59 protein-coding genes (2 of these 59 only partly in view) are annotated in these 55,277 nt (G+C 64.0%); 31 read left to right on the top strand and 28 right to left on the bottom strand.

Translation table 11 applies throughout. The annotated features are described in order from the left end of the window. Window positions 1-969, bottom strand: partial view of an ATP-dependent helicase HrpB gene (hrpB, locus tag SA496_RS01700; RefSeq protein WP_330114952.1) — the beginning only. Its footprint begins 1,557 nt before the window's first position; 969 of the gene's 2,526 nt are visible here — the first part of the coding sequence; the start codon lies at window positions 967-969; its stop codon lies beyond the left edge, outside the window. A 126-nt stretch (window positions 970-1,095) separates the two neighbouring features. Between hrpB and SA496_RS01695 the strand changes: the two genes are divergently transcribed. From SA496_RS01695 to SA496_RS01670, 6 genes are all read left to right on the top strand, one after another. After that, the gene (locus SA496_RS01695) at window positions 1,096-1,515 is read left to right on the top strand and encodes a polyribonucleotide nucleotidyltransferase (protein ID WP_120653092.1); all 420 of its coding nucleotides are present in this window, start codon (window positions 1,096-1,098) and stop codon (window positions 1,513-1,515) included. Window position 1,516: 1 nt separating this feature from the next. After that, window positions 1,517-2,020 (top strand): DinB family protein, encoded by a 504-nt coding sequence (locus tag SA496_RS01690; protein WP_120653093.1) that lies wholly within the window; start codon window positions 1,517-1,519, stop codon window positions 2,018-2,020. Then, window positions 2,017-2,904 (top strand): cation diffusion facilitator family transporter, encoded by an 888-nt coding sequence (locus SA496_RS01685; protein WP_120653094.1) that lies wholly within the window; start codon window positions 2,017-2,019, stop codon window positions 2,902-2,904. The genes SA496_RS01690 and SA496_RS01685 overlap by 4 nt, the downstream gene beginning before the upstream one ends. Window positions 2,905-2,963: 59 nt before the next feature. Continuing rightward, window positions 2,964-3,383 carry an MAPEG family protein gene (locus tag SA496_RS01680; RefSeq protein ID WP_120653095.1) on the top strand — a complete coding sequence of 140 codons (420 nt, stop codon included), beginning with the start codon at window positions 2,964-2,966 and terminating at the stop codon, window positions 3,381-3,383. A gap of 333 nt (window positions 3,384-3,716) precedes the next feature. Then, complete coding sequence (locus SA496_RS01675; protein ID WP_016490763.1) at window positions 3,717-4,196, top strand: Lrp/AsnC family transcriptional regulator; 480 nt, start codon at window positions 3,717-3,719, stop codon at window positions 4,194-4,196. A gap of 175 nt (window positions 4,197-4,371) precedes the next feature. After that, window positions 4,372-4,575 carry a DUF2788 domain-containing protein gene (locus tag SA496_RS01670; RefSeq protein ID WP_077525185.1) on the top strand — a complete coding sequence of 68 codons (204 nt, stop codon included), beginning with the start codon at window positions 4,372-4,374 and terminating at the stop codon, window positions 4,573-4,575. A 28-nt stretch (window positions 4,576-4,603) separates the two neighbouring features. Here the strand turns inward: SA496_RS01670 and SA496_RS01665 are convergent, their stop codons facing one another. Then, a complete protein-coding gene (locus SA496_RS01665; RefSeq protein ID WP_162945841.1) occupies window positions 4,604-5,170 on the bottom strand; it encodes a pseudouridine synthase in 567 nt (188 codons plus the stop codon). Between the two features lie 138 nt (window positions 5,171-5,308). Here SA496_RS01665 and SA496_RS01660 point away from each other — a divergent pair, with 138 nt between their 5' ends. Continuing rightward, on the top strand, window positions 5,309-6,358 hold the full coding sequence (locus SA496_RS01660; RefSeq protein WP_330114951.1) for an MBL fold metallo-hydrolase: 1,050 nt from the start codon (window positions 5,309-5,311) through the stop codon (window positions 6,356-6,358). Between the two features lie 39 nt (window positions 6,359-6,397). On the opposite strand, the gene amn is transcribed toward SA496_RS01660, so the two are convergent. The 4 genes from amn to SA496_RS01640 form a co-directional block, all read right to left on the bottom strand. Continuing rightward, complete coding sequence (gene amn, locus SA496_RS01655) at window positions 6,398-7,879, bottom strand: AMP nucleosidase (protein ID WP_120653098.1); 1,482 nt, start codon at window positions 7,877-7,879, stop codon at window positions 6,398-6,400. Window positions 7,880-7,998: 119 nt separating this feature from the next. Then, a complete protein-coding gene (locus SA496_RS01650) occupies window positions 7,999-9,648 on the bottom strand; it encodes an acyl-CoA dehydrogenase family protein (protein WP_120653099.1) in 1,650 nt (549 codons plus the stop codon). Further along, window positions 9,645-10,298, bottom strand: a complete 654-nt coding sequence (locus SA496_RS01645; RefSeq protein WP_120653100.1) for a TetR/AcrR family transcriptional regulator — start codon at window positions 10,296-10,298, stop codon at window positions 9,645-9,647. The genes SA496_RS01650 and SA496_RS01645 overlap by 4 nt, the downstream gene beginning before the upstream one ends. A gap of 104 nt (window positions 10,299-10,402) precedes the next feature. Beyond that, complete coding sequence (locus tag SA496_RS01640; RefSeq protein ID WP_330114950.1) at window positions 10,403-12,799, bottom strand: hybrid sensor histidine kinase/response regulator; 2,397 nt, start codon at window positions 12,797-12,799, stop codon at window positions 10,403-10,405. Window positions 12,800-13,051: 252 nt separating this feature from the next. Between SA496_RS01640 and SA496_RS01635 the strand changes: the two genes are divergently transcribed. From SA496_RS01635 to SA496_RS01615, 5 genes are all read left to right on the top strand, one after another. Then, the gene (locus SA496_RS01635; RefSeq protein ID WP_120653102.1) at window positions 13,052-13,849 is read left to right on the top strand and encodes a hydroxymethylpyrimidine/phosphomethylpyrimidine kinase; all 798 of its coding nucleotides are present in this window, start codon (window positions 13,052-13,054) and stop codon (window positions 13,847-13,849) included. Further along, complete coding sequence (gene thiE / locus SA496_RS01630) at window positions 13,846-14,475, top strand: thiamine phosphate synthase (protein ID WP_120653103.1); 630 nt, start codon at window positions 13,846-13,848, stop codon at window positions 14,473-14,475. The genes SA496_RS01635 and thiE overlap by 4 nt, the downstream gene beginning before the upstream one ends. 30 nt (window positions 14,476-14,505) lie before the next feature. Further along, entirely contained in the window at window positions 14,506-15,795 is a 1,290-nt protein-coding gene (gene hemL / locus SA496_RS01625; RefSeq protein WP_120653104.1) for a glutamate-1-semialdehyde 2,1-aminomutase, read from the top strand. Then, window positions 15,795-16,442, top strand: coding sequence for a hypothetical protein (locus tag SA496_RS01620; RefSeq protein WP_120653105.1), 648 nt, complete (start codon window positions 15,795-15,797; stop codon window positions 16,440-16,442). The genes hemL and SA496_RS01620 overlap by 1 nt, the downstream gene beginning before the upstream one ends. A gap of 93 nt (window positions 16,443-16,535) precedes the next feature. After that, complete coding sequence (locus SA496_RS01615) at window positions 16,536-17,084, top strand: tetratricopeptide repeat protein (RefSeq protein WP_120653106.1); 549 nt, start codon at window positions 16,536-16,538, stop codon at window positions 17,082-17,084. Window positions 17,085-17,119: 35 nt separating this feature from the next. Here SA496_RS01615 and SA496_RS01610 read toward each other — a convergent pair whose 3' ends face one another. Continuing rightward, complete coding sequence (locus tag SA496_RS01610) at window positions 17,120-17,443, bottom strand: DUF1820 family protein (protein WP_120653107.1); 324 nt, start codon at window positions 17,441-17,443, stop codon at window positions 17,120-17,122. 136 nt (window positions 17,444-17,579) lie between these two features. Between SA496_RS01610 and miaB the strand changes: the two genes are divergently transcribed. From miaB to lnt, 5 genes are all read left to right on the top strand, one after another. After that, window positions 17,580-18,920, top strand: coding sequence for a tRNA (N6-isopentenyl adenosine(37)-C2)-methylthiotransferase MiaB (gene miaB / locus SA496_RS01605; protein ID WP_153921507.1), 1,341 nt, complete (start codon window positions 17,580-17,582; stop codon window positions 18,918-18,920). A 91-nt stretch (window positions 18,921-19,011) separates the two neighbouring features. Next, on the top strand, window positions 19,012-20,031 hold the full coding sequence (locus SA496_RS01600) for a PhoH family protein (protein WP_120653108.1): 1,020 nt from the start codon (window positions 19,012-19,014) through the stop codon (window positions 20,029-20,031). Further along, window positions 20,024-20,488 carry an rRNA maturation RNase YbeY gene (ybeY, locus tag SA496_RS01595; RefSeq protein ID WP_120653109.1) on the top strand — a complete coding sequence of 155 codons (465 nt, stop codon included), beginning with the start codon at window positions 20,024-20,026 and terminating at the stop codon, window positions 20,486-20,488. Before SA496_RS01600 ends, ybeY begins: the two co-directional genes overlap by 8 nt. Window positions 20,489-20,509: 21 nt before the next feature. Beyond that, window positions 20,510-21,349, top strand: a complete 840-nt coding sequence (locus tag SA496_RS01590; RefSeq protein ID WP_120653110.1) for an HlyC/CorC family transporter — start codon at window positions 20,510-20,512, stop codon at window positions 21,347-21,349. A gap of 114 nt (window positions 21,350-21,463) precedes the next feature. Continuing rightward, window positions 21,464-22,984, top strand: a complete 1,521-nt coding sequence (gene lnt / locus SA496_RS01585) for an apolipoprotein N-acyltransferase (protein ID WP_330114949.1) — start codon at window positions 21,464-21,466, stop codon at window positions 22,982-22,984. Between the two features lie 73 nt (window positions 22,985-23,057). Here the strand turns inward: lnt and SA496_RS01580 are convergent, their stop codons facing one another. Both SA496_RS01580 and SA496_RS01575 read right to left on the bottom strand, forming a co-directional pair. Further along, window positions 23,058-23,819 carry a YdcF family protein gene (locus SA496_RS01580; protein WP_330114948.1) on the bottom strand — a complete coding sequence of 254 codons (762 nt, stop codon included), beginning with the start codon at window positions 23,817-23,819 and terminating at the stop codon, window positions 23,058-23,060. A gap of 24 nt (window positions 23,820-23,843) precedes the next feature. After that, a complete protein-coding gene (locus SA496_RS01575) occupies window positions 23,844-24,281 on the bottom strand; it encodes a hypothetical protein (protein ID WP_120653113.1) in 438 nt (145 codons plus the stop codon). A gap of 255 nt (window positions 24,282-24,536) precedes the next feature. Here SA496_RS01575 and leuS point away from each other — a divergent pair, with 255 nt between their 5' ends. The 6 genes from leuS (at window position 24,537) to lipA (ending at window position 31,692) form a co-directional block, all read left to right on the top strand. Next, on the top strand, window positions 24,537-27,158 hold the full coding sequence (gene leuS / locus SA496_RS01570) for a leucine--tRNA ligase (protein WP_330114947.1): 2,622 nt from the start codon (window positions 24,537-24,539) through the stop codon (window positions 27,156-27,158). A gap of 60 nt (window positions 27,159-27,218) precedes the next feature. Continuing rightward, entirely contained in the window at window positions 27,219-27,827 is a 609-nt protein-coding gene (locus tag SA496_RS01565; RefSeq protein WP_120653115.1) for an LPS-assembly lipoprotein LptE, read from the top strand. A 39-nt stretch (window positions 27,828-27,866) separates the two neighbouring features. After that, window positions 27,867-28,904, top strand: coding sequence for a DNA polymerase III subunit delta (gene holA / locus SA496_RS01560; protein WP_330114946.1), 1,038 nt, complete (start codon window positions 27,867-27,869; stop codon window positions 28,902-28,904). Between the two features lie 71 nt (window positions 28,905-28,975). After that, on the top strand, window positions 28,976-29,134 hold the full coding sequence (gene arfA, locus SA496_RS01555; RefSeq protein ID WP_120653117.1) for an alternative ribosome rescue factor ArfA: 159 nt from the start codon (window positions 28,976-28,978) through the stop codon (window positions 29,132-29,134). A gap of 55 nt (window positions 29,135-29,189) precedes the next feature. Continuing rightward, the gene (locus SA496_RS01550) at window positions 29,190-30,497 is read left to right on the top strand and encodes a lytic murein transglycosylase (RefSeq protein ID WP_120653118.1); all 1,308 of its coding nucleotides are present in this window, start codon (window positions 29,190-29,192) and stop codon (window positions 30,495-30,497) included. Window positions 30,498-30,639: 142 nt separating this feature from the next. After that, window positions 30,640-31,692 (top strand): lipoyl synthase, encoded by a 1,053-nt coding sequence (gene lipA / locus SA496_RS01545; RefSeq protein WP_153921478.1) that lies wholly within the window; start codon window positions 30,640-30,642, stop codon window positions 31,690-31,692. Between the two features lie 103 nt (window positions 31,693-31,795). Here lipA and lipB read toward each other — a convergent pair whose 3' ends face one another. From lipB to SA496_RS01490, 11 genes are all read right to left on the bottom strand, one after another. Further along, entirely contained in the window at window positions 31,796-32,422 is a 627-nt protein-coding gene (gene lipB, locus SA496_RS01540; protein WP_120653120.1) for a lipoyl(octanoyl) transferase LipB, read from the bottom strand. Beyond that, on the bottom strand, window positions 32,422-32,703 hold the full coding sequence (locus SA496_RS01535) for a DUF493 domain-containing protein (protein ID WP_120653121.1): 282 nt from the start codon (window positions 32,701-32,703) through the stop codon (window positions 32,422-32,424). The genes lipB and SA496_RS01535 overlap by 1 nt, the downstream gene beginning before the upstream one ends. A 74-nt stretch (window positions 32,704-32,777) precedes the next feature. After that, a complete protein-coding gene (locus SA496_RS01530) occupies window positions 32,778-33,941 on the bottom strand; it encodes a D-alanyl-D-alanine carboxypeptidase family protein (RefSeq protein WP_120653122.1) in 1,164 nt (387 codons plus the stop codon). Between the two features lie 60 nt (window positions 33,942-34,001). Next, window positions 34,002-35,012, bottom strand: a complete 1,011-nt coding sequence (locus SA496_RS01525) for a septal ring lytic transglycosylase RlpA family protein (RefSeq protein WP_120653123.1) — start codon at window positions 35,010-35,012, stop codon at window positions 34,002-34,004. A gap of 3 nt (window positions 35,013-35,015) precedes the next feature. Continuing rightward, window positions 35,016-36,005: a lytic murein transglycosylase B gene (gene mltB / locus SA496_RS01520; protein WP_442965086.1), complete on the bottom strand. Its 990-nt coding sequence runs from the start codon at window positions 36,003-36,005 to the stop codon at window positions 35,016-35,018. 35 nt (window positions 36,006-36,040) lie between these two features. Beyond that, window positions 36,041-37,186 (bottom strand): rod shape-determining protein RodA, encoded by a 1,146-nt coding sequence (gene rodA, locus SA496_RS01515; RefSeq protein ID WP_120653125.1) that lies wholly within the window; start codon window positions 37,184-37,186, stop codon window positions 36,041-36,043. Continuing rightward, window positions 37,183-39,081 (bottom strand): penicillin-binding protein 2, encoded by a 1,899-nt coding sequence (mrdA, locus tag SA496_RS01510; RefSeq protein ID WP_120653126.1) that lies wholly within the window; start codon window positions 39,079-39,081, stop codon window positions 37,183-37,185. The genes rodA and mrdA overlap by 4 nt, the downstream gene beginning before the upstream one ends. 9 nt (window positions 39,082-39,090) lie before the next feature. Then, window positions 39,091-39,558: a 23S rRNA (pseudouridine(1915)-N(3))-methyltransferase RlmH gene (gene rlmH, locus SA496_RS01505; protein WP_044872302.1), complete on the bottom strand. Its 468-nt coding sequence runs from the start codon at window positions 39,556-39,558 to the stop codon at window positions 39,091-39,093. A gap of 12 nt (window positions 39,559-39,570) precedes the next feature. Next, window positions 39,571-39,924 (bottom strand): ribosome silencing factor, encoded by a 354-nt coding sequence (rsfS, locus tag SA496_RS01500; protein WP_120653127.1) that lies wholly within the window; start codon window positions 39,922-39,924, stop codon window positions 39,571-39,573. 22 nt (window positions 39,925-39,946) lie between these two features. Next, window positions 39,947-40,591, bottom strand: coding sequence for a nicotinate-nucleotide adenylyltransferase (gene nadD / locus SA496_RS01495; RefSeq protein WP_120653128.1), 645 nt, complete (start codon window positions 40,589-40,591; stop codon window positions 39,947-39,949). Then, on the bottom strand, window positions 40,591-41,856 hold the full coding sequence (locus SA496_RS01490) for a glutamate-5-semialdehyde dehydrogenase (protein WP_330114944.1): 1,266 nt from the start codon (window positions 41,854-41,856) through the stop codon (window positions 40,591-40,593). The genes nadD and SA496_RS01490 overlap by 1 nt, the downstream gene beginning before the upstream one ends. Before the next feature lie 270 nt (window positions 41,857-42,126). Here SA496_RS01490 and SA496_RS01485 point away from each other — a divergent pair, with 270 nt between their 5' ends. Further along, window positions 42,127-43,356 (top strand): alpha/beta fold hydrolase, encoded by a 1,230-nt coding sequence (locus SA496_RS01485; protein WP_330114943.1) that lies wholly within the window; start codon window positions 42,127-42,129, stop codon window positions 43,354-43,356. 73 nt (window positions 43,357-43,429) lie between these two features. On the opposite strand, the gene SA496_RS01480 is transcribed toward SA496_RS01485, so the two are convergent. Next, window positions 43,430-44,275, bottom strand: a complete 846-nt coding sequence (locus SA496_RS01480) for a class I SAM-dependent methyltransferase (protein ID WP_120653131.1) — start codon at window positions 44,273-44,275, stop codon at window positions 43,430-43,432. Between the two features lie 115 nt (window positions 44,276-44,390). Between SA496_RS01480 and SA496_RS01475 the strand changes: the two genes are divergently transcribed. Both SA496_RS01475 and SA496_RS01470 read left to right on the top strand, forming a co-directional pair. Beyond that, window positions 44,391-45,101 (top strand): DNA-3-methyladenine glycosylase, encoded by a 711-nt coding sequence (locus SA496_RS01475; RefSeq protein ID WP_120653132.1) that lies wholly within the window; start codon window positions 44,391-44,393, stop codon window positions 45,099-45,101. After that, window positions 45,098-46,414: a bifunctional DedA family/phosphatase PAP2 family protein gene (locus SA496_RS01470; RefSeq protein ID WP_153921484.1), complete on the top strand. Its 1,317-nt coding sequence runs from the start codon at window positions 45,098-45,100 to the stop codon at window positions 46,412-46,414. The genes SA496_RS01475 and SA496_RS01470 overlap by 4 nt, the downstream gene beginning before the upstream one ends. 32 nt (window positions 46,415-46,446) lie before the next feature. Here SA496_RS01470 and SA496_RS01465 read toward each other — a convergent pair whose 3' ends face one another. From SA496_RS01465 to SA496_RS01455, 3 genes are read right to left on the bottom strand one after another with little or no spacing between them, the layout of a single operon-like run. After that, window positions 46,447-47,037 carry an LON peptidase substrate-binding domain-containing protein gene (locus tag SA496_RS01465; RefSeq protein ID WP_120653134.1) on the bottom strand — a complete coding sequence of 197 codons (591 nt, stop codon included), beginning with the start codon at window positions 47,035-47,037 and terminating at the stop codon, window positions 46,447-46,449. Between the two features lie 9 nt (window positions 47,038-47,046). Further along, window positions 47,047-47,763, bottom strand: a complete 717-nt coding sequence (locus SA496_RS01460) for an LrgB family protein (RefSeq protein WP_120653135.1) — start codon at window positions 47,761-47,763, stop codon at window positions 47,047-47,049. After that, complete coding sequence (locus SA496_RS01455; protein ID WP_330114942.1) at window positions 47,760-48,122, bottom strand: CidA/LrgA family protein; 363 nt, start codon at window positions 48,120-48,122, stop codon at window positions 47,760-47,762. The genes SA496_RS01460 and SA496_RS01455 overlap by 4 nt, the downstream gene beginning before the upstream one ends. A gap of 207 nt (window positions 48,123-48,329) precedes the next feature. Between SA496_RS01455 and SA496_RS01450 the strand changes: the two genes are divergently transcribed. The 5 genes from SA496_RS01450 (at window position 48,330) to SA496_RS01430 (ending at window position 52,497) form a co-directional block, all read left to right on the top strand. Then, window positions 48,330-48,785 carry a MaoC family dehydratase gene (locus SA496_RS01450; protein WP_120653137.1) on the top strand — a complete coding sequence of 152 codons (456 nt, stop codon included), beginning with the start codon at window positions 48,330-48,332 and terminating at the stop codon, window positions 48,783-48,785. An 84-nt stretch (window positions 48,786-48,869) separates the two neighbouring features. Then, a complete protein-coding gene (locus SA496_RS01445) occupies window positions 48,870-50,597 on the top strand; it encodes a C13 family peptidase (protein WP_153921486.1) in 1,728 nt (575 codons plus the stop codon). A gap of 28 nt (window positions 50,598-50,625) precedes the next feature. Next, entirely contained in the window at window positions 50,626-51,267 is a 642-nt protein-coding gene (locus tag SA496_RS01440; protein WP_120653139.1) for an oxidoreductase, read from the top strand. Window positions 51,268-51,365: 98 nt separating this feature from the next. Continuing rightward, a complete protein-coding gene (locus tag SA496_RS01435) occupies window positions 51,366-51,977 on the top strand; it encodes a class I SAM-dependent methyltransferase (RefSeq protein ID WP_120653140.1) in 612 nt (203 codons plus the stop codon). Window positions 51,978-52,029: 52 nt separating this feature from the next. Continuing rightward, on the top strand, window positions 52,030-52,497 hold the full coding sequence (locus tag SA496_RS01430) for a YbaK/EbsC family protein (RefSeq protein WP_120653141.1): 468 nt from the start codon (window positions 52,030-52,032) through the stop codon (window positions 52,495-52,497). 123 nt (window positions 52,498-52,620) lie between these two features. On the opposite strand, the gene SA496_RS01425 is transcribed toward SA496_RS01430, so the two are convergent. From SA496_RS01425 to SA496_RS01410, 4 genes are all read right to left on the bottom strand, one after another. Next, window positions 52,621-52,911 (bottom strand): YceK/YidQ family lipoprotein, encoded by a 291-nt coding sequence (locus SA496_RS01425; RefSeq protein ID WP_120653142.1) that lies wholly within the window; start codon window positions 52,909-52,911, stop codon window positions 52,621-52,623. Beyond that, window positions 52,904-53,533 carry a flavin prenyltransferase UbiX gene (ubiX, locus tag SA496_RS01420; RefSeq protein ID WP_120653143.1) on the bottom strand — a complete coding sequence of 210 codons (630 nt, stop codon included), beginning with the start codon at window positions 53,531-53,533 and terminating at the stop codon, window positions 52,904-52,906. The genes SA496_RS01425 and ubiX overlap by 8 nt, the downstream gene beginning before the upstream one ends. 4 nt (window positions 53,534-53,537) lie before the next feature. Beyond that, window positions 53,538-54,890: a UDP-N-acetylmuramate:L-alanyl-gamma-D-glutamyl-meso-diaminopimelate ligase gene (gene mpl / locus SA496_RS01415; protein ID WP_120653144.1), complete on the bottom strand. Its 1,353-nt coding sequence runs from the start codon at window positions 54,888-54,890 to the stop codon at window positions 53,538-53,540. 200 nt (window positions 54,891-55,090) lie between these two features. Beyond that, a protein-coding gene (locus SA496_RS01410; RefSeq protein WP_153921492.1) for a LysR substrate-binding domain-containing protein crosses the window boundary here: on the bottom strand, window positions 55,091-55,277 show its 3' end. 686 nt of this gene lie beyond the right edge of the window; only the last 187 of its 873 coding nucleotides appear in the window; its start codon lies beyond the right edge, outside the window; it ends in the stop codon at window positions 55,091-55,093.

Raw genomic sequence — 55,277 nt, 5'->3', positions numbered from 1 at the left:
TGCCGAGGCCCGAGAGATGCGCTGGGTATCCAGCCGGGTCATGCCGCTGGCGGGGTCGAAGCGCGGCACCCGCTCCAACCCGGCGTCCACTACGACGCGTACGCCGTCGATGGTCAGGCTGGTTTCGGCGATGTTGGTGGCCAGCACTATCTTGCGCTTGCCAGCCGGAGCCGGCTCGATGGCCGCACGCTGGGCGGCCAGATCCAAATCGCCATGTAGCGGACAGAGCAGGATGTCGGGGCGGCCGTCGAGGCGCTCTCCCAACTGCTCGGCAACACGACGTATCTCCGCCTGGCCGGGGAGGAACACCAACAGGCTGCCGGGTTCGTCGGCAAGTGCCTGGAGCACGGTCTGCACCACCTTGGGTTCAAGCGCATCGCCTGGCTGACTGGCGCGCCCCCAGCGCTGCTCCACCGGGAACATGCGACCTTCGCTGCGCACCACCGGCGCCTCGTCGAGCAGACGCGACAAACGCTCGCCTTCCAGCGTGGCGGACATCAGCAGCACCTTCAGCGCCGGCTCGTCGCGCAGCAAGGCGCGGCCGTTCAGGCAGAGGGCCAGAGCCAGATCGGCATCGAGGCTTCGCTCGTGGAACTCGTCGAAAATCACCAGCCCCACGCCCTCGAGCGCCGGGTCTTCCTGGAGGCGGCGAGCCAGGATGCCCTCGGTCACCACTTCGATGCGTGTGCGCGGGCCGACCTTCGATTCCAGGCGGATGCGGTAGCCAACGGTTTCCCCTACCGACTCCCCCAGTTCGCTGGCCAGGCGCTCGGCGGCCGCCCGGGCGGCCAGGCGGCGCGGTTCCAGCATCAGGATGCTCTGTCCGGCGAGCCACGGTTCGTCCAGCAGCGCCAACGGCACGCGGGTGGTCTTGCCAGCGCCGGGCGGCGCCTCCAGCACAGCTTCGTGGCGAGATTGCAGGGCGGCCCGCAGGTCGGGCAGGACGGCATCGATGGGTAGGGGATTCATGGGTACTCCAGGCAGGCGCAAAGTATACCGGCGAACTGCCAGTTCCTTGCCGGGGTCTTAGATGAACCAGGCGGTTTTGAAACGAACGCCTTGGTATAGTTGCGATCTTTCGACCAGGAGATGCATATGCGCATTGCTTCCCGTTGGATCGGCGGCGCCGTCGCCGCTGCTCTGTTCACCCAGCTCACCGCCTGCGGCACGCTCTTCTATCCGGATCGTCGTGGCCAGATCGAAGGCAAGATCGACCCCGTGGTCGCCGCGCTGGATGCTATCGGCATTCTTTTCTATGTGATCCCCGGCCTGATCGCCTTCGCCGTCGATTTCGCCACCGGCGCGATCTACCTGCCCGATGGCCAGACCGCACAAGTCGCCCCTGAAACCCTGCGCGAGGCCATCGGCGCCGATGGCAAGGTCGACCCGGTGCGCCTGAAGTCGATCATCGCCCGTGAAACCGGCCATGACCTGCCGCTGGACAACCCGCAACTGCTGCAGCGCAGCGGCAACCTGCAGCAGTTGGCTGCATACGGTCTGCACCCGGCGGCCTGAAATGGGCGAGCTGGCGCGGCATTTCCAACATCTGCTGGCTTACCACGCCTGGGCGTACCAACGTCTGCTGGATAGCCTGCGGCAAGTGGATGACGCGGCGTACCGCGCCCCGTGCGGGCTGTTCTTTGGCAGCCTGCACGGCACCCTGAATCATCTGGCTGCAGTGGACCGCATCTGGCTGGCAAGGGTTCGCCAGGAACCCCAGCCCTATGATCGACTGGATGTGGAAGTGGCCAGCGGCCGTGACGAACTCGCCACCTGCCTGGCGGCAGGCGTCCAGGCCTGGCAGGCACAACTGGTCGGCCTGGATGACGCGACCCTGTTGCGCCCGCTGGATTACCGCAACATGCGCGGCGATCCACAGCAGCGTTCGCTGAGCGATATCGTCACCCACCTGGTCAACCATGGCACCCATCACCGGGGCCAGGCCTCCGCCGCAATCTCGGCAATGGGCCTGGAGACGCCAGCCATGGACTTCATCTACTTCAAGCCGGAGTCGGCATGACCTCATCCCGCCAGCACGCGCAGTTGCTGCGCCTGGCCACTCGCGCCTCACTCGTTGTCGCCATCACCCTGGTCATTGCCAAAGCCATTGCCTGGGCCATGAGTGGCTCGGTCAGCTTGCTGGCCGGCCTCACCGACTCTCTGATGGACAGCGCAGCGTCATTGCTCAACCTGCTGGCGGTGCATTACGCACTGAAGCCGGCAGACGACGATCACCGCTACGGGCATGGCAAGGCCGAGGCCCTGGCAGGCCTGGCCCAGGCGCTGTTCATCAGCGTCAGCGCCGTACTGGTGGCCGCCCAGGCGTATGAACGGCTGAACGACCCGGAACCGCTCGGCGCGCAGGCGCTCGGCATAGGCGTGATGATCCTGTCGCTGGCGCTTACCGCCGGCTTGCTGATGCTCCAGCGCCGGGTGATCCGCGCCACCGGTTCCTCTGCGATCCGTGCCGACTCGCTGCACTATCGCTCCGACCTGCTGCTCAACGGCAGCATCCTCCTCGCACTCATCCTGGCGAGCTTCGGCTGGCAGCGGGCCGACGGGCTGTTCGGCATGGGTATTGCCGGATACATCCTCTGGAGCGCGATCGGCATCGCCCGGGAATCGATCTCGGTATTGATGGACGAGGAGCTGACGCCCGCCATCAGCGCCGACATGCACCGGCTTGCCTGCTCCGTCCCGGGTGTACTCGGCGCTCATGACCTGCGCACGCGAATCTCCGGCAACCATTGGTACGTGCAATTGCACCTGGAACTACCGGGCGAACTGACGCTATCCCGCGCCCATGTACTCTGCGAGGAGGCGGCGCAGGCCATCACCGACCAGTACCCGCGCGCCGAAGTGCTGGTGCACGCCGACCCCAGTGAAGTGGTTAAACACGACTAGAGTAATTACTCTAAAACTTCTAGACTCGCTCGCTCCATAACAAGAACGAGGAGTCCGCAATGCCCCTGTCCCTTTCCGCCACCACCCTGCTCGGCCTGGTCGCCTGGAGTCTGCTGCTGGTTTTCCTGATGGTGAACCAGCGTGGCCTGCTGGTGCTGACCGGGCGGATGAGGGTCAACGCCTTCGCCGCTGATGGCAGCAACACCCCCGGCGCCTTCGGGCAGCGCCTGGTGCGCGCCCATGCCAACACCCTGGAAAACCTGCCGATGCAGGCCGCGCTGTTGCTCTATGCCATCACCACCGAGCAGACCGCCGTCACCGATCCACTCGCCGGTTTGTTGCTGGGCGCCCGCTTGTTCCAGAGCCTCGTGCACCTCATCAGCACCAGCGCGCTGTTCGTCTGGCTGAGATTTGCCGGGTTCTTCGTGCAGCTGGCAATCATGGCCTGGTGGCTGCTAAAGCTGGCCGGGGTGATCTGACGCCTCAGGAAGCTAATAAAAAAGGGGGCCCCGTACAGCGGGCCCCCTTCGGGAAATTCGTCCTGTGCTGGCGATTTTGTCGCCGCTTTCATCGCCTGCCTGATTGGGCAGTGCGGACCCGGGGGCCTGCTCGATCCGGTTGGGTCGGCGGCGCCGACACACCTGATTGGGCGGGTCGGGTGGACTTGCTGTCCGGGCCGTGAAACTGAGAGAAATATTACGGCGACGAACGCGACGAATGATTGCGAATATTGCTCACAAAAGTACTGCTTGCGCAATTAATCACCAAAGCAGCAATATTCACAGCAATCAGAACAAAGAGATGGCTCTGCAATGGAAAAACTCGATCGATACGACCTCAAGATCCTCGCCGAATTGCAGCGCGACGCGCGCATCTCGAATCAAGAGCTGGCCGAACGGATCGGACTGTCACCTTCCCCCTGCTCTCGGCGGGTAAAGCAGCTGGAGGACGACGGCTACATCGTCCGCCAGGTCGCGCTGCTTGACCGCAAGAAGCTCGGCCTCAGCCTCACCGCCTATGTGTTGATCGGCATGGATCGCCACACACCGGAACGCTTCGAGCATTTCCAGGAAGTCATCCGTCAGTGTCCCGAGGTGCTGGAGTGCAGCCTGGTGACCGGAATGGAGGCGGACTACCAGCTGAAAGTGGTGGTACCAGACATGGACCATTACCAGCAATTCCTGCTGGGCCAGTTGACCCGGATCGAAGGCGTGACCAGCGTGCGTTCGAGCTTCGTGCTCAATCAGGTGTTGAGCAGCACCGAGCTGCCCCTGGGTCATCTGCGCGGCTGAACGGACCTCGCGCGACGGACGGCTTGGCGTATAATCGCCGCGCTTTGCTGCACCCCTCGCGTGGCCCCGCCTCACAAGAGCCTTCCGGCTCACGGAATCACAAGTGCACCGCCCCGCTTTCCGCCCGGCCCTCGGCCCTGCGGGTGCAGCCTGTATTCAGCCCAAGAGGTGTGAGATGAGTCCGGAGAAGTTCGAAGAATTGATGATGACAGCGATGATCGCCGTTCTGGTGGCCTTCATGGCCTTCATCGTCTGGGACCTGGCCAAGAAGTCCAAGGCGGGTCGCTTCGGCACCATGATCCTGTTTCTTGCCCTCGGCCTTGGCGTGCTGGGCTTTGTCATCAAGACGCTGGTGATCGGCAGTATCGAAGGTCTTTGAGCAGCCCGAAAACCCAGGCGGTGCCGACTTAGAGCATCGCCGGCACGTCCCGGTATTCTCCTGGCTCCAGCCCATCGAGGCTCCAGGGACCAATGCGTACCCGCACCAGCCGCAACGTAGGCAAGCCAACTGCAGCGGTCATGCGCCGCACCTGACGGTTACGTCCTTCACGAATCACCAGTTCCAGCCAGGTGGTAGGTACGCTCTTGCGAAAACGCACCGGCGGATTGCGCTCCCACAGCGCAGGCTCTTCGATCTGCCGGGCCTCGGCGGGCAGGGTCGGACCGTCATTCAGCTCCACGCCTTCACGCAGCCGTTTCAGTTGCTCGTCACTGGGCTCCCCCTCCACCTGCACCCAATAGGTCTTGGCGAGTTTGTGCTTCGGATCGGCGATTCGCGCCTGCAGCTGGCCATCGTTGGTCAGCAGCAGGAGGCCTTCGCTGTCGCGGTCGAGGCGACCGGCGGGGTAGATGCCGGGGATCGGGATGTAGTCCTTGAGGGTCGCGCGGCCGTCGCCGTCGCTGAACTGAGTCAGCACGTCGAAGGGCTTGTTGAACAGCACCAGGCGCGGCTCCACCGGGGGCGACTTGGCCACACGACGGGGCGCAGCAGGGCGACGGGAAGCAGGGCGAGAGGGACGAGTTGGGCGCGACATGCCTGGAAACGGGTTGGCGGTCTGGGAATGGGAGAGGCATGCTAGGTTGACTGCCTCCCCGCCGCAAGAGAGAACGCCATGCCGCGCGCCCTGCGCCCCACCTGGCTGATCAACCTGATGACCCTCGCAGGCTATCACCGCTCGCCCTATCGCGGTCCGGCGACGACCAACTTTGACGGCCGTCGATTCCGCAACCTCGAACCCAAGCCGCACAAGGACCTGCGGTCCTTCCTGCGCTGGCAGTTCAGTCGCGAGAAGCAGGCGGACTGGCTCGACCAGCCCGGCCCGGCCGTGCCGCCCGAGGTTCCCGCGCGCGTGCAAGGCAACGAACTCCGGGTCACCTACATCAATCACGCCACCCTGCTGCTGCAACATCGCGGACTGAACATCCTCACGGACCCGGTCTGGTCGCAGCGGGTCAGCCCGTTCAGCTTCGTCGGCCCCAAACGCCATCACCCGCCGGGCCTGCAACTGGACCAGTTGCCGCCCATCGACCTGATCCTGGTCAGCCACAACCATTACGACCACCTTGACCTGGAAAGCCTGCGCGGACTGGTAGAGCGCTTTCCGCAGGCCACCGTCGTCAGCGGCCTGGGCAATGGGATGCTGATCCGGGAGGCCGGCTTCAAACAGGTGGTCGAACTGGACTGGTGGCAGGAGATGCCGCTGGTCGGCGACCTGAAGCTCCACTCGGTGCCGGTCCAGCATTGGTCGGCGCGGACCCGTAGCGATACCAACGAAACGCTGTGGATGGGCTTCGTCATCGAGTCGCCCGACGGTCCGTTCCTGTTCCCCGGTGATACCGGTCTGGGGCCAGAATTCCGCCTCATTCGCGAACGCTTCGGGCCGATGCGCTTCGCCGCGCTGCCCATCGGAGCCTACGCACCGCGCTGGTTCATGCGCGACAACCACATGAACCCGGACGATGCGGTCCAGGCGCACCAGCAACTGGAATCCCGCAACAGCCTGGCCATCCACTTCGGCACCTTCAACCTGACCGATGAAGGCCAGTTCGCCCCACCCCGCGACCTCGGCAAGGCCCTGGCCGATTGGAAGGTGGAAGCAGAGGTGTTCCGCGTGCCGACGCCGGGGTATCAGTGGCTGATTCCCCCCATGAGCCATGAATGAAAAAGGGCCACGAGATGCGGCCCTTTTGCTTGTCGATCTTTAGCGGAACGGCGGCTCGTCGAAGCTGCGCAGCTTGCGCGAGTGCAGTGAGTTGAGCTGGGTACGCAGCAGGTCGAGTGCGGCAATGCCGATGCGCAGGTGCTGGCTGACGGCGCGCTGGTAGAAGGCGCTGGCCGAACCGGGCAGCTTGATCTCGCTATGCAGCGGTTTGTCGGAAACGCACAGCAAGGTTCCGTAAGGCACCCGCAGGCGGTAGCCCTGGGCCGCAACCGTGCCGCTTTCCATGTCCACGGCAACCGCCCGTGACAGGTTGATCAGCGGCCGTTCCTGGGCCCAACGCAGCTCCCAGTTGCGGTCGTCGTAGGTGAGTACGGTGCCGGTACGCAGGCGGCGCTTGAGGTCTTCGCCGCGCTCGCCAGTGACCTGCGCCGCCGCCTCCTGCAACGCCTGCTGCACTTCGGCCAGCGCCGGCAACGGGATGTTGGGCGGCAGCACGCGGTCGAGAATGCCGTCGCGACGCATGTAGGCATGGGCCAGCACATAGTCACCGATGGTCTGCGACTGCCGCAGCCCGCCACAGTGGCCGATCATTAGCCAGCAGTGCGGACGCAGTACGGCCAGGTGGTCGGTGATGTTCTTAGCGTTGGACGGACCGACGCCGATATTCACCAGGGTTACGCCATGGCCGTCGTTGGCGATGAGGTGGTAGGCCGGCATCTGGTAACGGTGCCAGACCACGCCGTCGACGATGGCCTGCATCTCGCCTTCGTCCATGTCGCGCTCCACCACCACATTGCCCGGCAGGACCATGCGCACGAAGCGTGGATCCTCTCGCAGCTGGTCGATGCCATGACGGATGAACTGGTCGACGTAGCGGTGATAGTTGGTCAGCAGGATCCACGGCTGAACGTGCCGCCAATCGCTGCCGGTGTAATGCACCAGGCGGCGAAGGGAGAAGTCCACCCGCGCTGCGTCGAACAGGGCCAGCGGCAGCGGATCGGTGTTCTCCCAATCGTAGAGTCCGTCGGCCACGCCATCGGTAGCGGCAGAAAGGTCCGTACTGGGGAAGACCCGCGCCAGTTCGGCGGCGGTCACACCGGACCCTGCCAGCTCATCACCATGCTCCACTACATAGGGATACGGGATGTTCTGCTGGCTGGTACCCACTTCCACCTGCACGGTGAAGTCGTGCATCAGCGGTCGCAGTTGTTCAAGGAGATAGGTGCGGAAGGCGTCCGGGTGGGTGACGGTGACACTGTAGTTGCCCGGTACCTGGATCTTGGCGAAGGCGCGGGTCGTGGAAGGGACTTCGCCCTGGCAGCGGTACGTGATGCGCAGCAACGGATAGCGGAACGACGCACGCTGCGCGGCATTCGGCTCGACGCGTTCCTTGATGTAGTGTTTCAACGCCTGACTAAGGGCACCAGTGGCCTGCCTGTGCAGCTCGGAGAGGCGGTCAACGGCTTCCTCGGCGGTTTCGGCAATCACAAAATCGTTCGGTTCGAGGCTCACGGTCGGCATCCTGTCTATTCGCTCTGGACCTATCTTGCCTGCTTGGACAGATAAAGGCATAGAACGATTCGGCAGGATGCCGCGCCGCAGCCGCCACCCGCTGCAAGAGCGGATGGCCAAGCCGCAGATCACGCCAGGTGAGGCGTCGATCGAGCTACCAGGGCCTCGACGTCGGCACCGCGAGGCAACGTGCCATAGACACGCCCATGCTCGCCCAGACGACTACCGATGAAGGCATCGGCAACCGTGGCATTGCCGGCTTCCAGGAGCAGCTTGGCCTGCAAGGCCACGGCCACGTCTTCGGTCAGCTGGCGGGCCCGATACTGGATGTCAGCGGTGTCGGCAAAGCCCTTCTTCAGCTTGCCGATGAAGGACGCCAGGCGCGCATCGCCATGACCATTCCCCAGTTCGGCGAAGAGTGCATCGAGCACGCCCGGCTCCTTGGACAGGGCACGCAGCACGTCCAGGCACTGCACGTTGCCGGAGCCTTCCCAGGTCGAGTTCACCGGCGCTTCGCGGTACAAACGCGGCAGGATGGTGTCCTCCACGTAGCCTGCACCACCCAGGCACTCGGCGGCCTCGTTGATCATCGCGGGCGCCCGTTTGCAGATCCAGTACTTGCCCACGGCGGTCACCAGTCGGGCGAACTTGTCTTCCTGCTCGTCGTGGACCTTGTCCAGGGCGCGCCCCATGCGCATGGTCAGGGCCAGCGCGGCTTCGCTTTCCAGGGCCAGGTCGGCCAACACGTTCTGCATAAGTGGCTGCTCGGCCAGCACGCGGCCACCGACCTTGCGGTAGGCGCAGTGGTGCGCGGCCTGGGTCAGTGCCTGACGCATCAGGGCGCTGGAACCGATCATGCAGTCGAAGCGGGTCAGGGACACCATCTCGATGATGGTCGGCACGCCACGCCCCTCCTCGCCCACCATCCAGGCCAGGGCACCACGGTACTCCACCTCGCTGGAGGCGTTGGACCAGTTACCCAGCTTGTTCTTCAGCCGCTGGATGTAGAACTCGTTGCGGCTGCCGTCCGGCCGGTGGCGCGGCAGCAGGAAGCAGGACAGGCCCTTGTCGGTGTAGGCCAGGGTAAGGAAGGCATCACACATGGGTGCCGAGCAGAACCACTTGTGGCCCACGAGTTCGTATGCCTGGCCAGGCCCGGGGATGCCCACGGGATGGGCGCGGGTCGTGTTGGCACGAACGTCGGTGCCCCCCTGTTTCTCGGTCATGGCCATGCCGATGGTGACGCCGGCCTTCTGCTCCATGGGCAAGTTGCGCGGGTCGTACTCACGGGAAAGGATCTTCGGCAGCCACTGCTCGGCGATTTCCGGCTGCAGTCGCAGCGCGGGCACACTGGCGAAGGTCATGGTCAACGGGCAGCCGGTGCCGGCTTCGGCCTGGCTGTGAAGGTAACTCAAGCCGGCACGGGCAACCTGGGCGCCGGCGCGCGGGTCGGTCCAGGGCATCGAGGGGATGCCATGCTCGATGGAGGCGCGCATCAGCTCGTGGTAGGCCGGGTGGAACTCCACCAGGTCCACACGGTGCCCGTAGCGATCATGGCTCTTGAACACCGGTTTGTTCTCGTTGGCAAGGAATCCCGCGCTCATCAGCGGACCTCCGGCCAGGGCGCCATAGGCATCGAGGCGCTCTTCGGCCCAGCCACCCTGGTAGCGGCGGACCCACTCCTGCAGCGGCAGGTCGACGCGATAGAGGTTGGCGCCATCCAGCGGCGGTACCTGGTTGAAGACTTCGTGGGTTTCGGCGAATTCGTGCAGGCTCATCGCAGGTTCTCCTGGACAGGTTGGCTGGCGCCCAGGGCGCGCAGGCAGAAGGTAACGAGGTTGGCGCAGACGGTCTCGAGATCGTCCGAATCATGACCGGCGTCGCGCATCGCGCGCCCCGGGGGCGACAGCGGACCAACCAGTGATTCGGCGATGGCGCCAACCAGGCAGGCTGCAGTGAGAGGAATCGAGGGCACCTGGAATTCACCACGCGCCAGGCCTTCCTCCAACAATTGGCAGAACAGATCGGCATAGGCCTCGCGATAGAGCAGGCGCTGTTCGTCCACTTCGGGGTCCACCGGTTCAGCGATCAGCGCGAAAGCCAGTCGCCGGCTATGCCAGGCTCGCGCAGCGAACTGGCGCAGTCCGTGCGCCAACCGATCCGCGGCCGAGCCTTCGCCACGCAGCACCACGGCGAGGCTGTCCACTTCCACCTGGCTCGCCTGGGCGAAGACCTCTGCGGCCAGCTCGCCCTTGTTGGAGAAGTGCCGGTAAAGGCTGCCGGTGGCAATGCCCACGTCCTCGGCCAGCGCCTGCATGGTCAATGCCGCAAAACCGCCCTCCACCACCCGCGCATGGGCGCAGGCCAGGATGCGGCCGCGTAGCGCCTGGTCACGGTCGATTCGGGATGTGGTGGTGCGATAGGCCATGATCTGAATCCTGATTCACTTCTTTCAGTGAATCAGGATTCAGACCTTGCAGGAAGTGGGAGAAATGCCGCGATTGGTGACATAAATGCCGTGCTCTTGCCGAGTCAACCGAGCGACTTTGCAGTCTCGACCGGCTTGCATAGCAGCCAGTCGTGGAGCAGAGAGCGCAGTTCCTCGAACTTGACCGGTTTGGCCATGTAGTCGCTCATCCCGGCGGCCAGGCAGCGCTCGCGGTCGCCACTGTGACTGTGCGCGGTAATCGCCAGCACTGGCAGGTCGGTGCACCCCGGCATGGCGCGCAGGGCCCGGCAGGTGGCGAAGCCATCCATCACCGGCATCTGGCAGTCCAACAGCACGGCATCGACGGATTCACGGCGAATCTGTTCCAGCGCTTCGGCGCCGTTGTCCGCGGTGAGCACACGATAGCCAAGCTTGAGCAGCATGCCGCGGGTCACCAACTGGTTGATGGCGTTGTCCTCCACCACCAGTACGGTGCACTGCTCCGGCCTGCGCAGCGGCTGGCCGCCAGGGCGTCGCGCAGGCAGGACCTGGCTCTGAGCCGGCAATGAAAGGTTCAGTTCCAGGCTGAAGGTGCTGCCGCGTCCGGGTTGAGACTGATGAGAAAGCTTGCCGCCGAGGAGCGTCACCAGTTGCTGGCTCAGGGCGAGGCCGATTCCGAGTCCGCCGTACTCACGGGTCATGGAGCCATCGAGTTGGTAGAAACGCCGGTAGATCAGGCCATCCGGCGGGGTGGAAAAACCGATGCCGGTATCCATGACGTCGATGTGCAATGCCAGATCGCCGTCGGCCGACTCATGACCGCTGACTCGCAAACCAACGCTACCGCGGCTGGTGAACTTGATGGCGTTGTCCAACAGATAGCCCAGGGCCTGGCCAAGCTTGCCGGCGTCGCCTTCGAGGGTATCCGGGAGCCGGTGATCGAGATCCAGCTCGAAGACCAGCCCTTTTTCCACCGCGCGCAGGCCGTACTGCACCCGCAGGCTGTCCATCAGCCCGCGCAGGCTGAACGGTTCGCGTCGCGGGTAGAGCTTGCCGGCCTGCAGTTCGGTCATGGCGAGGATGTCGTTGACCAGGCGCATCATGTCCCGCGCCGAGCCGGATGCCGTGCGTTGATACTGCTCGAGTTCTTCGTGCAACGGCAGCGTCTGCATCAGCTCCAGGGAGCCGATGACGCCATTCATCGGCGTGCGCAGCTCATGGGTGACCGTGGCGAGGAACTCATCCTTCAATCGGTTGCTGTTGGCCAGTTCCTGGTTCAGCGCCTCCAGCTTGCGGCCGGCGTCCTGGAGGATGCGCGTGCGTTCTTCTTTCATGGCATTGATACGGTCGGCCAGGGCGAGGGACAGCAGCCCCACTTCCAGCGCCGAACCAATTTGGCTGGCGTACATGGTGAAGAAGGCGTTGGGCAGATAACCCAGCACCATGAGGGTGTTGATGGCGCCGCCGAGGAGGAACGCACTCCAGGCGATGATGAAATAGCGCGCTACGCGCATACCGCGCAGCCAGGCCAGCACGCCGGCAGAGAAAATCACCACGGTGAAGATCAGCGCCAGGGAAGTGGCCAGACGCAGGGCCAGGCCGTAGCTGGCGGTCAGCGCCAGGACCATCGCAAGTCCGCCCAGGGCCATCAGCGCGAGCAGCGCCCGGTCGACCCAGGGACTGTGGTCAGCCGTGTGCAGGAAGCTGCGCGCGAACTGGCAGCCGAACAGCGCCGCCGAACCAATCAGGAAGGGGGTCGCCGCATTGGCCCACCAGGGATTGTCCGGCCAGAAGTACTGGATGCCCGCACCATTGACGGATATCTGGTAGAGCCCGAACGAGCCTATATAAAGGATGTAATAGAGGTAGCTGGTGTCGCGAACGCTGAGATAGATGAACAGGTTGTAGAAGAGCATCACCAGCAGCACGCCGTAGATGATGCCGAGCACATAGATACGTTCCGGCTGCTCTTCGACGAAGGCCTGGGGCGACCAGAGCGTCAACGGTGCCTGGATAGAGCCTTCGCTCTGCAGGCGCATGTAAATGCGTCTGGGTTGGTCAGGTTTCAGGGGAATGCTGAAGACGTAGTTGTTCTGCCTGATCTGCCGGCTATCGAACGGCAGCGCGTCACCGGTGCGCTGGGCGAGACGGTAGCCGCCCTGGTCGTCCGGAAGGTAGAGGTCCAGGTGGTCCAGCGGCGGATAGGCCAGCTCCAGCAACCAGTTCTGTTGGTCACGCCCCGCATGCGGTCGGTAGTCCAGGTCGATACGCAACCAGAAGACCGAGTGTGAATACCCGGCATTGAGCACAGGCTTCTCATGGCGGCGGAAGCTGCTGTCCAGAGCGGGGGACGTGATGTCGTCAATCTTGGCATCGCCACGAACGTCTTCGAACACGTCCATGTGCTGGCCCAGCGGGAGACTGCGCAACTGCTCGTCGAATTGCACGGCATTGGCCAGGCCGGCGAACAGGCAAAGGCAGAGGAAAAAGAGGATACGCATGCAGCCCCGCAATGGCCTACTGACCGCGTCCGGGAGCCCCACCTCCTTATCCGACGCGCCACCCTGGGCCAGGTTGTTCGAAAAGTGCACTCTAGCACAGCGCAAGGCGGCTGAAAGCTGCACATTGCCATCACAGCCAGACAGCTCTATCTCGGCACTTTCAGCTGCACCAACAAAGCCATACGCGCACTCCCTGAGGCATAGCGCCGCCGGTGCGGCCCGGCGAAGTGTTTAGTGGTAAGCTCGCCGACCATGAAAACGACCAACTCTCGCCCCGTAGTCCTCTGCCTTTCCGGCCACGACCCAAGTGGTGGCGCCGGCCTTCAGGCGGATATCGAAGCCCTGATCGCACAGGGCTGTCACGCCGCCCCGGCGGTGACAGCCCTGACCGTGCAGGATACCGTCAACGTTTCCGACTTCCGCGTCCTCGACCGCGAATGGGTGCTGGCCCAGGCCAATGCCGTGATCGCCGACCTGCCGGTGGCTGCCGTCAAGCTGGGCATGCTCGGCTCGGTGCAGATGGTCGAGACGGTCCTGGAGATCATGCAGTCCCTGCCGGGCATACCGCTGGTCTGCGACCCGGTACTGCGTGCCGGCGGTGGCGGCGCCCTGGGCAAGGACGAAGTGGGTTACGCGATCCGCGAGCGCCTGCTCCCGATAGCAGCCATCGCCACTCCGAACCTGCCGGAAGCGCGCATCCTCGCCGAGCTGCCCGAAGGCACCCCGGACGAGTGCGCCGAGAAACTCCTGCCTTTCTGCCGCAACCTGCTGATCACAGGCGGCCACGGCGACGAGACCGAAGTGCACAACCGCCTCTACACCCAGGACGGCCGGTGCCTTACCTATACCTGCCAGCGCTTGCCCGGCAGCTACCACGGTTCGGGCTGCACCTTGGCGAGCGCCCTGTCCGGTCGCCTTGCCCTGGGCGAGGAACTGTCCAGCGCGGTACGCAGCGCCCTCGACTACACCTGGCGCACCTTGCGCGACGCAGAACAACCCGGCCACGGCCAGTACGTGCCACGCCGCCTGCCGCTGGACTTCTGCCAATGAAACTGCGCGGCCTCTATGCCATCACCGACAGCCAGCTGCTGGCCGGCGGCAAGTTGCTGCCCTACGTCGAAGCGGCCCTGAAGGGCGGCGCCAAGCTGCTTCAATACCGCGACAAGTCCAGCGACGAGACTCGACGCCTGCGCGAAGCCGAAGCCCTTGGCGAGTTGTGCACCCGCTACGGCGCCCAACTGATCATCAACGATGACGCCGAACTGGCCGCACGCCTGGGTGTCGGCCTGCACCTTGGCCAGGGCGACGGCTCCCTGGCCGCAGCCCGCGCGCTGCTGGGTCGTCAGGCCATCATCGGCGGCACGTGCCACGCCAGTCTCGACCTGGCAGCAACCGCAGTGAGAGAAGGCGCCAGCTATATCGCCTTCGGCCGCTTCTACAATTCCCAGACCAAGCCGGGCGCACCCGCCGCCACCCTGGACCTGCTGGACCAGGCGCGGCAGCGCTTCCAGGCTCCGATCGTCGCCATTGGCGGCGTGACCCTGGAAAATGCCCCCGAGCTGATCACCCGCGGCGCCAGCATGGTTGCGGTGATCCACGCGCTGTTCGGTGCCGATTCCGCCACCGAGGTGGAACGCCGAGCACGTGCCTTCAGCGCCCTGTTCGACGCCGCCTGACCCCGAATTCGCTTGAAAGAGAGACCTGCCATGTCCCGTTCCGAAACCCTGTTCGCCAACGCCCAGAAACACATCCCCGGCGGCGTCAACTCGCCGGTCCGCGCCTTCAAGAGCGTCGGCGGTACGCCGCTGTTCTTCAAGCACGCGGAAGGCGCCTACGTGACGGACGAGGATGACAAGCGCTACGTGGACTACGTCGGTTCCTGGGGCCCGATGATCCTTGGCCACAGCCACCCGGACGTGCTGGGTGCGGTACGCAAGCAACTGGAGCACGGCCTGTCCTACGGCGCGCCGACTGCGCTGGAAGTGGAAATGGCCGACCTCGTCTGCTCCCTCGTGCCGTCCATGGAGATGGTGCGCATGGTCAGCTCCGGCACTGAAGCCACAATGAGCGCCATTCGCCTGGCCCGTGGCTTCACCGGCCGCGACAGCATCATCAAGTTCGAAGGCTGCTACCACGGCCACTCCGACTCCCTGTTGGTGAAAGCCGGTTCCGGCGCCCTGACCCTGGGCGTACCGAGTTCCCCCGGCGTGCCCGCGGCATTCGCCCAGCACACCCTGACCCTGCCGTTCAACGACATCGACGCCGTTGAGAAGACCCTCGCCGACGTGGGCAACGAAGTCGCCTGCATCATCGTCGAGCCGGTTGCCGGCAACATGAACTGCGTACCGCCGGCGCCGGGCTTCCTCGAAGGCCTGCGCAGCCTGTGCGACAAGCACAGCGTGGTGCTGATCTTCGACGAAGTGATGACCGGCTTCCGCGTCGCCCTCGGCGGCGCCCAGGCCCACTACGGCATCACTCCGGACCTGTCCACCTTCGGCAAGATCATCGGTGGCGGCATGCCGGTCGGCTGCTTTGGCGGCAAGCGCGAGATCATGTCTCACATCGCCCCGCTGGGCCCGGTCTACCAGGCCGGCACGCTGTCCGGAAACCCACTGGCCATGGCCGCCGGCCTGACCACCCTGAAGCTGATCAGCCGCCCCGGCTTCCACGCTGAGCTGACCGACTACACCACCCGCATGCTCGACGGTCTGCAGCAGCGCGCCGATGCTGCCGGCATTCCCTTCGTCACCACCCAGGCAGGCGGCATGTTCGGCCTCTACTTCAGTGGCGCTGACGATATCGTCACCTTCCAGGACGTGATGACCAGCGATGCCGAGCGCTTCAAGCGCTTCTTCCACCTGATGCTGGATGGCGGCGTCTACCTGGCACCGAGCGCCTTTGAAGCGGGCTTCACCTCCATTGCCCACGGTGACAAGGAACTGGCCATTACCCTGGACGCCGCTGAGCGCGCCTTCGCCAAACTGAAACAGGCCTGATGCAATACAGCACCGCCCTTTCCGACGGCGTACTCGCCTTCGCTTGCCTGTCCAGCGTCATTGCGCTGAGCCAGCTGGGCAAGGGGTTCGCCGAGACGGAGCGGCCGGCTTGGTTCTGCGCCCTGCTCGGGTTGCTGATCCCGGCCGCAGCAGCCCTATGCGGGGTGGTGCGCTTCTCCGTCGATCCGTCCTGGCGCGAGGCTCACAGCCTGCTCAGCCAGGCTGGGACCTTCCTCGCCTTACCGCTGGTCGCACTGGCGATCTTCGCCTTGTCCCGCAGCGCGACCTGGAGCCGGGCCTTCTGGGGGCGCCTGGTGATCGGTCTGTGCGTGGTGTTCGAACTGGCCCGGAGAGCTGGGTTGCTTGCCGAGTATCGTCTGCTGCTCAGTTTCGCGGCTTTCGCCCTGATCCTTCTAGCGGGCCTTGGCAGGCTGCCGCAGCGGGCCTCGCCAGCGCTGGCAGCGCTCGCCATCGTCGGTTTGTTCCTGGTAGCCGGATTGCTGGTGGGGACCGAAGGCTTCATGGGTTCTTTACGCCGGGTCGACCTGTTCCACGCCCTGCTCACGCCCGCCTATCCGCTGATGACGTGGTTGCTCCTGCAGTTTCGCGACACAGTGCCAAGCGCAAACAAAGTAAAGGCTTTGTAAGATCGCCCTCGCTTATTTCATAATGTGACCGTTGGCGCGTTTCTCGCCGGCCGGGCATGATGCCCGCACTGCTTCCGAGGCACTGTGATCCCCATGAACCGCACCGGCCGCACCCTGATCTTGGGCTGCCTGTTGCTTTTCCAACCACTGCTGGCCAATGCCGGCGGTAACTCCCTGCTGATCCCAGCCACCGGGCGCTGCAATCTGAACAGCCTGCCGGAAAACCTTTCGGAAGCCATTTCCGCCTGCCAGCAGGCCGCCAAGGGCGGCGACGCCGAAGCGCAGTACGAGCTCGGCGAGTTCTATTACGACGGCAAACGCACCCCGCGCGACCTCGCCCAGTCCCTGCAGTGGTTCGAACAGGCTTCCCTCAAGGGGCACGCACAAGCCCAACTGCGTCTGGGCAACATGTTCTTCCGGGGAGAAGGGGTACCGGCCAACAATGTGCAGGCCTACATCGTGCTCAAGATGGCAGCGGTGAACGGTTCGGACGAAGCCATGGACAGTGCCGACCTGGTGGCCGCGCAGATGCGTACTGACGAGCTGGAAATCGCGACGCAGGTGCTGGGACAGATCTTCCGCAACTACCTGCTGGAACTACAGGCCGCTGACGGCGGCTCGCCCTTCTCGCCTCTTCCCTGAGCCCGGAGCTGAGGCAGCAATCAGGACTATCCGCCCTACTTCTCCGGCATTGGCATGGGGAATGGCATCACGTTGCCACCCCCTTTCGCCTCGCTGATCTTCGGCGTGCCAAGGCGCTCCACTTCGTCGATTCGGATGATCGAGTGCATCGGCAGGAAACTGCGGACCACGCCTTCGAACTGGGCCTTGAGCTTCTCCTCGCTGGGATCGACCACCACCTGGGTGCGCTCGCCGAAGACGAACTCCTCCACTTCCAGGAATCCCCATAGATCGCTCTGGTAGATCTGCTTGGCGTACATCTCGTACACCTGGCCCTGGTTCAGGAAGATCACCTTGTAGATGGGGGCGGGCTTGCTCATGAGAAGTCGGCGGGTCGTCGCGGGGGAATTTCGGGGGCGCAGATCATAGCATAGCCGCCAAGCAGCCGGCGCTAGGAACACAAGGGGCATGGCGATTATAATGCTCGGTTCTTCGAACCACCTGATTCAAAAGCGCATGGCCAAGAAGCTCTACATCGAAACCCACGGCTGCCAGATGAACGAGTACGACAGTTCGCGCATGGTCGATCTGCTCGGCGAACATCAGGCGCTGGAAGTCACCGAACACGCCGAAGAAGCCGACGTGATTCTGCTCAACACCTGCTCGATCCGCGAGAAGGCGCAGGAGAAGGTGTTCTCGAAACTTGGCCAGTGGCGTGAGTTGAAGCGGCAGAACCCGGAGCTGGTCATCGGCGTGGGTGGCTGCGTAGCCAGCCAGGAAGGCGCCGCCATCCGTGAGCGCGCACCCTATGTGGACGTCGTGTTTGGCCCGCAAACGTTGCACCGATTGCCGGAAATGATCGACGCCGCACGCGTCACCCGCAAACCCCAGGTGGACATCAGCTTCCCGGAAATCGAGAAGTTCGACCGACTGCCCGAACCCCGCGTCGATGGCCCCAGCGCGTTCGTCTCGATCATGGAAGGCTGCAGCAAGTACTGCACTTTCTGTGTGGTGCCCTACACCCGCGGCGAGGAAGTCAGCCGTCCGTTTGACGACGTACTGGCCGAAGTCATCCACCTGGCAGAGAACGGCGTGCGTGAAGTAACCCTGCTGGGCCAGAACGTCAACGGCTACCGCGGTCTGACTCATGATGGCCGCATCGCCGACTTCGCCGAGCTGATCCGTGTGGTGGCCGCCGTCGATGGTATCGAGCGCATTCGCTACACCACTTCGCACCCGCTGGAGTTCTCCGACGCGCTGATCCAGGCCCACGCAGAAGTGCCGGAACTGGTGAAGTTTGTCCACTTGCCAGTGCAGGCGGGCTCCGATCGCATCCTCGCGGCCATGAAGCGCAATCACACCGCACTGGAATACAAGTCACGCATCCGCAAGCTGAAGGCGGCGGTGCCGGACATCTGCATAAGCTCGGACTTCATCGTTGGTTTCCCCGGCGAGACCGACAAGGATTTCGAGGCCACCATGAAGCTGGTGGAAGAAGTCGGCTTCGACTTCTCCTTCTCCTTCATCTACAGCTCGCGCCCCGGCACCCCCGCAGCCGATCTGCTAGACGACACACCGGAAGACGTGAAGAAACAGCGCCTGCAGATCCTGCAGACGCGCATTCACCAGCAGGGCTACGAAATCAGCCGACGAATGGTCGGCAGCGTCCAGCGCATCCTCGTCAGCGACTTCTCCAAGAAGGACCCGGGCATGCTCCAGGGCCGCACGGAGAACAATCGCATCGTCAACTTCCGCAGCGCCAACCCGCGCCTGATCGGCCAGTTCGTCGATGTCCACATCGACGATGCCCTGCCCCATTCCCTGCGCGGCAGCCTGCTCGAAGAAAGCCCGCACTGATAGACCGTGGGGCCCGTGCTTTTCCAGCCGGGCCCTCGGGGTTATTCTGCATGTCATCCCACTCCTACCGCCCAAGGGCGAACACACGACATTGAACGCCTCCCTGGATCTGCACCGCTTCACCCTGGAACCTTTTGAAGCCCGCCGCTTCGCCAATCTGTGCGGCCAATTCGACGAGCACCTGCGCTTGATCGAACAACGCATGGACATCGAAATCCGCAATCGCGGTAACCAGTTCGAACTGGTCGGCGACCCTCAACGCACCCGCGCTACGGAAAATCTCCTGCGCCGCCTCTATCGCGAAACCGAGGCCATCGAGCTGTCGCCCGACATGGTGCACCTCTTCCTGCGCGAAACCGGCATGGAAGAGGCGGCCAATCCCAAGACCGAGGCTGTGAGCCTGCGCACCCGCAAGGGCAACATTCGTCCACGCGGCGCCAACCAGCAGCGCTACGTGAAGTCGATCCTCGATCACGACATCAACTTCGGCATCGGACCGGCCGGTACCGGCAAGACCTACCTGGCCGTGGCCTGCGCCGTGGACGCCCTGGAGCGCGAGCAAATCCGCCGTATCCTGCTGGTGCGTCCGGCGGTCGAGGCTGGCGAGAAGCTCGGCTTCCTCCCCGGCGACCTTTCCCAGAAGATCGACCCTTATCTGCGCCCACTCTACGACGCCCTTTACGAGATGCTCGGCTTCGACCACGTGGCCAAGCTGATCGAGAAGCAGGTGATCGAGGTCGCACCGTTGGCCTACATGCGCGGTCGCACCCTTAACAACAGCTTCATCATTCTCGACGAGAGTCAGAACACTACCCTCGAGCAGATGAAGATGTTCCTGACCCGTATTGGTTTCGGCTCCACCGCTGTCATCACTGGTGACATCACCCAGATCGACCTGCCGCGCGGCACGAAGTCCGGCCTGACCCATGTGATCGATGTGCTGCGTGACGTGCCGGGAATCAGCTTCACCCACTTCAAGTCCCAGGACGTGGTGCGCCATCCGCTGGTCCAGCGCATCGTGGAAGCCTATGACCGCTTCGACAGCCGTCAGCAGCCTGCCAAGACCAAACCAGCCGACAACGATCCGGGCGCGATAGACGACAATGCTTGAACTCGACCTGCAACTCGCAAGCGAGGCCCAGGGCCTGCCGAGCGAGGTGGATTTCCGTCGCTGGTGCGAACTGGCCCTGCGCCAACGCAGCGCCGATTCCGAACTGACCATCCGACTGGTGGACGAGCCCGAGGGGCGCGAACTCAATCGCACCTGGCGCCACAAGGACTACGCTACCAACGTACTCTCCTTCCCTGCGGACGTGCCGGACGAGTTGCTGGATATCCCGCTGCTCGGCGACCTGGTCATCTGCGCGCCAGTGGTGGCCCGGGAAGCCTCCGAACAGGGCAAGGCCCTGGAGGCTCACTGGGCGCACCTGGTGATCCACGGCTGCCTGCACCTGCTCGGCTACGATCACATCGAGGATGAGGAAGCCGAGGAAATGGAAGCACTGGAACGGGAATTGCTGGCTGAACTTGGCCACCCCGACCCTTACCGCGATGACGAAGACCAATAAGAAGCACCGAGCAAAGGACATATGAGCGAAGATCGATCGAGCAACGGGCACAGGTCCTGGCTGGAAAAGCTGACCCAGGCCTTTGCCCATGAACCCAAAAGCCGCCAGGAACTCCTCGAGCTGCTGCGCGAGGCCCACCAGAACAAGCTGCTCGACAGCGAAGCGCTGTCGATCGTCGAAGGGGCCATCCAGGTCGCCGACCTGCAAGTACGCGACATCATGGTGCCGCGCTCGCAAATGATCAGCATCAAGGCCAACCAGACGCCGAAGGAGTTCCTCCCGGCGATCATCGACGCCGCCCACTCCCGCTACCCGGTCATCGGCGAAAGCCTCGATGACGTCATGGGCATTCTCCTGGCCAAGGACCTGCTACCGCTGATCCTCCTGGACAACGGCCAGCCGTTCAACATCAAGGATCTGCTGCGCCCGGCCACCTTCGTGCCCGAATCCAAGCGCCTCAACGTGCTGCTGCGCGAATTCCGCGCCAATCACAACCACATGGCGGTGGTCATCGACGAGTACGGTGGCGTGGCGGGCTTGGTGACGATCGAGGACGTGCTGGAGCAGATCGTCGGCGACATCGAGGACGAGCACGATGTCGAGGAAGACAGCTATATCAAGCCACTGCCCAGCGGCGACTTCATCGTCAAGGCCCTGACCCCGGTGGATGCCTTCAACGAGTTCTTCGAAACCGACTTCTCCGAGGACGAGTTCGATACCGTCGGCGGCCTGGTCATGGGCGCCTTCGGCCACTTGCCCAAGCGCAACGAAACCACCGAGATCGGTGAGTTCCGCTTCCGCGTGCTCAACGCCGACAGCCGCCGCATCCATCTGCTGCGCCTCTCTCCGCTGTCCCATTGATTCGCGCACGCCCCTCCACAGCGGAGGGGCGCCCGTGGATAATCGCGCCCCGAGCCGGCAACAAAAGGCTCGCCCTGGATTTCTTCCAGCTCCCCATCCGCCCAAGGACCGAGCATGAACTGGATCACCCGCCCCGGCTGGCCGGGCAACCTGCTGGCCCTGGCCGCTGGCGCCCTTACGCCCCTGGCTTTCGCCCCCTTCGATATCTGGCCCCTTGAACTGTTGTCGCTCGCCCTCTTCTACCTGGGGTTGCGCGACCTGGCGCCCAAGGCCGCGTTCTGGCGCGGCTGGTGGTACGGCCTCGGCCTGTTCCTGGGCGGCACCAGCTGGATCTACGTCAGCATTCACGACTACGGTGCGGCCTCTGTACCCCTGGCTGCGTTCCTCACCGTCGGCTTCAGTGCCGGCGTAGCGCTGTTCTTCGCCCTGCCCGCGACAATCTGGGCGCGCTGGCTGCGCCGCAGCGAGGCCGCCCTCGCCGATACCCTGGCCTTCGCCGCGCTCTGGCTGGTCCAGGAAGCGTTTCGTGGCTGGTTCCTCACCGGCTTCCCGTGGCTCTATGCCGGCTACAGCCAACTGGACGGCCCGCTGTCGGGGCTGGCACCGATCGGCGGCGTCTGGCTGGTGTCCTTCGCCCTGGCATTGACCGCTGCCCTGCTGGTGAACCTGGCTCGCCTGCGCAGCCGTCCGGCGTTCCTGGGCACCGGCATCGCCCTGCTGCTCGCTCCATGGGTAATCGGCCTGGCACTCAAGGGCCACGCCTGGACCCAGCCCGCCGGCGCGCCTCTGAAGGTCGCGGCCATGCAGGGCAACATCGAACAGAACCTGAAGTGGGACCCGGAGCAGCTCAACGCCCAGCTGGCGCTTTATCGCGACATGACCTTCAGCTCGCAGAAGGCCGACCTGATCATCTGGCCGGAAACCGCAGTACCGGTGCTCAAGGAGTTCGTCGACGGTTATCTCGGCGTGATGAACCGTTTCGCCAATGATCGGCAATCCGCGCTCATCACCGGCGTCCCGATCCGCCAGAACAATGATCGCGGCGAGAAACGCTACTACAACGGCATCACCGTGGTCGGCCAAGGTGAAGGTACCTACCTCAAGCAGAAGCTGGTGCCCTTCGGCGAGTACGTGCCACTGCAGGACGTGCTGCGCGGACTGATCGCCTTCTTTGACCTGCCGATGTCCGACTTCGCCCGCGGCGACTCCGATCAGGGCCCGCTGATGGCCAAGGGATACAGCATCGCACCTTACATCTGCTACGAAGTGGTCTATCCCGAGTTCGCCGCCGGCCTGGCCGCGCAGAGCGACATCCTGCTGACCGTCAGCAACGACACCTGGTTCGGCACCTCCATCGGCCCGCTGCAGCATCTGCAGATGGCGCAGATGCGCGCCCTGGAAGCAGGACGCTGGATGATCCGTGCGACGAACAACGGCGTGACCGTGCTGATCGACCCCTTCGGCCAGATCACTGAAGGCATCCCGCAGTTCCAGCAAGGCGTTCTCTACGGGGAAGTCCTGCCCATGCACGGCCTGACTCCCTACCTGCAGTGGCGCGCCTGGCCGCTGGTGATTCTCTGCGGCCTGCTCTTCGCCTGGGCGCTGATGGCCAGTCGGATCGCCAAGACGGTGTAACCCCCATGTAGGAGCGAGCTTGCTCGCGATCGTTCGCGAGCAAGCTCGCTCCTACAGGAAAACGGTCCGGCGATTAGTTGTAGGCCAACGGGTAGGCCAGCAACCCCACGGCCTCGTTGAGCAGCATCCCGCTCTGCCAGACCGCCTTGCTTTCCGGTAGCCAACCGCCCAACGGACGGCCATTGGGTACCCCCAGATAGCCTACAGGCGCCGCCACCACCTCGAAGCCGGCGCGTTCGAAACACCAGCGCGCCCGCGGCATATGCGCAGCCTGGGTAACCAATAGCACTCGGCTGATCCCGTCGGCCCGGAGCAGCTTCGCGCTGTAGGTGGCGTTTTCCCAGGTGGTACGGCTCTCCCCTTCCTGCCAGCGCACTTCCAGCCCGAAGTCGCGCCGCAAGGTTTCGGCCATGATCCATGCCTCGCTTGGAGGCTCTCCATAGTGCAGGCCGCCACTGGTCAACAGCGGCAAGCCACTTGCGCGAGCCAGGCGAGCGGCGTAGCGCAATCTTTCCAGGGCCATCGGGGCCGGCTGGTCCGCCCCCCAGGCAGGATCATCACGCTCGCGCCCGCCCCCCAGCACGACGATCGCGTCCACTTTCCCGGACAATTGCGCCCAATCGGATTCGGCCAGTGGCGCTTCGCGCTCGAGCACCTTGGCCGACCACTCGACCATGATCGGCAGACTCATCAGCCAAAGCCCGCCAAAGCCCGTGACGAAGCAGGCCAGTGACAGACGCGGCATTCGCCGTCGCAACCACCAGGCAAACAGAAGCAATAGGAGAAGGCCGCCAGGGGGCAGCAGGAATTGCTTGATGATGTAACGAATCGGCATGGGCACCTCCAGGGTGCCCGGAGACTAGCGGGGATTGGATGTCCGGAAAAGCTGCGAACCGCAGGACATGCAAGCCTGCACACCCTGGCCGCGTTGCCAGATGGCGGGCGTACCGCACATCGCGCAGCAAAGCTGCTGGCGGCGCTTGAACATGGGTTTGGGTTTGAGGGCGAAGCTCTTGGGCGGCCCATTCTCGCCACGCGGCGATCGACCGGGTAGTTGCTCGATGGCCGCCAGCTCCTCGGCAGCCGCGTGCCAGCCGCGCAGCCAGCGCATATCCCGATCCAGGTAAGCGCGGATGAGCTCCATTTCGGCAGGTGTCAGTCCCTTTAGCTCAAGCTCAAGCGGTTCCTCGTCGCGCAGACGAACCGCCGTATCTGCTTCATCCAGCGCCAGGGCCAGCCGGTGCAACAACCGCTCGTAGGGCCCGTTCCCTGCTTCCGTCCGCCGCAACTCACCCATCCCAACACCTCGAAACACGTAAACACTTGCCTTGCTTATGAAAAGCTTAGCGTTCGGTTCCTTGCTGCAAGGTGCCCGCGACAAACGGCGCCGGCATTGGCGACGGACGTCCACCCGTGCATTCAGGGTTTCCCTCGGTCGGCGGGGGTCATGTATGCTACGGCGCTTGAATTTCCTTTTCCTCCAGGGTCCGGCACCGCGGCCACGGCCAGCGCAACCGGCCCCAGGGAACTCCATCCTCCAGCGCCAGTAGCCATGCACGAACAGTATCAGCCCCGCGAAATCGAAGCCGCCGCGCAAGCCCACTGGGACGCGCATAAATCCTTTGAAGTGAGTGAGCAGCCCGGCAAGGACACCTTCTATTGCCTGTCGATGTTCCCCTACCCGAGCGGCAAGCTACACATGGGGCACGTGCGCAACTACACCATTGGTGACGTGATCGCCCGCTACCAGCGCATGCTGGGCAAGAACGTGCTGCAGCCCATGGGCTGGGACGCCTTCGGTATGCCGGCGGAAAACGCCGCGATGAAGAACAACGTCGCGCCGGCAAAGTGGACCTACGAGAACATCGACTACATGAAGACCCAGCTGAAGAGCCTGGGCCTCGCCATCGACTGGTCCCGTGAAGTCACCACCTGCAAGCCTGACTACTATCGCTGGGAACAATGGCTGTTCACCAAGCTGTTCGAAAAAGGCGTGATCTACCGCAGGAACGGTACCGTCAACTGGGACCCGGCAGACCAGACGGTCCTCGCCAACGAGCAGGTCATCGACGGTCGCGGCTGGCGCTCCGGTGCGCTGGTAGAGAAGCGCGAGATCCCGATGTACTACTTCAAGATCACCGCGTACGCGGATGAACTCTTGAGCAGCCTCGACGACCTGGATGGCTGGCCCGAGCAGGTCAAGACCATGCAGCGCAACTGGATCGGCAAGTCCCGCGGCATGGAAGTCAGCTTCCCCTACGACCAGGCCAGCATTGGCCAGGCCGGCGCAATGAAAGTCTTCACCACCCGTCCGGATACCCTGCTGGGCGCCACCTACGTGGCCGTTGCAGCCGAGCACCCGCTGGCGACCCTCGCCGTGCAGAAGCTGCCGGCCGCCCAGGCCGCTGAACTGCAAGCCTTCATCGATGAGTGCAAGCGCGGCGGCGTTGCCGAAGCCGACATCGCCACCCAGGAGAAGAAGGGCCTGCCCACGCCCCTGTTCGTCGAGCATCCGCTGACTGGCGAGAAGCTCCCGGTCTGGGTTGCCAACTACGTCCTGATGAACTACGGCGAAGGCGCCGTGATGGCCGTACCGGCCCACGATGAGCGCGATTTCGCCTTCGCGCACAAGTACAACCTGCCGATCAAATCGGTAGTTCGCACATCTTCCGGCGACGAAAACCCGGCCCCGTGGCAAGACGCCTATGGCGAGCATGGCCAACTGATCAACTCCGGCGAGTTCGACGGCCTGGACTACCAAGGCGCCTTCGACGCCATCGAAGTTGCCCTGCAGAAGAAAGGCCTGGGCCAGGCCCGCACCCAGTTCCGCCTGCGCGACTGGGGCATCAGCCGTCAGCGCTACTGGGGCTGCCCGATCCCGATCATCCATTGCCCGAGCTGTGGCGACGTTCCAGTGCCGGAAGACCAACTGCCGGTCGTCCTTCCCGAAGACGTGGTACCGGACGGCGCTGGCAGCCCGCTGGCGAAGATGCCCGAGTTCTACGCGTGCAGCTGCCCCAAATGCGGCACTGCGGCCAAGCGCGAAACGGACACCATGGACACCTTCGTGGAAAGCTCCTGGTACTTCGCCCGCTATGCCTCCCCGAACTACGACAAAGGCATGGTCGACCCGGCCGCAGCCAACCACTGGCTGCCGGTGGACCAGTACATCGGCGGCATCGAACACGCCATCCTGCACCTGCTCTACGCACGCTTCTTCCACAAGCTGATGCGTGACGAAGGCCTGGTCAGCTCCGACGAGCCGTTCAAGAACCTGCTCACCCAGGGCATGGTCGTCGCAGAAACCTACTATCGCGTTGCAGCCAATGGCGGCAAGGACTGGTTTAACCCGGCTGATGTCGAAGTCGAGCGCGACGCCAAGGCCAAGATCATCGGCGCCCGCTTGAAAACCGACGGCCTGCCGGTGGAAATCGGCGGCACCGAGAAGATGTCCAAGTCGAAGAACAACGGCGTGGACCCGCAGGCAATGATCGATGCTTACGGCGCCGACACCTGCCGCCTGTTCATGATGTTCGCCTCGCCGCCGGACATGAGCCTGGAATGGTCCGACTCCGGCGTCGAAGGCGCCAGCCGCTTCCTGCGTCGCGTCTGGCGACTGGCCCAGTCCCACGTCACTGCCGGCCTGCCGTCCGCGCTGGATCGCAGCGTCCTGAACGATGAGCAGAAAGGCGTGCATCGCGCCATCCACCTGGCCATCAAGCAGGCCAGCCAGGATATTGGCCAGCACCACAAATTCAACACCGCCATCGCCGCCGTGATGACCCTGATGAACGTCCTGGAAAAGGCTCCCCAGGCCAGCGCCGAAGACCGCGCCCTGCTGCAGGAGGGCCTGGAAACCATCGCCCTGCTGCTGGCGCCCATCACTCCGCATATCAGCCACGAGCTCTGGCGCGAACTGGGCCACACCGGTGCAGTCATCGACGCCGCCTGGCCAACCGTGGACGAAGCCGCCCTGGTGCAGGACAGCCTGCAACTGGTGGTACAGGTCAACGGCAAGCTGCGCGGCCATATCGAAGTGCCGGCAGACGCCAGCCGCGAAGCGGTTGAAGCCGCCGCGCGCGCCAACGAGAACGTGCTGCGCTTCACCGACGGCCTCACCATCCGCAAGGTCATCGTGGTGCCTGGCAAACTGGTCAATATCGTCGCCAACTGATCGAAGCCGGCGCCCTCCTCCGGGAGTGGTGCCGGACTGCTCGCAAGGGGAAAGCAAGAAATGAAGAAACGGAATCTGCTGGTCCTGGGCCTTACCGTGCTGCTGAGTGCGTGCGGTTTTCAACTGCGCGGCACAGGCGACGCCAAGTTCGCTCTGGACGAACTGGACGTAACCGCTCGCAACCAATACGGCCAGACCATCAAGGAAATGCGTGAGGCGCTGGAAAACAACGGCGTGAACGTCCACGCCGGTGCTCCCTACACTCTGGTGCTGGCCCGCGAAGACGAGACCCAGCGCACCGCCACCTACACCTCTGGCGCGCGCAGTGCAGAGTACGAACTGACCAAGACCCTGCAGTACGAAATTCGCGGCAACAACGACCTGCTGCTGATGAACGACAAGCTGACCGTACAGAAGTACTACGTATTCGACAGCAACAACCTGATCGGCTCCGACCAGGAAGCCGCTCAGCTGCGTGTGGAAATGCGCCAGGAAATGATTCAGCAGATGCTCATGCGCCTGCAGTTGATCACCCCGGCTCAACTCGACCAGCTGCAGCAGACTGCAGAAGCCAAGGCCCAGGCCGAAGCGGAAGCAATGGAAGCCGCACGCCAGGCCGAGAAGGCCCGGCAACCGCAGCAATCTCCGCTGCAACTGCCCATCCAGTGAGTAAATGGGGCCGCATAGCGGCCCCAGTCATTTGCGCCTATGAAACTCAATCCCGCACAACTGGGCAAACACCTGCAGGGCCAACTGGCGCCTGTTTACGTCGTCAGCGGCGATGAGCCGCTGCTCTGCCAGGAGGCCTGCGACGCGATCCGCGCCAGCGTCCGTGCGCAGGATTTCAGCGAGCGCCAGGTATTCAACGCCGAGGCGAACTTTGACTGGGGCCTGCTGCTCGAAGCCGGCGCCAGCCTGTCGCTGTTCGCCGAGAAACGCCTGCTGGAATTGCGCCTTCCCTCAGGCAAGCCGGGAGACAAGGGCGCTTCTGCGCTTCTGGAATACCTCTCCCGCCCGCCGGAAGACACCGTGCTGCTGCTCAGTCTGCCCAAACTCGACGGCAGCACTCAGAAGACCAAATGGGCCAAGGCCCTGATCGACGGCCCCGACGCCCAGTTCATCCAGATCTGGCCTATCGAGGCCCACAACCTGCCGCAGTGGATACGCCAACGCCTATCCCAGGCCGGTCTGGCCGCCAACCAGGAAGCGGTCGACCTGATCGCCGCACGGGTAGAGGGCAACCTGTTGGCCGCCGCCCAGGAGATCGAAAAACTCAAACTGTTGGCCGACGGTGGCCAGGTGGATGCCGCCACGGTCCAGGCCGCGGTAGCTGACAGCGCCCGTTTCGATGTTTTTGGCCTGATCGACGCAGCCCTCAACGGCGAGCCCGCCCACACCCTACGTACGCTGGAAGGCCTGCGCGGCGAAGGCGTAGAGCCTGCGGTGATCCTCTGGGCGCTCGCGCGGGAACTCCGCCTGCTGGGTGGACTGGCCCAGCAATACAGCCAGGGCGTGCCGCTGGAGAAAGCCTTTGCCGCTGCCCGGCCGCCGGTCTGGGATAAGCGCCGCCCATTGGTCACCCGCGCCCTGCAACGTCACCCGGCATCACGCTGGAACCAGTTGCTGCAGGATGCCCAACGCATCGACGCGCAGATCAAGGGGCAGGCTCCGGGCGATCCCTGGAACGGTCTCGCTCGACTTGCTCTGCTGCTGGCCGGCCAACGCCTGCCGCTGGCGGCCGAATAGCTGGACATTTTCTGACCAGCAGCCGATGATGCGCGCGCCCGCACTGATGCGTGCCCCATCGAGGATCGGCCATGGCCAAGAAACGCAAGCCAGGCGCACCTGACCGCGCCAAATCCCTGGTAGCCCAGCCACTCTTCCGCTGCCGCCAGGAAAAGCCCATGAAAGGCAAAGGAAGTTACCGCCGCGAAGCCTCCCAGGATTGGGAGGCTTCGTCGCTTATAGCGGTCTGAAAAGGCTCGGACATGTTAAGGTCGCGGCTTGATTCGTCTGCCTCGAGACTTGCGTATGTTCGATGCCCCCGTCCCCGGCCTGATGTTCCGCAGCCTGGCCGTGGCTTCTGCCCTCACCCTGCTCAGCTCCTGCGCCGATGCACCGGCCCAGAAATCCGCTACTACGCCCCTGCCCCAGGCGAGCCAGCCTGCCAGCAAACCCGCCGCAACGCCCGCACAGATTCCGGTGCAAATGCCCGCCATCAGCTTCAACGCGTGGCGCGACGGCTTCCGCCGCCAGGCCTTGGCCCAAGGCATTGATGCCAGCACCTTCGACCGAGCCTTTGCCGGTATTACCCCGGACCCGAGCGTAATCACCGCTGACCGCAGCCAGCCCGAATTCACACGGCCGGTCTGGGAGTATCTGGAAGGCGCCATCTCTCCCTATCGCGTGCGCAAGGGACAGGCACTGATTACCGAGCACGCTGCGACGCTGGACGCCATCGAGCAACGATTCGGCGTGGATCGCGAGCCATTGGTGGCCATCTGGGGCATGGAAAGCAGCTTTGGCCAGTTCATGGGCGACAAGTCGGTGATCCGCTCCCTGGCCACCCTGGCCTACGAAGGTCGTCGTCCCGAATTCGCCCACGCGCAACTGCTGGCTGCCCTGCAGATCCTCCAACACGGCGACATTCAGCCCGGCAGCATGCTTGGGTCCTGGGCCGGCGCCATGGGTCAGACCCAGTTCATCCCGACCACCTACAACAGCCATGCGGTGGACTTCGATGGTGATGGTCGCCGCGACATCTGGAGTTCCTCGGCCGATGCCCTGGCCTCCGCCGCCCACTACCTCCAGGCCTCAGGCTGGCACAAAGGCCAACCCGCAGCACTGCAGGTTCAATTGCCGCAGGGCTTCGACTACGCCCACGCGGACGGAGACATCCGTAAACCCGTGGCGCAATGGCAAGCGATGGGCGTGCAAGTCGGCCCGCAAGGCGCGGGCCTCGGCAACGACAGCGCTTCTTTGCTTTTGCCTGCCGGCCACCGCGGACCGGCCTTCCTCGTGCTGGATAACTTCCGCGCCATCCTCAAGTACAACAATTCCTCGTCCTACGCCCTGGCGGTCAGCCTGCTGGGCGAGCGCTTCGATGGTCGTGGCCAGCTCACTGGTAGTTGGCCTCGCGACGAGCGTCCGCTGAGCCGCAGCGAACGAGTGGAGTTGCAGGAGTCCCTGGCCGGTGCCGGCTTCAACCCGGGTGCTGCGGACGGCATCATTGGCGCCAATACCCGCAAGGCGATCCGCGGCTACCAGCAACGCCTGGGCTGGCCGGCAGACGGCTACCCAAACCTGGATCTGCTCAAGCAGTTACGTGAAGGGCGCTGAGGCGCCCAGCCCTTTTTCGCGACAGCACGCGCTCCCGTCTCCAGACGGCTGCGAGCTCGTGCAAACGCCTTTGTGATAAACTGCGCCACCCCTTTTTGCCCCTGCGGCAGCCAACGGAGCCACCAGCGGAGCCAGATTTCCGATGTCCGATACAGACTCGTCCAAACACGTCGCCAGCGGCGAAAAGTTCCGTACTGCTCAGGGCATCACCGCAATCAAGGATGGCCAGAAGCGTCGCGCCTCGGCCGAACCCCAGGTGTTCGAGCCCAAGCCCAAGTGGTTGCGGGTAAAGGCACCGGGCGGCAGCCGCTTCGAGGCGGTCAAGCGCAATGTTGGCGAACATCGCCTCAGCACCGTGTGCCAGGAATCGCATTGCCCGAACATGGGTGAGTGCTGGTCCAACGGCACAGCCACCATCATGCTGATGGGCTCGGTATGCACTCGCGCCTGCCGATTCTGTGCCGTGGACACTGGCAATCCGAATGGCTGGCTGGATCTGGAAGAACCGCAGAACACTGCCAAGTCGGTCGAGCTTATGGCGCTGCGCTACATCGTGCTGACCTCGGTGGACCGCGATGATCTCGATGACGGCGGCGCCAGCCATTACGCTGCCTGTGTGCGCGCCATCAAGGAGCGTACGCCGAAGGTGGTCGTGGAAGCCCTGACCCCCGACTTCAATGGCGACTCCAAGGCCATCGAACGAGTGGTGGACTCTGGGCTGGAGGTATTCGCGCAGAACGTCGAGACCGTCAAGCGCCTGACCCACGTGGTGCGCGACCCGCGTGCCGGCTACGAGAAAACCCTGCGCGTACTGGAGCATGCCAAGCGCCATCGTCCGGACGTGCTGACCAAGACCAGCCTGATGCTCGGGCTTGGTGAGACGGACGAAGAAGTCATCGAGACCATGGATGACCTGCGTGCAATTGGCGTGGACATCCTGACCCTCGGGCAATACCTGCAACCCACTCGCAACCACCTGCCGGTCAAGCGTTGGGTCAGCCCCGAGGAATTCAACCGCTTCCGCGATATCGGCCTGGAGAAGGGTTTCATGGAAGTCGCAGCCGGTCCGCTGGTGCGCTCCAGCTACAGGGCCGACCGGGTGTTCGAGAAGAACAACCTGGGCTTGGCTGCACCGGTACCGGTACCGGGCCAGGCCTTGGACCCGAGTATCATTCCCGCGCTCAATCTGGGCTGAGCAGGAACTGCCCAGCCCGGCGATGCGTTCAGCGAGGTTGAATAAACGAAAAGGCCCCCTCTCCCGATGGGAGAAGGGGCCTTCTTTCTTCCGGGAAGTGCCTCTACTGCGTGTAACCCAGCCGCCGGCGCAGTGCCTGCTCAAGGTGCTGTGCCACCTCATCGAGCTGCGGCGGCGTCTCGATCAGGTCCTTGAGCTGCACCATCTTCAACCCGGCGTAACCGCAAGGGTTGATCCGCCAGAAGGGCGACAGGTCCATGTCTACGTTAAGCGCCAGGCCGTGGAAGGAGCAGCCGCGGCTGACACGCAGCCCCAGTGAGGCGATCTTGTCGCCGTTGACATAGACGCCAGGGGCATCAGCCTTAGGCGCTGCCTCGACACCGTAGATCGCCATTACATCGACCAGGCTCTGCTCAAGAGCCGTCACCAGCTCGCGCACACCCAGCCCCAGCCTACGCAGATCCAGCATCACGTAAGCCACCAGCTGGCCGGGGCCATGGTAGGTAACCTGACCGCCGCGCTCGACCTGGATCACCGGGATGTCGCCCGTCTCCAGCAGATGCTCAGCCTTGCCGGCCTGGCCCTGGGTGAACACCTGGGGATGCTGCAGCAGCCAGATTTCGTCGGGAGTTCGCTCGTCACGCTCGGTAGTCAGACGGCGCATCGCTTCCAAGGTCGGCAGGTAGTCCACCAACCCCAGATATCGCACGATGAGTTCGGCAGAAGTCACTAGAGGACCATATGCACGCGGCCAGTGGCACGCAGGTCGACATGGATCGCCTGCAACTGGTCTACGCCAGTGGCGGTGATCAACACTTGCACCGAGAGGAATCGCCCATTACGGCTATCGCGAATCACCAAGGTGGCAGCGTCGAAGTCAGGAGCGTGGCGCTGGATGATTTCGATCACCAGGTCGGCAAAGCCTTCCCCAGAGTCGCCGATCACCTTGATAGGGTAGCGCTCGCAGGGAAACTCGATTTTCGGGGGTTGTACGTCAGGAGTATCGGTCATGGCGGCGGCGGACTCGTGGTCCGCGATGCGGACGCCCCGTCCCCCTTCAGGGTGAGAGGCGTCGGCTCAGAAGGTCAGTTGAACAGGCCGTAGAAGAACAGGCGGATGCTATCCCACAGGCGGCGGAAGAAGCCACCTTCCTCAACGGTTTCCAGGGCGATCAAGTCGGCACTGTGGACAACCTGGTCTTCCATCTTGACCTCCACCTTGCCGATTACATCACCCTGCTTGATGGGGGCGACCAGTTGCGGATTCAAGGTCATGCTGGCCTGCAGTTTCTTGATCTGGCCCTTCGGCAGGGTCAGGGTCAGGTCCTGGGCCAGGCCAGCCTTGGCTTCGCGGACGGCGCCTTTCCACACCTGGGCTTTCGCCAGCTCGGCACCCTTCTGGTAGAAGGTCTGGGTTTCGAAGAAGCGGAAGCCGTAGGTCAGCAGCTTCTGGGTTTCGGCTGCACGGGCCTGCTCGCTGTTGGTGCCGAACACCACGGCGATCAGGCGCATGTTGTCACGTACGGCGGAAGCCACCAGGCAGTAGCCGGCCTCGTCAGTGTGGCCGGTCTTCAGGCCGTCGACGGTCTTGTCACGCCACAGAAGCAGGTTGCGGTTGGGTTGCTTGATGTTGTTCCAGAAGAATTCCTTCTGGGAGTAGATGGCGTAGTGGACAGGATCTTCGTAGATGATCGCGCGGGCCAAGGTCGCCATATCGTGAGCAGTGGAGTAGTGCTCAGGGTTGGGCAGACCGGTGGCGTTCATGAAGTGGCTGTTGCTCATGCCGAGCTTCTCGGCAGTGGTGTTCATCATGTCGGCAAAAGCGTCTTCGCTGCCGGCGATATGCTCGGCTACGGCCACGCTGGCGTCGTTGCCAGACTGGATGATGATGCCGTGCAGCAGGTCACTCAGGGTTACCTGGGTGTTCACCTGGACGAACATGCGCGAGCCGCCGGTGCGCCAGGCGTGCTCACTGATGGTGACAGGGTCGGACTCGCCAATCTGGCCCTTGCGGATCTCCAGGGTGGCGATGTAGGCGGTCATCAGCTTGGTCAGACTCGCCGGAGGCAGGCGCTGGTCGCCGTTGTTCTCGACCAGGACCTGACCACTCTGGGCGTCCATCAGCACATAGGATTTGGCGGCCAGTTGCGGCGGCGACGGGATGATCTGCTGGGCCGCCATGGAGACCGGCGCGACGATGAGCAGGGCTGCGGGCAGAAGTAAGCGTTTGGCAAAGCTGAAGATGTTCATCCGTCTCTCTGAGAAGTAGCTAATGGTCTAACAGGCCCTTGCGGGCAAAAGAAGAAGCCGTCAGTCCGGCTTCACCAGGGTGGGTTGGCCGAGGTTGGCCAGGCGCACGGAGTTCTGCACGTCTTGTGCTTCACCCTGAGTTCCGATCGGCCCCAGGCGTACCCGGTGCAGTATCTGCTGGTTGCGCACGACCGAGCTGATGAAGACTGGCGCACTCACCGTCTCGCTCAGCTTGGCCTTGAGGAGTTCCGCAGCGTCCGGATTGGCGAAGGCGCCCACCTGGAGATACAGGCCAGACGCTGCGAGTGAATCGTTTTTTTTTGCGTCGATCTGCACGGGCAGGACGGCGGCGGCATGCTGCTGCGGCGGCGGGGTGTACTGCTCGATTGGCGCGCTGGCAATCTGGGCGACAGGCTGGGGCTGGACCTGTGGTTTCGCCTGAGCGGCCATCTTCGGCTGGGCGAGGACCATGGGCACCGGGCGACCTTGGGCAGCCCACCACTCATGAGGATCGATGCCCTCGACCTTGACGCGGGCGGTGCCGGTTTCGGCATAGCCGAGCTTCTTCGCCGCAGCGAAGGACAGGTCGATGATGCGGTCGGAGTAGAACGGACCACGGTCGTTGACCCGCAGAATCACACTGCGGCCGTTATCGAGGTTGGTCACCCGGACATAGCTTGGCAACGGCAAGGTCTTGTGTGCGGCGGTCATGCCGTATAGATCATAGGCCTCGCCGTTGGCAGTGGCCTGACCGTGGAACTTGGTGCCGTACCAGGACGCCGTGCCAACCGCCTGATAACGACGCGCGTCGTTCATCGGGTAGTAGGTCTTGCCCAGCACGGTATAAGGGTTGGCCTTGATCGAGCCGTAATGCGGCATGGGCACGGCATCGGGAATGCGCGAGACGTCGACGTCCCACCATGGCGCGCCGTCCCTGTGTGGACGCGCGTAATCGCCGGGACCGGAAATCTGCCCGCCGGGTTGGACCGGTTCCGGCGCTCGGCTGCTCGAGCAGCTAGCCAGCAACAATGCTACGGCGCCATAGACGGCGACTCTTATCGGTTGTGGCATCGGTTAACGCCCGCCCCTTGCGTTGACCAGCAGTTCGGATAGCTGATGCACTGCCATGGAGTACATCACGCTGCGATTGTAGCGGGTAATGACGTAGAAGTTCGGAAGTCCCATCCAGTACTCCGCCCCCTCGTCACCCTCCAGCTTGAAAGCCGTAACCGGCACATCATCGCGCAGTGCGTCGCTGCTTGCCCAGCCCAGCGCCCTAAGATCGCCGACGTTCTTCACCGGGTCCAGCCCCTGGGTCAACCCTTCGTCGATTCGATCCCCACGAACCTTGGCGCGGGTGACCACCGGTGCACCAGCGATCCAGCCGTGGCGCTTGAAATAGCTGGCAACGCTGCCGATGGCATCCACCGGGTTATTCCAGATATCGATGTGGCCGTCGCCGTCGAAGTCCACGGCGTAGGCGCGGAAGCTGCTCGGCATGAACTGTGGCAAGCCCATGGCGCCAGCGTAGGAGCCCTTGAGCATCAGCGGATCGACCTGCTCTTCGCGAGCCAGCAGGAGAAACTCCTTGAGCTGCTTGCGGAAGAAGTCGGCACGCGGTGGGTAATCGAAGCCGAGGGTGGACAGCGCGTCGATCACGCGGAAGTTGCCGGTATTGCCACCATAGAAAGTCTCGACGCCGATGATCGCGACGATGACCTGGGCCGGTACGCCGTATTCCTTCTCGGCACGAGCCAGGGCCTCGGCATGCTGGCTCCAGAAGGTCACGCCTTTCTGGATTCGCGCCGGGGTGATGAAGATCGGGCGGTATTCCTTCCAAGGCTTGACCCGCTCGGCAGGCCGGGAGATGGCGTCGAGGATGGACTGCTTGCGCTCCACTTCACGGAACAGCTCCACCAGTTGCTCACCGGCGAAACCGTAGTCACGGGTCATCTCGGCGACGAACTCGGCCACCTGCGGCGATCCCTCGTAGTCCCCGGAAAATGCAGGTGCGGCTGCCCCCAGCAGTCCCACCAGGGCGGCCCCGGAGGCTGCCAACTGCATCCATTTGCGCAGTGCTTTCAAATCATTTACTCGTTTCAAACCTGGGCGATCCATTTGCGATGGGTATGAATCGCCATCAACACCCCAAACCCTGACAGCAGCGTCACCAGATGGGTTCCGCCGTAGCTAATGAAGGGCAGGGGCACCCCCACGACCGGCAGCAGTCCACTGACCATGCCGATGTTGACGAACACGTATACGAAGAAGGTCATGGTAAGACTGCCTGCCAGCAGCTTGCCGAACAGGGTCTGCGCCTGGGCGGTGATCACCAGGCCACGGCCAATCAGGAGCAGGTAGACCAGAAGCAGCAGGCAGGCGCCCACAAGGCCGAACTCTTCGCCGAGGACTGCAATGATAAAGTCCGTGTGACTTTCGGGCAAAAAATCCAGGTGCGACTGGGTGCCCAGCAGCCAGCCCTTGCCGAACACTCCACCCGATCCGATGGCGGCCTTGGACTGGATGATGTTCCAACCAGTACCCAGCGGATCGCTCTCCGGATCGAGGAAGGTCAGTACGCGCTGTTTCTGGTAATCGTGCAGGACGAAGTACCACATGGCCACCGCCACTGGCACCACCGCAGCCACAGCCCCGACGATCCAGCGCCATTGCAGACCGGCCATGAACAGCACGAAGGCGCCAGAAGCCAGGATCAGCAAGGCGGTGCCGAGGTCGGGTTGCTTCAGGATCAGCACGAAGGGCATCAGGATCAGCACCAGACTGATGGCGATGTGCTTGAGCTTCGGCGGCAGGTTGTGCCGCGACAGGTACCAGGCGATGGTCGCCGGCATGATGATCTTCATGAACTCCGAGGGCTGGAAGCGGATCACGCCGGGAATGTTGATCCATCGAGTGGCCCCCATCGCCGTGTGCCCCATGATTTCCACCACCACCAGCAACGCTACGCCGATCACATAGGCCAGGGGCACCCAACGTGCCATGAAGCGTGGTTCGAACTGGGCGATGACGATCATCGCGCCGATACCCAGACCGAAGGAGCTGGCCTGCTTCATCAGCAAGTCCCAATGCTTGCCGCTTGCCGAATAGAGGACGAACAGGCTACCGGCCGCCAGCATCAGGATGATCAGCAGCAGCCAGCCATCAATGTGCAGACGCTGCAGGAGCGTGGCGCGGCGCTTGAGCACGTCCTCCTGGGAGATGGTGCGGTCGAAGTTGCTGTTCATCGAATGGCGCTCTGCTGTTCAGCCAGCGGCTGCGGTGGTCTGAACTCGGGTTTCAACTGGCCATCCTCACCGAGGAGCCAGGCATCCATCACCTGCTTGACCACAGGTGCGGCAACGCCGGAACCGGACTCACCGTTCTCCACCATCACCGCCACGGCGATCTTCGGATCCTCGGCCGGGGCAAATGCGACGAACAGGGCATGGTCGCGATGGCGTTCCTGCACCTTGGAGCGGTCGTACTTCTCGCCCTGCTTGATGGCCACCACCTGGGCGGTACCGGACTTGCCGGCGATACGGTAGACGGAGGAAGCGCCGACCTTGTGCGCCGTACCTCGGGCACCGTGGACCACCTGTTCCATGCCGTTGCGGCCTGCATCCCAGTATTTCGGATCGCGCAGGATGATATCCGGCATCGGATTCGGGTCGATCGGCGGTTGCCCCTCGATGGTCTTGGCCAGGTGCGGACGAATCCATTTTCCCCGGTTGGCCATGAGCGCCACGGCTTGCGCAAGCTGAAGCGGCGTGGACTGCATGTAACCCTGGCCAATGCCGAGAATGAGGGTTTCACCCGGATACCAGGCCTGGCGATAGCGCGCACGTTTCCAGTCACGCGACGGCATCAGGCCCGGAGACTCCTCGAACATATCGAGGGCCACGCGCTGCCCGAAGCCGAAGCGGCTCATGTAGTCATGAAGGCGATCGATGCCCATTTTATGAGCAAGATCGTAGAAGTAGGTGTCATTTGACCGCATGATCGCGGTTTCCATGTTCACCCAGCCGTCACCGCTGCGGTTCCAGTTCCGGTATTTGTGGTCGTAGTTCGGCAGTTGGTAGAAGCCCGGATCGAACACACGCGAGGCCGGAGTAACCACGCCCGCGTCCAGGCCGGACACAGCCACCATCGGCTTGATGGTCGACCCTGGCGGATACAGGCCGCGCAGCACACGGTTGTAGAGCGGCCGGTCGATGGAATCACGCAATTCGGCATAGGCCTTGAAGCTGATGCCGGTGACGAAAGGGTTGGGGTCGAAGCTCGGCTGGCTGACCATGGCCAGCACGTCACCGCTGGAAGGCTCGATCGCGACGATGGCGCCACGCCGACCGGCCAAAGCTTGTTCGGCCGCTTCCTGCAGACGCACATCGAGGGTCAGGACCAAGTCCTTGCCGGGCTTCGGGTCAGTTCGCTTGAGCACGCGCAACACGCGGCCACGGGCGTTGGTCTCGACTTCCTCGTAGCCCACCTCTCCGTGCAACTGGTCTTCGTAGAAGCGCTCGATGCCGGTCTTGCCGATGTGGTGCGTACCGCTGTAGTTCACCGGATCGAGCTGCTTGAGCTCCTTCTCGTTGATCCGCCCGACATAGCCCACGGAGTGCGCGAAATGCGCGCCCTGCGGGTAATGGCGCACCAACTGCGCAACAACATCCACGCCGGGCAGGCGGAATTGGTTCACCGCCACGCGAGCGATCTGTTCTTCAGTCAGCTCGAACAGGATGGGAACCGGCTCGAAGGGCCGCCGCCCCTGCCGCATGCGCTTCTCGAACAGTGCGCGATCATCTGGCGTCAGCTGCAGCACCTCGACTATCACATCGAGGGTCTTCTCCCAGTCGGCAGCCCGCTCACGAGTGACGCTGAGACTGAAGCTGGGCCGGTTGTCGGCGATGATCACGCCATTGCGGTCGAAGATCAGCCCGCGCGTGGGCGGAATCGGCTGCACATGGACGCGATTGTTCTCGGACAGCGTCGAGTGGTACTCGTACTGGATCACCTGCAGGTAATAGAGACGGGCAATCAGTACGCAGGTCAGCAGCACCACCGCCACCGCGCCCACGACCACGCGCTGACGCACCAAACGGGCGTCTCTTTCATGGTCCTTCAGGCGAATCGGTTGCGGCATGGACTGGGCTTACTTGTGATAGGGGTGGCCGGACAGCACGGTCCAGGCACGATAGATCTGTTCGCCGATGAGGATGCGAACCAGCGGATGCGGCAACGTCAGCGGCGACAACGACCAACGCTGCTCGCTGCGCGCGCAAACCTCCGGGGCCAGCCCTTCCGGGCCACCGACCATGAGGTTGACGGTGCGCGAATCGAGGCGCCAGCGGTCCAGTTCAGCGGCCAGTTGCTCGGTGCTCCAGGGCCGACCTTGGACTTCCAGGGTAACGATGCGTTCCCCCGGTTGAACCTTGGCCAGCATGGCCTCGCCCTCCTGGCGGATCATTCGCGCCACGTCGGCATTCTTGCCACGCGTGGTCAGCGGGATCTCCACCAGTTCCAGGCTGAGCTCGGAAGGCAGGCGCTTGACGTACTCGTGCCAGCCCTCTTCCACCCAGCGCGGCATCCGCGTGCCAACGGCGATCAGACGTAGACGCAAAGGACGCCCCGCTTACTCGTGGCTGTGATGGGCGCGGCTCTGCTCGGCGCCCTGCCACAGGCGCTCCAGGTCGTAGAACTGCCGGGTGGCGACCTGCATCACATGCACCACGACATCGCCCAGGTCCAGCAGGGCCCACTCGCCGCCGTCCAGGCCTTCGCTGCCCAGGGGACGCACGCCTTGCTCCTTGACCTTCTCCAGCACGTTTTCGGCCAGGGACTTGACGTGACGGCCGGAGGTACCGCTGGCGATCACCATGAAATCAGTGATGCTGGTCTTGCCACGCACGTCGATAGTGGTGATTTCCTGACCTTTCAGGTCTTCCAGGGCCGCGATTGCGACCTTGACGAGTTCTTCGTTTTGCATCGGGTTCAACTACCTCAGTGAATCAGTTCGTCGCACGGTAAAGGTCGTGCGCATGGATATAGGCCAATACGGCGTCGGGCACGAGATAGCGCACCGAGCGCCCCTCCCCCAGCAATTGGCGAATCTGGGTGGCGGAAATTGCCAAGGGGGTCTGCCAGACAAAAGCTATCTGCCCGGCTGCCCCCTGCAGGGATTGAGGATCGACAGCGCTACGCGCCGCCAACAGGTCACGCAGGTCTTCCGGGGCCTCGCTGTCGGCATCCGGTCGTTGCAGGACCAGGATGTGGCAATGGTCGAGCAGCTCGCTCCAGCGATGCCAGCTCGGCAGTCCACAGAAAGCATCCCAGCCGACCAGCAGGAACAGCTGGTCATCGGTGCCCAACTCGGCACGCAGGGACTCCAGCGTCTCGATCGTCCAGGATGGGCGCTCGCGCTTGAGCTCACGATCATCCACCACCAGCGGCGCGACACCGCCCACCGCCAGTTGCACCATTTCCAGTCGCTGGGTCGCGGACACCCGCGGGCTGTCGCGGTGCGGCGGCCGAGCACTGGGAATCAGACGCAGCTCATCGAAGCCGAACTGCTCGGCCACCTCTACGGCGCTGCGCAGATGACCGATGTGCACAGGATCGAAAGTGCCGCCGAAGAGACCGATGCGCTTACCCATCAGGTGCGTACGTGACCGTCGCCGAAGACCACGTACTTCTCGCTGGTCAGACCTTCCAGACCGACCGGCCCGCGGGCGTGCAGCTTGTCGGTGGAAATGCCGATCTCCGCGCCCAGGCCGTACTCGAAGCCATCGGCGAATCGGGTCGAGGCGTTGACCATCACCGAAGCGGAGTCCACCTCGGTGAGGAAGCGCCGGGCATCACTGAAGTTCTCGGTGATGATGGCGTCGGTGTGCTGCGAGCCGTAGGCATTGATGTGCTCGATGGCCTGGTCGAGGCCGTCGACGATACGGATCGAAAGGATTGGCGCGTTGTACTCGGTGCGCCAGTCTTCTTCGGTCGCCTCCAGCACGTCATTGCCCAGCAAGGCACGAGTGGCCGCGTCGCCACGCAGCTCCACGCCCTTGTCGCGGTAGATGGCGGCCAGCGGTGGCAACACGCGGGCGGCAATGCCCTCGTGAACCAGCAGGGTTTCCATCGTATTGCACGGCGCGTAGCGCTGGGTCTTGGCGTTGTCGGCCACGCGAATCGCCTTGTCCAGGTCGGCGGCAATGTCGATGTAGACGTGGCAGATGCCGTCCAGGTGCTTGATCACAGGCACCTTGGCCTCACGGCTTATGCGCTCGATCAGGCCCTTGCCGCCGCGCGGGACGATCACGTCCACGAACTCCGGCATGCTGATCAGCGCGCCCACGGCAGCACGGTCGGTGGTTTCCACCACTTGAACCAGCTCGCTCGGCAGACCGGCTTCGGCCAGCCCCTTCTGAATGCAGATGGCGATTGCCTGGTTGGAATGGATGGCCTCGGAACCGCCGCGCAGGATGGTGGCGTTGCCGGATTTCAGGCAAAGGCTGGCGGCATCGATGGTCACGTTCGGCCGCGACTCGTAGATGATCCCGATCACACCCAGCGGCACGCGCATCTTGCCCACCTGGATACCGGACGGCAGATAGCGCATGTCACGGATCTCGCCGATGGGGTCCGGCAAGGTGGCGACCTGGCGCAAGCCCTCGATCATGTCGTCTATGCGTGCCGGGGTCAGCGCCAGGCGATCGAGCATGGCTGGCTCGAGACCGTTGGCCCGGCCGTTGGCCAGGTCCTGCTCGTTGGCGGCGGACAGCTCGGCACGGGCTGCATCCAGGGCATCGGCGGCAGCCAGCAGGGCGCGGTTCTTCTGCGCGGTGCTGGCACGGGCGGCCACGCGCGAGGCAGCGCGCGCGGCGCGGCCAAGGCGGGTCATGTAATCGAGAACGGACTCGGTCATGGTCTCGGGTTCTGGCGAAAGGAAAGCGGCTGATTATAGCGGCCACGCTCGCCCGCGCCCAGCGGCGCCGGGCGGATGGTAGACAGGCCATTCCATGGGGCTTGCCGGTAACGACACAAGCCTCGGCCCAGGCGGACTGCGGACGGGACGGTGACACCCGGCCAGCGCGCCCGCCCGAAGGTTGGGTAAACAAAAGTGTCTCCGCTGTTTACCTTCCAATCGCAGTCGTCGCACAAGAACAAGAAGCGCCCCGGCGCCGGAGAACCCGCCATGCGTTACCAGACCGACTTCGCCCCTCAGTACCTGAACGATGCGCCACGCATCCTCCAGATCGGCCCCTGGACACTGCATTACCAGGCTTTCTCCGAGCACGCCCAAGACGGTCGCGAGCCGATCCTGATGCTCGGCGGCGCCTTTCAGAGCTTCCGCTCCTTTGTCGCCGAGGTGCAGGAACTGCTGCCCCACCATCCGGTGATCCTGCTTGATCTCCCGAGCCAGGGCGGCAACCTGCAACTGGCGCCCGAGCTTTCGCTCGAACAACTGGCCGACCTGATCTCTGCCTTCGCCGACGAACTCCGGCTACCACCACTGATGCCAATCGGCCTGTCCTACGGCTCCGCCCTGGCAGCCCTGTTCGCCGTGCGCCATCCCCGGCATTGCGCGCGCCTACTGCTGGCTGGAATCACAGCATTCGGCCGCCCCGGTGCCCGGCGACTGCTGGAAGAAGGCCTGGATTTACTTGCCGAAGGCCAGGTCCAGCGCTTCGCCCAGGGTGCCCTGACCGGCCTGATCAACCCACTGCGCCTGGAAGAAACCGGTATCTCACTGGTCTTCCGCAAGGCACTTTTGCGACAGATGCAGCGTCTTTCCCCGCAAGAACTTGAACGATACCGGCAGAATAGCCAGCGCCTGCTTACATTTCCCGGATTCGAACGCCACCCGGCGTGCCCAACCCTGGTGCTGGCCGGTGAATTCGATCACTTCACCCAACCCTGGGAGCACGCAGGCTTTGCCGCCGCCTGTGCCGACGCCGACTGCGCCCTTATCCACAATGGCGATCACCTCGCCCAGTTCGAACAGCGCGAAGCCTGCGCCAGCTTCTATCGTCCGTTCCTGCTAGGTAGCGCCCTGCCCTTTGCCAGTTCCGGCGCCACGCGCCTGGCCCGCAATCGCCTGGAGCGCCTGGAGCGACGCCAGGAACCGCGAGTGGCCCCGTTGAACCGGCGCGGCCGGTTGCTGCACGACGAAGGGGGCGACTGGCCAGTAGAGATTAACGAACTGGGGTTCTTCGGTGGCCTGGTGGCCGGCAATCTGCCGAGCGCACTGCCCTCGCGTGGATGGCGCCTGCAGGCTGGTGATTTGCCGGAACTGGATGTATTGCCCCTGCGCCATGAAGGCGACGCCCTCGCCCTGGTCTTCCCGCACACCGACGCAGCGGCCAGCGAGGCGCTGGCAGCCCAGGTTGTGCACGCGGAGCCGCGAGCCGTGGCTTATGCCTGATCAACAACTGCCACGTCATCGCGGGAGCGAATTCATTCGCGAATAAATTCGCCCCCACATCAAAAACCCATCGTCACGTACGCGCCTCCACCACCCTCACCAATGCCGGCCAGGCATCCTGCGGAGTCGTCGCCAGCTCTTTCGGGTCATGCACCCGAGTTTCGTTAAAACCGCAAGCCTCGAAGCCGCTGGTTATGGCGGCATCGTCCCGATAATGGAGGTAGTAGCGGCCACGGGTCAGCCGGCCAACAAGATCGATCCCCCAGCGCAGCTGGCGATAACGCGGATGCTCGCGCAGGTCAGGATAGAGATCGGTGAGGTAGGTGGCAGACGGAAACTGCTTCAGCTCGCCCGCCAGGCGGCACCAGAAGGCTTCTATCACCGGCAGATCGAAGTAATTCACCAAGCCTTCGGTGATCACCAGCACCGGCTCTTCATGATCCAGCCCGGAAAACAGCGCCTGCAGGTCATTCACACCCTGCTCGGCAAGGATATCCACAGGGCGCACCTGGTGCCGCGCATCCAGCCAGCCCTCTTCATGGAGCAGCAGACGCTTGCGTGCAGCCATGGGCGGCAGGTCGGCCTCCAGGTATCGCAGCTCCGGATAGCGGGAGCAGAAACGCCGCCCCCGGGGCGACAGGCCGCAGGCAATCTCCACCACCTGGCGCACACCGCGCCGCTCGATAGCTTCGTGCAGCAGGGCGTCGATCAATAGATGGCGTTGCAGCAGGAAGCGCTCGACATCCAGCCCAAAAGCCACTCGCGCGCCCCAGCTCACCGGCGCCAGAGCCGCGTGGGCGAAGCGTCCGAAAGGCGTAACGAAGGGTTCTTCGGCAAGCTGGTGGCGATACCAGACGTAACCGGTGTAATGCGCACTGGGCGTGATGTGCGCACTGTCGAGACGGGCAGCTCGGGACATGGCAACGGGCTCTTGTTATTTTGCGTGACGATTCCGACGCTGGCGTTCAGCTTCGGCTCAGCATGCTTCCGTATAATCGCGAGCCTATTCCGACCCGTAACCCTGCGACAGCCCCATGTCCTGCGATCCCATCCTTAGTTTGCCCTGGCCTGGCGCCCGCCCGCTGACCGACGCCTTTTTCGACCGCGATGCCCAACGGGTGGCCCGCGAGCTGCTGGGCAAGGTGATACGCCATCGGGCAGGCGATCGCTGGCTATCCGCCCGCATCATCGAGACCGAGGCCTACTATCTGGTGGACAAGGGCAGCCACGCGTCCCTTGGCTACACGCACAAGCGTCGTGCCCTGTTTCTCGATGGCGGGCACATCTATATGTATTACTCCCGCGGCGGCGACTCACTGAACTTCAGCGCCCATGGCGCCGGCAACGCGGTGCTGATCAAGTCCGGATACCCCTGGGTAGACGCCATATCCCCCGACGATGCCCTGGCTGCCATGCAACGCAACAACCCCGACGCCCAGGGCCTGCCCCGCCCCGCCGAGCGCCTCTGCGCCGGCCAGACGCTGCTGTGCAAATCCCTTGGCCTGAAGGTGCCCGACTGGGACGGCCAGCGCTTCGACTGGCAGCGTCTGTTCGTTGAAGACGTCGACCAACGTCCCGCCTGCATCATCCAGAGCGCGCGCCTGGGAATCCCCCACGGCCGCGACGAGCACCTGCCCTATCGCTTCGTCGATGCCGCCTACGCTCGCCATTGCACGCGCAACCCGCTGCGCCGCGGGCAGGTCGAAGGACGCGACTACACGCTGATCGAGGACACACACGCATGAGCCAATGGTTCGACCAGGTCACCGCCTGGCTTGGCGCCAACCCGGAATGGTTGGGACTGGCCATTTTCCTGATCGCCTGCATCGAATGCCTGGCCATCGCCGGCATCGTCGTCCCTGGCGTCGCACTGCTGTTCGCAGTCGGTGTGATGGCGGGCAGCGGCGCCCTGGAACTCTGGGAAACCCTGCTCCTGGCCTACACGGGCGGCCTGGTGGGCGACATGATCTCCTACGGCCTGGGTCGACGCTTCCACCAGAACATTCGCCGCCTGCCACTGCTGCGCGACCATCCCGAATGGATCAGCGGCGCGGAGAGCTACTTCCAGCGCTACGGCATCGCCAGCCTGCTGGTGGGCCGCTACATTGGCCCGCTGCGCCCCATGCTGCCGATGGTCGCAGGCATGCTCGACATGCCTTTCCCGCGCTTCGTCGCCGTGAGCATGCTGGCGGCAGCCGGATGGGCCGTGGCCTACCTGGTTCCTGGCTGGGCCACCGGCGCGGCATTGCGCCTGCCGCTGCCGGAAGGTTTCTGGAGTGAGGCCGGGGTCGTGATAGTCGCGATCATCGCCATGCTCGGCCTTATCGTTCACAGCACGCTACGCGAGAAACGCTCGGCTAACCCGCTGGCAGCCGGCCTGTGTCTGGCGGCCCTGGGCGCACTATTGATCGGCTGGCCGCACCTGCAGGCGCTGGACCAGGGACTGATGGCACTGGTTCAGGAACAGCGCGGAGCCAGCCTCGATCATTTGATGGTGCTGGTCACCCGCGTTGGCGACTTCAACACCCAGTTGCTCGCCGGTGCCATGCTCGGCGCCCTCCTGTTGCTGCTGCGCCAGTGGCGCCCAGCCTGCTTCGCCATTGGCACCCTGTTGATCACTGGGCTGGCCAACACCGTCCTCAAACACTTCTTCGCGCGGGCACGGCCGGAGGTTCTCGTCGAACCGCTGACCACGTTCAGCTTCCCCAGCGGCCATAGCTCGGCGGCCTTCGCGTTCTTCCTGGTACTGGGGATTCTCGCCGGTCGCGGCCAGCCGGGGCGCCTGCGCCTGACCTGGCTGCTGCTGGCCTGCCTGTCGGCGCTACCCATCGCCCTGTCGCGGGTCTACCTCGGTGTGCACTGGCCCACGGACGTCATCGCCGGCGCTCTACTGGCTGGCGGCATCTCGGCAGCCGGCCTTGCGCTGATGCAGCGTGCAGCGCCATTGACGGCCATGAGCCCAAGGGTGTGGGTACTGATCCTGCCGGCCTGCCTGGCCCTGCTCGGAGGCATCGCCACCTGGGCCCTGCCGGAAGCGCTGGCGCGATACCGCTACTAGTGGCTGTCCCAATCAGGCATGGCGGGGTTCCTTCAGGCGATGGACTCGCCCTGCATCTGATCGAGCAGGCCCTGAAGAAAATCCAGGCGCTCATCGGGATCACCCAGGGTCAGCAGGTGAATCTTTTCCTTGATGTGGAACGGCAGCAGGTAGGAAAGCTGATTGGCCAGCGCCTGTTGCCCTTCCACTACGCCGCCCATGCCCAGGCCCTGGACCATCGGGTGCTCGGCCAGGGCATTGAGCAGCGCCGCCAGGTCGGCGTGCTCCGCGCGCAGCGGGCGCTCGGGCTCCTCGGCCAGCCATTCGACTTCGGCGAGCGTCAGCTGATCGCGCAGCACTTCCGCCTTGCTGACATGAAAGCGCCGCCCGCCCTGCACGCGAATACCTAGCAGACCGTTGGGGCGCTGTTGCCAGTCGCGGATCACCGCCTCACAACCGACAGCGGCGAACCGACTGGCCGCCTCACCCACTTCCTGGCCTTCGAGAATGCAGACAACGCCGAAGCCTTCACTCTGCTTCATGCAGCGCCCCAGCATGTCCAGATAGCGCGCCTCGAATATCTGCAAGTCCAGCGTGCAGCCCGGAAACAGCACGGTGTTGAGCGGAAACAACGGCAACTTCATGCGTCGACCTCAAGCAATCATGGCAACAGCGAGCGGCAACAGGACCGCCGTGGCGACCCCCATGAGGCTCATCGCCAGGGCGGCAAAGGCACCACACTCCTCGCCTTCCTGCAAAGCCCGCGCGGTACCAACCGCGTGGGCGGTGAGCCCCAGGGCAATGCCCTGCGCCGCGGGGTGACGCACACCACAACGGCGCAGCAACTCCGGCCCGAGAATAGCGCCGAGCACACCGGTAATCAGCACGAACACCGCCGCCAGGGCCGCCACCCCGCCAAGCTGCTCGGCCACGAGCATGGCGATGGGCGAGGTCACCGACTTCGGCAGCAACGTCATCAGCACCATGCGCTCAGTGCCGAACCACCAGCCCAGCACAGCTACCGACAGCGTAGCGAAGAGCCCACCGAACACCAGCGTCAGCAAGGTCGGCCAGAACAGCTGGCGAATGCGCCGCAGGTTGAGAAAGAGCGGCACAGCCAAAGCAACCGTGGCCGGACCGAGGAAGACCGTCAGGAGCTGGGTGCTCTGGCGATACTCCTGATAGCTGATGCCGAAGGCCAGCAGCACACCGATCAGCAGCAGCATGGACAGCAGCACCGGTTGCAGGAATACCCAGCGGGTCTTCTCGTACGCCGCCACGGCCAATTGATAGGCCGCCAGGGTCATGCCGAAGCCGAACAACGGGTGATGCACCACCGCCTGAACGGCGGCTTGCCAGTCGAGGCTCATATGTCCTCCCGGCGATTTGCCTGGCGATCGATGAGCTTCTGCATCAGCCAGCCACAGAAGAGGAAGGCAGCCAGCAGCGACAGCACCAGCGCACCGACGATGGCCCAGAAGTCCGCCCAGATTGCCTGCGCATAGACCATCACGCCCACCGCCGGCGGCACCAGCAGCAGCGGCAGGTAGCGCAACAGGCTGCTGGCGGCCAGGCTCAGCGACTCGCTCACCTCCCCACGCACCAGCAGATAGAGGAACAGCAGCACCAGGCCAATGATGGGCCCGGGAAGCATCGACAGGAACAGGGCATTGAGCCCGCTACCGATCAGCTGGAACAGCACCAGCCAGGTCAGTCCGCGCAACAGCATGAAATTCTCCACCGGTCAGGTCCGGCCAGGCAGGGCCTCGGCCGGGGGCATTATAGGCTTGCCGGCTGTCCCGCTATAACCCGCCATTCGCAGGGGGCATGGCGTCTTGACCCGCCGGGGCCGGCATGATGATCTAAGCGCTGCACGCAAGAGGGGGCCCACCCCGAATCATAAGAATTACAACACTGCATCCACGGAGGATGACGTATGGCGTTCGTACCAGTAGCGGAACTGAAGAACTACGTTGGCAAGGAACTCGGCCACTCGGAATGGGTGACGATCGACCAGAATCGCATTAACCAGTTCGCCGAATGCACCGGCGACCACCAGTTCATCCACGTCGACCCGGAGCGCGCCAAGCAGACCCCCTTCGGCTCCACCATCGCCCACGGTTTCCTCAGCCTGTCGCTGATTCCCAAGCTGATCGAAGGCCTGCTGATCATGCCCGAAGGCCTGAAAATGGTCGTCAACTACGGCCTCGACAGCGTGCGTTTCATCCAGCCGGTGAAAGTCGACGCCCGCGTGCGCCTGGCGGTGAAAGTGTCTGACATTACAGAGAAGAACCCGGGCCAGTGGCTGATCAAGGCTCTCTGCACCCTGGAGATCGAAGGCCAGCAGAAGCCCGCCTACGTCGCTGAGTCCATCAGCCTCTGCTTCGTCTGAGCCCTTCCTCGTCACCAAAAAAGCCCGCAATCGCGGGCTTTTTTGCGCCACACTGAAAGGCAGATGCAAGGAAAAGGACACCCGATGAAGCCGCTTCTGCCCCTCAGCCTCGCCATCCTGCTTGCAGCCTGCGGCGAGGGCGAACCCCTCACGCCGCCGGATGCCCGCCTGCCGGACGGTTCCCGCTACCGCGGCGAACTGGTCGACGGCCTGCTGCAGGGACCGGGCCGCCTGGACTACAACAACGGCACCAGGTTCGAAGGCCAGTTCAAGGATGGTCAGCCCGAGGGCCAGGGCGAATGGCACGGCCCCAACGGCCTGGTCTACGTCGGCGAATTCAAGTCGGGCCTGTTCCATGGCCGGGGCCGCCTCGCCTACGGCAATGGCACAACCTACGAAGGCGGCTTCGCCCACAACCAGTTCGACGGCGAAGGCACCCTGCGCCAGGGCGAGGTCACCTATCGCGGCCAGTTCCGCAACGACAAATACCAGGGCTTCGGCATCCTCGAATGGTCCGACGGCAGCAATTACCAGGGACTCTTCAAAGCCGGCCAGCCGGATGGCGAAGGCGTTCGTACCGATGAAGCGGGCAATCGTTTCAGCGGGCGATTCAAGCGTGGCCAACTGGAGGGCCAAGGGGCCTATCAGGGGCAGGACGGTTCCAGTTACATCGGCGAGTTCCGCAACAGCCTGTTCGACGGCAAGGGGCGCTTCACCAGCGGTGACGGCGATGTCTGGAGCGGCACCTTCAAGGAGGGCAACCTCGTTGGTGAGGGCGAATTCACCGGGGCCGATGGCAGCCACTACGAGGGCCACTTCCGGCACTGGCGCTACCAAGGCGAGGGCAAGCTGTCGCTGGCCGACGGCAGTCGCTACCAGGGGCACTTCAACGACGGTCTCTACGGTGGCACCGGCAGCCTGACACTGCCCGATGGAAAGCGTGAAACCGGCATCTGGCAGGAGGGCACGCGCATCCGCGACGAAAAGGGCAAGGCCCTGCCCGATCCACTGGAAATCGGCCTGCTGGCCCAGGGGCACCTGCTCGAACAAGCAATCGATGCCCTGCCGGTGTCCACCCCGGAAGTGGAGCTTTACTCCATCAGCCTCGCCGGTGACGGCCGCCAGAGCGTTTTCCTGCGCGAAGCAGACTACGTCTCCAGGCTACTGGCCGAGCGTTTTGGCGCCCACGGCCAGATCACCCTGGTCAACCACCGCGAACATATGACCGACCGTCCCCTGGCCACCCGGGAAAGTCTGTCCCGCGCCATCCGGGCCGTTGCCAGGCGCAGCGGACCAGAAGACCTGGTGTTCATCTACCTCACCAGCCACGGCTCGCCGACCCATGAACTGGCCCTGGAGCAACCCGGCCTTCAGTTGGGCCACCTGCCCGCGCAGGAGCTTGCAGACCTGCTCGTTCCTCTCAAGGACAGATACAAGGTACTGGTGATCTCCGCCTGCTACTCCGGCGGATTCATTCCTCCCCTGAAGGACGACAGGACCCTGATCATGACTGCGGCCCGTACCGATCGCGTATCCTTCGGATGCTCCGAGGAGAACGACTTCACCTACTTCGGCCGCGCGCTGTTCGCCGACGCCTTCAGCGAGACAGACGACCTGGAGCGGGCCTTTGGCATCGCCAGGGAGAAAGTCGCCGAGCGCGAGAAGGCCGACGACTTCGAAGCCTCGGAACCGCAGATCTGGGCGCCCAAGGCCGTCACCGCGCGCTGGCGTGCGCTTCGTGAGCACCAGGCGGAGCAGGCACTGACCGCGCAAAGCGCCACGAACCCCGACAAAACCGCTCGTAGCCACTAAGCTCAGCTTGTATCAGCGGAGAAACAACATGCATCTGACGCCCCAGCACATACTGCTCGCCGGCGCCACTGGATTGACCGGCGAGCATTTGCTCGACCGCCTGCTCAACGAACCCACGGTTGCTCGCGTCCTGGCCCCCACACGGCGCCCGCTGGCCGGACACCCACACCTGCTGAACCCCGTCGGCCCGCTGGCCGATCTGTTGCCGCAGCTGCAGGGACAGGTGGACGTCGCCTTCTGCTGCCTGGGCAGCACCATCCGCCAGGCCGGAACCCAGGAAATCTTCCGCTCCGTGGACCTGGACCTGGTCCTGGCCTTCGCCCAGCGCGCCCGCGAACTGGGTGCCCGGCACTTCATCGTGATCAGCGCCCTCGGAGCCAATCGCGCGTCCTCGATCTTCTACAACAAGGTCAAGGGCGAGATGGAGGAAGCTCTCAAGGCCATGGACTGGCCGCAACTGACCATCGCCCGCCCATCCCTGTTGATAGGGCCGCGCAGCGAGTTCCGTTTCGGCGAACGCCTGGCCGCGACCTTCATGCGCTGGCTGCCCGGCAAGTACCGTGGCATCGATGTCTGCACCCTGGCCCGCGCGCTCTGGCGCCTGGCGCTGGAAGAGGAAGACGGTATTCGCATCATCGAGTCGGACGATCTGCGTCGCCTCGGTCGCTGACAACGGCGGGAGCACGCCCGCCGTTGGCCGAAATCCCCGCGCCCTTGCGATTCGCCCCCTGCTAAGGTGAACGACGTCTTTTGCCGGAGACAGCCAGCATGGGCTTCTACGATCGCCACATCCTGCCCCACCTGATCGACTTCGCCTGCGGCATGGGGCACGTGATGAAGACCCGTTCCCTGGTCGTGCCCCAGGCCGAGGGCCAGGTGCTGGAGATCGGCATCGGGACCGGCCTGAATCTCGCCTTCTACGATCCCACCCGCGTCAGTCGCGTCACCGGCGTCGACCCCGCTGCGCAGATGCAGGCACTGGCACGCAGGCGCGCTGACGCCATCGCGATCCCGGTAGAGACCATCGCCCTGGAACTCGGCGAGATCCAGGCCGCCGACGCCAGCTTCGACAGCATCGTCTGCACCTTCACCCTCTGCACCATTCCGGACGCAATTGCCGCCCTGCGTGAAATGCGCCGCGTGCTCAAGCCTGGCGGGCGCCTGCACTTCGCCGAGCACGGCCTGGCGCCGGACCTCGCCGTGGTGCGCTGGCAGCACCGCCTCACCCCGTTATGGAAACCGCTGGCCGGCGGCTGTCACCTCGACCGTGACATCCCGCGCCTGATCGAATCCGGTGGTTTCAACATCGGCGAGCTGCACAGTGGCTACCTGCCCGGCCCAAAACCCATGACGTTCGTCCACCGTGGATGGGCGGATTGACGCCGTCCTGCCGAAGTACAAGGATTCGTCCTTCACCCCAGAGGGATCGCTTATGAGTCTCGAATCGGTCCGTGCCTTCTTCGCCGGGAAGGCGCCCGAAATCGACATTATCGAACTGCAGACCAGCACCGCCACCGTGGCCCTGGCGGCGGAAGCCCATGGCGTTGAGCCCGGCCGAATCGCCAAGACCCTGGCCTTTCGCATAGGCGAGGACGCCGTGCTGGTGGTGGCACGCGGCGACGCACGCATCGACAACCGCAAGTTCAAGGAAACCTTTGGCGCCAAGGCCAAGATGCTGGATGCCGAAACGGTGGAAGCCCTGACCAGCCATCCAGTGGGCGGAGTTTGTCCGTTCGGTCTGGCCACACCGCTAGCCGTCTATTGCGACCGGTCCCTGCAGGCCTTCGATGAAGTGGTGCCAGCGGCGGGCGCCGTGCACAGCGCAGTGCGCATAACCCCGGCCTACATGGCCGAGTTGGTGGAAGCGAAATGGGTGGACGTCTGCCAGGAGCCGGCTTGAGTCACGAGCGGCCATCGCTTCTTGTAGGGGTGAATTCATTCGCCAAGGGATGCGCAGCATCCCCCCGCAAACCCGAGGGCCGAGCCTACGCCCCGGTTGGCGAATGAATTCGCCCCTACAGGTTCAATACCCGCCGGTAACGCCCAGCGTCACACCCAATTCCGCCGCTACCGCAAAGGGCAGCAGCAGCGTATCCAGCAAGGCGCTGGCGGGCAGGTCGAGCGCTGGGTAGGCCGGCGGCTCGACGCCGAAGCGATCCGTGGGGCAGCAGCCGCCATTGAGCGAATACCAGTCCAGACGGGTGCCGGAATAGATGATCGGCGCCCCCGGCTTGGCGGCGTTGAGGGTCGCGACGCTGGCGCAGCCCTGCATCAGGACGAATGCCAGCAAGGGTGCCGCAAGGCGACTAGTCATCGACGCCCTGATGGTGTTCGCCCCAACGCGGCAGCATGTCCTGGGGAATGTCCAGCAGGTTGAGGATGCGCGCCACCACGAAGTCCACCAGGTCATCGATGGTCTGCGGCTGGTGATAGAAACCCGGCGAGGCAGGCACGATCACCGCGCCAAGGTTGGACAGCTTGAGCATGTTTTCCAGGTGGATACTGGAATAAGGCGCCTCGCGCGGCACCAGGACCAGTTGGCGGCGCTCCTTCAGGGTCACGTCGGCGGCACGCTCGATCAAGTTGTTGCAAGCGCCAGTAGCGATGGCCGAGAGCGTCCCGGTGGAACAGGGCACCACCACCATCGCTGCTGGTGCGCCGGAACCGGACGCCACCGGGGACATCCAGTCTTCCTTGCCGTAGCAACGAATCTGTCCCGGTGCGGCACCGGTGTACTCGCTGAGGAATGCCTGCATGGCCTGGGGCTTGGCCGGCAAGGTGACGTCGGTTTCAGTGGCCATCACCAGCTGCGCTGCCTTGGAAATCAGGAAATGCACCTCACGGTCTTCCTGGATCAGGCAGTCCAGCAGGCGCAGGCCGTACTGCGCGCCAGAGGCGCCGGTCATTGCCAGCGTGATGCGGGAAGGTCCGTTCATGGCCTCACTCCGCCAGGGCCGAGGCCAGCTTGCCGTGCAGGCCGCCGAAACCACCGTTGCTCATGATCACTACCTGAGTGCCGGGTGCGGCAATGGCCTTCACGCCCTCGATGATGGACTCCAGGGATTCACACACCTGGGTCGGCACGCTGGAGCCGGCAACGGTGGCCGCAAGGTCCCAGCCGAGGTTCGGCGGTGCGTACCAGAACACCTGGTCGGCCAGCTTCACCGAGTCGGGCAGGCCGTCGCGGTGGGCGCCGAGCTTCATGGAGTTGGAACGCGGCTCGATCACCGCGACCACTGGAGCATCGCCAACGCGCTTGCGCAGGCCGTCGAGGGTGGTGGCGATAGCGGTCGGGTGGTGGGCAAAGTCGTCGTAGATGGTTACGCCCTTCACTTCCGCCACCTTCTCCATGCGCCGCTTGACGCTCTTGAAGACGGACAGCGCAGCGACTCCCAGCTCCGGCACCACGCCGACATGGCGGGCCGCAGCCAGCGTCGCGAGCGCATTGGCGACGTTGTGTTGGCCGGTCAGTTCCCAGTCCACGGTGCCGGCGACCTGGCCTTCGAACAGCACTTCGAAACGCGAGCCGTCTTCGGCCAGCAAGCGTGCCTGCCATTGGCCGCCTTCACCGGTGGTCTGCACCGGGGTCCAGCAGCCCATGTCCAGCACGCGCTTGAGGGCGCTTTCGGAAGTCGGATGAATGACCAGCCCCTCGCCAGGGATGGTACGCACCAGGTGATGGAACTGACGCTCGATGGCCGCGAGATCGGGGAAGATGTCAGCGTGATCGAATTCGAGATTGTTGAGGATGGCGGTGCGCGGGCGGTAGTGGACGAACTTGGAGCGCTTGTCGAAGAACGCGCTGTCGTACTCGTCGGCCTCGACCACGAAGAAGGGTGTGCCGCCCAGGCGCGCGGAAACGCCGAAGTTCTGCGGAACGCCGCCGATCAGGAAGCCCGGGCTCATGCCGGCATGCTCCAGTACCCAGGCCAGCATACTGGTGGTGGTGGTCTTGCCGTGGGTACCGGCGACCGCGAGCACCCAGCGCCCCTGCAACACATGGTCGGCCAGCCACTGCGGGCCAGAGACGTAGGGCAGGCCCTTGTTCAGTACGTACTCCACGGCCGGGTTGCCGCGGGACAGGGCATTGCCGACCACGACCAGGTCCGGAGCGGGTTCCAGATGGGCCGGCTCGTACCCCTGCATCAGCTCGATTCCCTGGGCCTCCAGCTGGGTGCTCATGGGCGGGTAGACGTTGGCGTCGGAGCCGGTGACACGATGGCCAAGTTCCTTGGCCAGCACCGCCAGCGAACCCATGAAGGTGCCGCAGATGCCGAGGATGTGAATATGCATGGATGACCTCTGAAACGGGCCGCCCCGGCCCGGAAAAAACTTGTCGCAGGTTAGCACAGCGGCCTCCCCTGGGGCCTAGGAGGCTGGTGTATGGGCGAATGAATTCGCCGAGCAGGCCGACGGTCTGCCATGCGCTCCCTTCGGACCGCTACGCGATCCTTGGCGAATGAATTCGCCCCTACAAGGATGAAGCGAACCGGCTAGCCGCGATTCGACCGCACGATGTCGAAAAAGGTCTCGATGATGCGCCGCGAACCCTGCTCGCGCAGGCACACCAGCGTCTCCGTCATGCGCTGCAGGCAGTCGCGGATCGGCAGCACATGCACGTTGGCACTGGCCCCCACCTCGGCCGCCGAAACAAGGCCCACGCCAAGGCCCGCAGCGACC

This window comes from Pseudomonas sp. JS3066 (assembly GCF_036328175.1).
Classification (GTDB): domain Bacteria; phylum Pseudomonadota; class Gammaproteobacteria; order Pseudomonadales; family Pseudomonadaceae; genus Metapseudomonas.
The sequence above is the reverse complement of the archived record's forward strand: the minus strand, read 5'-3'. Positions and strand labels throughout refer to the sequence as shown.

Coding starts and splice junctions, on each gene's coding strand:
- ubiX (WP_120653143.1), bottom strand. CDS start 53,533: ATGAACGGACCTTCCCGCATCACGCTGGCAATGACCGGCGCCTCTGGC.
- thiE (WP_120653103.1), top strand. CDS start 13,846: ATGAAACTGCGCGGCCTCTATGCCATCACCGACAGCCAGCTGCTGGCC.
- SA496_RS01695 (WP_120653092.1), top strand. CDS start 1,096: ATGCGCATTGCTTCCCGTTGGATCGGCGGCGCCGTCGCCGCTGCTCTG.
- rsfS (WP_120653127.1), bottom strand. CDS start 39,924: ATGCAAAACGAAGAACTCGTCAAGGTCGCAATCGCGGCCCTGGAAGAC.
- SA496_RS01445 (WP_153921486.1), top strand. CDS start 48,870: ATGAAGCCGCTTCTGCCCCTCAGCCTCGCCATCCTGCTTGCAGCCTGC.
- SA496_RS01455 (WP_330114942.1), bottom strand. CDS start 48,122: ATGCTGTTGCGCGGACTGACCTGGCTGGTGCTGTTCCAGCTGATCGGT.
- SA496_RS01550 (WP_120653118.1), top strand. CDS start 29,190: ATGTTCGATGCCCCCGTCCCCGGCCTGATGTTCCGCAGCCTGGCCGTG.
- SA496_RS01675 (WP_016490763.1), top strand. CDS start 3,717: ATGGAAAAACTCGATCGATACGACCTCAAGATCCTCGCCGAATTGCAG.
- SA496_RS01480 (WP_120653131.1), bottom strand. CDS start 44,275: ATGTCCCGAGCTGCCCGTCTCGACAGTGCGCACATCACGCCCAGTGCG.
- mltB (WP_442965086.1), bottom strand. CDS start 36,005: ATGCAGTTGGCAGCCTCCGGGGCCGCCCTGGTGGGACTGCTGGGGGCA.
- SA496_RS01580 (WP_330114948.1), bottom strand. CDS start 23,819: ATGCCGATTCGTTACATCATCAAGCAATTCCTGCTGCCCCCTGGCGGC.
- lnt (WP_330114949.1), top strand. CDS start 21,464: ATGAACTGGATCACCCGCCCCGGCTGGCCGGGCAACCTGCTGGCCCTG.
- leuS (WP_330114947.1), top strand. CDS start 24,537: ATGCACGAACAGTATCAGCCCCGCGAAATCGAAGCCGCCGCGCAAGCC.
- SA496_RS01680 (WP_120653095.1), top strand. CDS start 2,964: ATGCCCCTGTCCCTTTCCGCCACCACCCTGCTCGGCCTGGTCGCCTGG.
- SA496_RS01565 (WP_120653115.1), top strand. CDS start 27,219: ATGAAGAAACGGAATCTGCTGGTCCTGGGCCTTACCGTGCTGCTGAGT.
- SA496_RS01425 (WP_120653142.1), bottom strand. CDS start 52,911: ATGACTAGTCGCCTTGCGGCACCCTTGCTGGCATTCGTCCTGATGCAG.
- SA496_RS01535 (WP_120653121.1), bottom strand. CDS start 32,703: ATGACCGATACTCCTGACGTACAACCCCCGAAAATCGAGTTTCCCTGC.
- miaB (WP_153921507.1), top strand. CDS start 17,580: ATGGCCAAGAAGCTCTACATCGAAACCCACGGCTGCCAGATGAACGAG.
- SA496_RS01670 (WP_077525185.1), top strand. CDS start 4,372: ATGAGTCCGGAGAAGTTCGAAGAATTGATGATGACAGCGATGATCGCC.
- SA496_RS01620 (WP_120653105.1), top strand. CDS start 15,795: ATGCAATACAGCACCGCCCTTTCCGACGGCGTACTCGCCTTCGCTTGC.
- SA496_RS01450 (WP_120653137.1), top strand. CDS start 48,330: ATGGCGTTCGTACCAGTAGCGGAACTGAAGAACTACGTTGGCAAGGAA.
- SA496_RS01530 (WP_120653122.1), bottom strand. CDS start 33,941: ATGAACATCTTCAGCTTTGCCAAACGCTTACTTCTGCCCGCAGCCCTG.
- SA496_RS01635 (WP_120653102.1), top strand. CDS start 13,052: ATGAAAACGACCAACTCTCGCCCCGTAGTCCTCTGCCTTTCCGGCCAC.
- holA (WP_330114946.1), top strand. CDS start 27,867: ATGAAACTCAATCCCGCACAACTGGGCAAACACCTGCAGGGCCAACTG.
- SA496_RS01435 (WP_120653140.1), top strand. CDS start 51,366: ATGGGCTTCTACGATCGCCACATCCTGCCCCACCTGATCGACTTCGCC.
- ybeY (WP_120653109.1), top strand. CDS start 20,024: ATGCTTGAACTCGACCTGCAACTCGCAAGCGAGGCCCAGGGCCTGCCG.
- nadD (WP_120653128.1), bottom strand. CDS start 40,591: ATGGGTAAGCGCATCGGTCTCTTCGGCGGCACTTTCGATCCTGTGCAC.
- rodA (WP_120653125.1), bottom strand. CDS start 37,186: ATGAACAGCAACTTCGACCGCACCATCTCCCAGGAGGACGTGCTCAAG.
- lipA (WP_153921478.1), top strand. CDS start 30,640: ATGTCCGATACAGACTCGTCCAAACACGTCGCCAGCGGCGAAAAGTTC.
- hemL (WP_120653104.1), top strand. CDS start 14,506: ATGTCCCGTTCCGAAACCCTGTTCGCCAACGCCCAGAAACACATCCCC.
- SA496_RS01525 (WP_120653123.1), bottom strand. CDS start 35,012: ATGCCACAACCGATAAGAGTCGCCGTCTATGGCGCCGTAGCATTGTTG.
- SA496_RS01490 (WP_330114944.1), bottom strand. CDS start 41,856: ATGACCGAGTCCGTTCTCGATTACATGACCCGCCTTGGCCGCGCCGCG.
- SA496_RS01440 (WP_120653139.1), top strand. CDS start 50,626: ATGCATCTGACGCCCCAGCACATACTGCTCGCCGGCGCCACTGGATTG.
- SA496_RS01660 (WP_330114951.1), top strand. CDS start 5,309: ATGCCGCGCGCCCTGCGCCCCACCTGGCTGATCAACCTGATGACCCTC.
- SA496_RS01475 (WP_120653132.1), top strand. CDS start 44,391: ATGTCCTGCGATCCCATCCTTAGTTTGCCCTGGCCTGGCGCCCGCCCG.
- mpl (WP_120653144.1), bottom strand. CDS start 54,890: ATGCATATTCACATCCTCGGCATCTGCGGCACCTTCATGGGTTCGCTG.
- SA496_RS01645 (WP_120653100.1), bottom strand. CDS start 10,298: ATGGCCTATCGCACCACCACATCCCGAATCGACCGTGACCAGGCGCTA.
- SA496_RS01460 (WP_120653135.1), bottom strand. CDS start 47,763: ATGAGCCTCGACTGGCAAGCCGCCGTTCAGGCGGTGGTGCATCACCCG.
- SA496_RS01575 (WP_120653113.1), bottom strand. CDS start 24,281: ATGGGTGAGTTGCGGCGGACGGAAGCAGGGAACGGGCCCTACGAGCGG.
- SA496_RS01685 (WP_120653094.1), top strand. CDS start 2,017: ATGACCTCATCCCGCCAGCACGCGCAGTTGCTGCGCCTGGCCACTCGC.
- SA496_RS01430 (WP_120653141.1), top strand. CDS start 52,030: ATGAGTCTCGAATCGGTCCGTGCCTTCTTCGCCGGGAAGGCGCCCGAA.
- SA496_RS01470 (WP_153921484.1), top strand. CDS start 45,098: ATGAGCCAATGGTTCGACCAGGTCACCGCCTGGCTTGGCGCCAACCCG.
- SA496_RS01615 (WP_120653106.1), top strand. CDS start 16,536: ATGAACCGCACCGGCCGCACCCTGATCTTGGGCTGCCTGTTGCTTTTC.
- amn (WP_120653098.1), bottom strand. CDS start 7,879: ATGCCGACCGTGAGCCTCGAACCGAACGATTTTGTGATTGCCGAAACC.
- SA496_RS01485 (WP_330114943.1), top strand. CDS start 42,127: ATGCGTTACCAGACCGACTTCGCCCCTCAGTACCTGAACGATGCGCCA.
- SA496_RS01650 (WP_120653099.1), bottom strand. CDS start 9,648: ATGAGCCTGCACGAATTCGCCGAAACCCACGAAGTCTTCAACCAGGTA.
- mrdA (WP_120653126.1), bottom strand. CDS start 39,081: ATGCCGCAACCGATTCGCCTGAAGGACCATGAAAGAGACGCCCGTTTG.
- SA496_RS01610 (WP_120653107.1), bottom strand. CDS start 17,443: ATGAGCAAGCCCGCCCCCATCTACAAGGTGATCTTCCTGAACCAGGGC.
- SA496_RS01465 (WP_120653134.1), bottom strand. CDS start 47,037: ATGAAGTTGCCGTTGTTTCCGCTCAACACCGTGCTGTTTCCGGGCTGC.
- SA496_RS01590 (WP_120653110.1), top strand. CDS start 20,510: ATGAGCGAAGATCGATCGAGCAACGGGCACAGGTCCTGGCTGGAAAAG.
- SA496_RS01640 (WP_330114950.1), bottom strand. CDS start 12,799: ATGCGTATCCTCTTTTTCCTCTGCCTTTGCCTGTTCGCCGGCCTGGCC.
- SA496_RS01690 (WP_120653093.1), top strand. CDS start 1,517: ATGGGCGAGCTGGCGCGGCATTTCCAACATCTGCTGGCTTACCACGCC.
- arfA (WP_120653117.1), top strand. CDS start 28,976: ATGGCCAAGAAACGCAAGCCAGGCGCACCTGACCGCGCCAAATCCCTG.